General features: G+C 53.0%; 50 protein-coding genes and 3 tRNA genes (1 of these 53 running past the window's edge). 15 read left to right on the forward strand and 38 right to left on the reverse strand.

Features of this window, described 5'->3' with window-relative positions; translation table 11 throughout:
- Window positions 1–89: 89 nt before the first annotated feature.
- From H7F08_RS03930 to H7F08_RS03980, 11 genes are all read right to left on the reverse strand, one after another.
- The gene (locus tag H7F08_RS03930) at window positions 90–260 is read right to left on the reverse strand and encodes an NAD-dependent epimerase/dehydratase family protein (RefSeq protein WP_227487804.1); all 171 of its coding nucleotides are present in this window, start codon (window positions 258–260) and stop codon (window positions 90–92) included.
- Window positions 261–325: 65 nt separating this feature from the next.
- The gene (locus H7F08_RS03935; protein ID WP_226842515.1) at window positions 326–1,576 is read right to left on the reverse strand and encodes a nucleotide sugar dehydrogenase; all 1,251 of its coding nucleotides are present in this window, start codon (window positions 1,574–1,576) and stop codon (window positions 326–328) included.
- Window positions 1,577–1,579: 3 nt separating this feature from the next.
- A complete protein-coding gene (locus tag H7F08_RS03940) occupies window positions 1,580–2,818 on the reverse strand; it encodes a glycosyl transferase family 90 (RefSeq protein ID WP_193639921.1) in 1,239 nt (412 codons plus the stop codon).
- A 135-nt stretch (window positions 2,819–2,953) separates the two neighbouring features.
- The gene (locus H7F08_RS03945; protein ID WP_193639922.1) at window positions 2,954–4,147 is read right to left on the reverse strand and encodes a glycosyltransferase; all 1,194 of its coding nucleotides are present in this window, start codon (window positions 4,145–4,147) and stop codon (window positions 2,954–2,956) included.
- A gap of 15 nt (window positions 4,148–4,162) precedes the next feature.
- Window positions 4,163–5,362: a glycosyltransferase family 4 protein gene (locus H7F08_RS03950; RefSeq protein ID WP_193639923.1), complete on the reverse strand. Its 1,200-nt coding sequence runs from the start codon at window positions 5,360–5,362 to the stop codon at window positions 4,163–4,165.
- A 26-nt stretch (window positions 5,363–5,388) separates the two neighbouring features.
- Entirely contained in the window at window positions 5,389–7,104 is a 1,716-nt protein-coding gene (locus H7F08_RS03955) for a glycosyltransferase (protein WP_193639924.1), read from the reverse strand.
- A gap of 349 nt (window positions 7,105–7,453) precedes the next feature.
- Complete coding sequence (locus H7F08_RS03960) at window positions 7,454–8,254, reverse strand: ABC transporter permease (protein WP_193639925.1); 801 nt, start codon at window positions 8,252–8,254, stop codon at window positions 7,454–7,456.
- The gene (locus H7F08_RS03965) at window positions 8,244–9,362 is read right to left on the reverse strand and encodes a capsule biosynthesis protein (RefSeq protein ID WP_193639926.1); all 1,119 of its coding nucleotides are present in this window, start codon (window positions 9,360–9,362) and stop codon (window positions 8,244–8,246) included. The genes H7F08_RS03960 and H7F08_RS03965 overlap by 11 nt, the downstream gene beginning before the upstream one ends.
- A gap of 26 nt (window positions 9,363–9,388) precedes the next feature.
- Entirely contained in the window at window positions 9,389–10,840 is a 1,452-nt protein-coding gene (locus H7F08_RS03970) for a mannose-1-phosphate guanylyltransferase/mannose-6-phosphate isomerase (RefSeq protein WP_193639927.1), read from the reverse strand.
- Window positions 10,841–11,026: 186 nt separating this feature from the next.
- On the reverse strand, window positions 11,027–11,431 hold the full coding sequence (locus H7F08_RS03975; protein ID WP_193639928.1) for a type II toxin-antitoxin system VapC family toxin: 405 nt from the start codon (window positions 11,429–11,431) through the stop codon (window positions 11,027–11,029).
- Between the two features lie 3 nt (window positions 11,432–11,434).
- A complete protein-coding gene (locus H7F08_RS03980; RefSeq protein ID WP_010638470.1) occupies window positions 11,435–11,677 on the reverse strand; it encodes a type II toxin-antitoxin system Phd/YefM family antitoxin in 243 nt (80 codons plus the stop codon).
- A gap of 213 nt (window positions 11,678–11,890) precedes the next feature.
- On the opposite strand from H7F08_RS03980, the gene H7F08_RS03985 reads away from it, so the two are divergent.
- From H7F08_RS03985 to H7F08_RS04000, 4 genes are all read left to right on the forward strand, one after another.
- Complete coding sequence (locus H7F08_RS03985; protein WP_193639929.1) at window positions 11,891–12,142, forward strand: type II toxin-antitoxin system Phd/YefM family antitoxin; 252 nt, start codon at window positions 11,891–11,893, stop codon at window positions 12,140–12,142.
- Entirely contained in the window at window positions 12,133–12,528 is a 396-nt protein-coding gene (locus H7F08_RS03990; RefSeq protein ID WP_010638464.1) for a type II toxin-antitoxin system VapC family toxin, read from the forward strand. Before H7F08_RS03985 ends, H7F08_RS03990 begins: the two co-directional genes overlap by 10 nt.
- Window positions 12,529–12,661: 133 nt before the next feature.
- The gene (locus H7F08_RS03995) at window positions 12,662–12,913 is read left to right on the forward strand and encodes an AbrB/MazE/SpoVT family DNA-binding domain-containing protein (protein WP_010638462.1); all 252 of its coding nucleotides are present in this window, start codon (window positions 12,662–12,664) and stop codon (window positions 12,911–12,913) included.
- Complete coding sequence (locus H7F08_RS04000) at window positions 12,910–13,305, forward strand: type II toxin-antitoxin system VapC family toxin (protein ID WP_193639954.1); 396 nt, start codon at window positions 12,910–12,912, stop codon at window positions 13,303–13,305. The genes H7F08_RS03995 and H7F08_RS04000 overlap by 4 nt, the downstream gene beginning before the upstream one ends.
- Window positions 13,306–13,314: 9 nt before the next feature.
- On the opposite strand, the gene H7F08_RS04005 is transcribed toward H7F08_RS04000, so the two are convergent.
- The 9 genes from H7F08_RS04005 to H7F08_RS04045 all read right to left on the reverse strand — a co-directional run bounded on the left by H7F08_RS04005 (window position 13,315) and on the right by H7F08_RS04045 (window position 29,270).
- The gene (locus H7F08_RS04005; RefSeq protein ID WP_193639930.1) at window positions 13,315–14,868 is read right to left on the reverse strand and encodes an LTA synthase family protein; all 1,554 of its coding nucleotides are present in this window, start codon (window positions 14,866–14,868) and stop codon (window positions 13,315–13,317) included.
- Entirely contained in the window at window positions 14,861–15,643 is a 783-nt protein-coding gene (locus tag H7F08_RS04010; protein ID WP_193639931.1) for an SDR family NAD(P)-dependent oxidoreductase, read from the reverse strand. Before H7F08_RS04010 ends, H7F08_RS04005 begins: the two co-directional genes overlap by 8 nt.
- Window positions 15,550–16,860, reverse strand: coding sequence for a capsule biosynthesis protein (locus tag H7F08_RS04015; protein ID WP_193639932.1), 1,311 nt, complete (start codon window positions 16,858–16,860; stop codon window positions 15,550–15,552). The genes H7F08_RS04010 and H7F08_RS04015 overlap by 94 nt, the downstream gene beginning before the upstream one ends.
- Window positions 16,857–17,978 (reverse strand): beta-3-deoxy-D-manno-oct-2-ulosonic acid transferase, encoded by a 1,122-nt coding sequence (locus tag H7F08_RS04020; protein WP_193639933.1) that lies wholly within the window; start codon window positions 17,976–17,978, stop codon window positions 16,857–16,859. Before H7F08_RS04020 ends, H7F08_RS04015 begins: the two co-directional genes overlap by 4 nt.
- A complete protein-coding gene (locus H7F08_RS04025; protein ID WP_193639934.1) occupies window positions 17,979–19,304 on the reverse strand; it encodes an aminotransferase class I/II-fold pyridoxal phosphate-dependent enzyme in 1,326 nt (441 codons plus the stop codon).
- 9 nt (window positions 19,305–19,313) lie between these two features.
- On the reverse strand, window positions 19,314–26,639 hold the full coding sequence (locus tag H7F08_RS04030; RefSeq protein WP_193639935.1) for an SDR family NAD(P)-dependent oxidoreductase: 7,326 nt from the start codon (window positions 26,637–26,639) through the stop codon (window positions 19,314–19,316).
- Window positions 26,636–27,811, reverse strand: a complete 1,176-nt coding sequence (locus tag H7F08_RS04035) for a glycosyltransferase family 4 protein (protein ID WP_193639936.1) — start codon at window positions 27,809–27,811, stop codon at window positions 26,636–26,638. Before H7F08_RS04035 ends, H7F08_RS04030 begins: the two co-directional genes overlap by 4 nt.
- 7 nt (window positions 27,812–27,818) lie before the next feature.
- Window positions 27,819–29,000, reverse strand: coding sequence for a polysaccharide biosynthesis/export family protein (locus tag H7F08_RS04040; protein ID WP_193639937.1), 1,182 nt, complete (start codon window positions 28,998–29,000; stop codon window positions 27,819–27,821).
- A 195-nt stretch (window positions 29,001–29,195) separates the two neighbouring features.
- A tRNA-Val gene (locus H7F08_RS04045) sits at window positions 29,196–29,270 on the reverse strand.
- A 169-nt stretch (window positions 29,271–29,439) separates the two neighbouring features.
- Between H7F08_RS04045 and H7F08_RS04050 the strand changes: the two genes are divergently transcribed.
- From H7F08_RS04050 to H7F08_RS04070, 5 genes are all read left to right on the forward strand, one after another.
- A complete protein-coding gene (locus tag H7F08_RS04050; protein WP_226842679.1) occupies window positions 29,440–30,003 on the forward strand; it encodes a C40 family peptidase in 564 nt (187 codons plus the stop codon).
- Between the two features lie 43 nt (window positions 30,004–30,046).
- Window positions 30,047–31,228, forward strand: a complete 1,182-nt coding sequence (locus H7F08_RS04055) for a lytic transglycosylase domain-containing protein (RefSeq protein ID WP_193639939.1) — start codon at window positions 30,047–30,049, stop codon at window positions 31,226–31,228.
- Window positions 31,229–31,329: 101 nt separating this feature from the next.
- On the forward strand, window positions 31,330–32,676 hold the full coding sequence (locus tag H7F08_RS04060; protein WP_319803961.1) for a TRZ/ATZ family hydrolase: 1,347 nt from the start codon (window positions 31,330–31,332) through the stop codon (window positions 32,674–32,676).
- A complete protein-coding gene (gene ubiG, locus H7F08_RS04065; RefSeq protein ID WP_075322969.1) occupies window positions 32,673–33,365 on the forward strand; it encodes a bifunctional 2-polyprenyl-6-hydroxyphenol methylase/3-demethylubiquinol 3-O-methyltransferase UbiG in 693 nt (230 codons plus the stop codon). Before H7F08_RS04060 ends, ubiG begins: the two co-directional genes overlap by 4 nt.
- Window positions 33,362–34,036: an HAD family hydrolase gene (locus H7F08_RS04070; protein WP_075322970.1), complete on the forward strand. Its 675-nt coding sequence runs from the start codon at window positions 33,362–33,364 to the stop codon at window positions 34,034–34,036. Before ubiG ends, H7F08_RS04070 begins: the two co-directional genes overlap by 4 nt.
- On the opposite strand, the gene H7F08_RS04075 is transcribed toward H7F08_RS04070, so the two are convergent.
- Complete coding sequence (locus H7F08_RS04075) at window positions 33,995–34,909, reverse strand: DMT family transporter (RefSeq protein ID WP_226842680.1); 915 nt, start codon at window positions 34,907–34,909, stop codon at window positions 33,995–33,997. The two genes, H7F08_RS04070 and H7F08_RS04075, sit on opposite strands and share 42 nt — an antisense overlap.
- 141 nt (window positions 34,910–35,050) lie before the next feature.
- Between H7F08_RS04075 and dapC the strand changes: the two genes are divergently transcribed.
- The 6 genes from dapC to H7F08_RS04105 all read left to right on the forward strand — a co-directional run bounded on the left by dapC (window position 35,051) and on the right by H7F08_RS04105 (window position 41,089).
- Window positions 35,051–36,268 (forward strand): succinyldiaminopimelate transaminase, encoded by a 1,218-nt coding sequence (gene dapC, locus H7F08_RS04080; RefSeq protein ID WP_215866468.1) that lies wholly within the window; start codon window positions 35,051–35,053, stop codon window positions 36,266–36,268.
- Window positions 36,269–36,290: 22 nt separating this feature from the next.
- Window positions 36,291–37,115, forward strand: a complete 825-nt coding sequence (gene dapD, locus H7F08_RS04085; protein WP_031568482.1) for a 2,3,4,5-tetrahydropyridine-2,6-dicarboxylate N-succinyltransferase — start codon at window positions 36,291–36,293, stop codon at window positions 37,113–37,115.
- 12 nt (window positions 37,116–37,127) lie between these two features.
- Window positions 37,128–38,276, forward strand: coding sequence for a succinyl-diaminopimelate desuccinylase (gene dapE, locus H7F08_RS04090; RefSeq protein WP_193639942.1), 1,149 nt, complete (start codon window positions 37,128–37,130; stop codon window positions 38,274–38,276).
- Window positions 38,269–39,090 carry a septal ring lytic transglycosylase RlpA family protein gene (locus H7F08_RS04095; RefSeq protein ID WP_193639943.1) on the forward strand — a complete coding sequence of 274 codons (822 nt, stop codon included), beginning with the start codon at window positions 38,269–38,271 and terminating at the stop codon, window positions 39,088–39,090. Before dapE ends, H7F08_RS04095 begins: the two co-directional genes overlap by 8 nt.
- An 11-nt stretch (window positions 39,091–39,101) precedes the next feature.
- Entirely contained in the window at window positions 39,102–40,025 is a 924-nt protein-coding gene (locus H7F08_RS04100) for a sulfotransferase family protein (protein WP_031568475.1), read from the forward strand.
- Window positions 40,026–40,090: 65 nt separating this feature from the next.
- Window positions 40,091–41,089: a L,D-transpeptidase family protein gene (locus H7F08_RS04105; RefSeq protein WP_193639944.1), complete on the forward strand. Its 999-nt coding sequence runs from the start codon at window positions 40,091–40,093 to the stop codon at window positions 41,087–41,089.
- A gap of 20 nt (window positions 41,090–41,109) precedes the next feature.
- On the opposite strand, the gene H7F08_RS04110 is transcribed toward H7F08_RS04105, so the two are convergent.
- The 17 genes from H7F08_RS04110 to aroF all read right to left on the reverse strand — a co-directional run.
- Window positions 41,110–42,678, reverse strand: a complete 1,569-nt coding sequence (locus H7F08_RS04110; RefSeq protein ID WP_193639945.1) for a peptidylprolyl isomerase — start codon at window positions 42,676–42,678, stop codon at window positions 41,110–41,112.
- A gap of 167 nt (window positions 42,679–42,845) precedes the next feature.
- Window positions 42,846–42,922, reverse strand: a tRNA-Asp gene (locus tag H7F08_RS04115).
- 10 nt (window positions 42,923–42,932) lie between these two features.
- A tRNA-Val gene (locus H7F08_RS04120) sits at window positions 42,933–43,008 on the reverse strand.
- A 12-nt stretch (window positions 43,009–43,020) separates the two neighbouring features.
- Entirely contained in the window at window positions 43,021–43,293 is a 273-nt protein-coding gene (locus tag H7F08_RS04125; RefSeq protein ID WP_024892767.1) for an HU family DNA-binding protein, read from the reverse strand.
- Between the two features lie 278 nt (window positions 43,294–43,571).
- Window positions 43,572–45,962 carry an endopeptidase La gene (gene lon, locus H7F08_RS04130; RefSeq protein WP_051488030.1) on the reverse strand — a complete coding sequence of 797 codons (2,391 nt, stop codon included), beginning with the start codon at window positions 45,960–45,962 and terminating at the stop codon, window positions 43,572–43,574.
- A 132-nt stretch (window positions 45,963–46,094) separates the two neighbouring features.
- A complete protein-coding gene (clpX, locus tag H7F08_RS04135; protein WP_010638115.1) occupies window positions 46,095–47,369 on the reverse strand; it encodes an ATP-dependent Clp protease ATP-binding subunit ClpX in 1,275 nt (424 codons plus the stop codon).
- A gap of 19 nt (window positions 47,370–47,388) precedes the next feature.
- Window positions 47,389–48,033, reverse strand: coding sequence for an ATP-dependent Clp endopeptidase proteolytic subunit ClpP (gene clpP / locus H7F08_RS04140; RefSeq protein WP_010638114.1), 645 nt, complete (start codon window positions 48,031–48,033; stop codon window positions 47,389–47,391).
- Window positions 48,034–48,085: 52 nt separating this feature from the next.
- Complete coding sequence (gene tig / locus H7F08_RS04145; RefSeq protein ID WP_226842649.1) at window positions 48,086–49,363, reverse strand: trigger factor; 1,278 nt, start codon at window positions 49,361–49,363, stop codon at window positions 48,086–48,088.
- A 73-nt stretch (window positions 49,364–49,436) separates the two neighbouring features.
- Window positions 49,437–50,024, reverse strand: coding sequence for an orotate phosphoribosyltransferase (gene pyrE / locus H7F08_RS04150; protein ID WP_010638110.1), 588 nt, complete (start codon window positions 50,022–50,024; stop codon window positions 49,437–49,439).
- 44 nt (window positions 50,025–50,068) lie between these two features.
- On the reverse strand, window positions 50,069–50,767 hold the full coding sequence (gene pyrF / locus H7F08_RS04155; RefSeq protein ID WP_031568468.1) for an orotidine-5'-phosphate decarboxylase: 699 nt from the start codon (window positions 50,765–50,767) through the stop codon (window positions 50,069–50,071).
- Window positions 50,764–51,924 carry a tetratricopeptide repeat protein gene (locus H7F08_RS04160; protein WP_031568466.1) on the reverse strand — a complete coding sequence of 387 codons (1,161 nt, stop codon included), beginning with the start codon at window positions 51,922–51,924 and terminating at the stop codon, window positions 50,764–50,766. The genes pyrF and H7F08_RS04160 overlap by 4 nt, the downstream gene beginning before the upstream one ends.
- On the reverse strand, window positions 51,925–52,227 hold the full coding sequence (locus H7F08_RS04165) for an integration host factor subunit beta (RefSeq protein WP_010638105.1): 303 nt from the start codon (window positions 52,225–52,227) through the stop codon (window positions 51,925–51,927).
- Between the two features lie 132 nt (window positions 52,228–52,359).
- Window positions 52,360–54,072: a 30S ribosomal protein S1 gene (rpsA, locus tag H7F08_RS04170; protein ID WP_010638104.1), complete on the reverse strand. Its 1,713-nt coding sequence runs from the start codon at window positions 54,070–54,072 to the stop codon at window positions 52,360–52,362.
- Window positions 54,073–54,152: 80 nt separating this feature from the next.
- Window positions 54,153–54,833 (reverse strand): (d)CMP kinase, encoded by a 681-nt coding sequence (cmk, locus tag H7F08_RS04175; RefSeq protein ID WP_031568464.1) that lies wholly within the window; start codon window positions 54,831–54,833, stop codon window positions 54,153–54,155.
- A complete protein-coding gene (gene aroA / locus H7F08_RS04180; RefSeq protein ID WP_193639956.1) occupies window positions 54,830–56,131 on the reverse strand; it encodes a 3-phosphoshikimate 1-carboxyvinyltransferase in 1,302 nt (433 codons plus the stop codon). Before aroA ends, cmk begins: the two co-directional genes overlap by 4 nt.
- The gene (locus H7F08_RS04185; protein ID WP_031568459.1) at window positions 56,131–57,012 is read right to left on the reverse strand and encodes a prephenate dehydrogenase; all 882 of its coding nucleotides are present in this window, start codon (window positions 57,010–57,012) and stop codon (window positions 56,131–56,133) included. Before H7F08_RS04185 ends, aroA begins: the two co-directional genes overlap by 1 nt.
- Window position 57,013: 1 nt before the next feature.
- Window positions 57,014–57,671 carry the 3' portion of a 3-deoxy-7-phosphoheptulonate synthase gene (gene aroF / locus H7F08_RS04190; protein ID WP_010638097.1) on the reverse strand. It continues 359 nt past the right edge of the window, so the window shows 658 of its 1,017 coding nt (coding positions 360–1,017); its start codon lies off the right edge, out of view; the stop codon is at window positions 57,014–57,016.

A 57,671-nucleotide genomic window follows, 5' to 3' on the forward strand; every position in this document is an offset into this window, starting at 1 on the left:
TGTGTATAAGAGACAGGCCAAGGCTCGGGGTTACCGCACGCACAAGAACTTTATCAACATGGCCTACCTGATCCTGGGCAAGCTGGATCTCAGGCTACCCACTTGAAATGACGAGGAACCACATTATCTTTCGTACCGCTGTAAAAATTATCAACACATAACACATCACATCCTTCTCTGAGTAGACGGTCACAAAGATGTGAACCGAGGAATCCAGCGCCACCCGTGACCATAACTCTTTTTCTGTTAGATATACGCATAATAAGCTCCTTAATAATTCAAAAATTCAGTCAATGTTGGTTTATGACTATTGTTTAATAGCAGTTCAATCGCTGCAAAATAAATCACGAGTATATACTTTATCAGTCACATCCCGAATGTCATCTGACAATCGATTGGAAATGATGAGGTCCGACATAAGCTTGAACTCATTAATGTCACGAATAACCTTTGAATGGAAGAAAGTATCCTCCTCCAGAGCCGGTTCATAGAGCACTACGGTAATACCCTTGGCCTTGATACGCTTCATAATGCCTTGAATGGATGAAGAACGGAAGTTATCCGAGCCTTCTTTCATAATGAGACGGTAGACGCCAACGATTGGAGTGTCTTCATCCTCATTTCTGTTTTTTCTCAAACAGGAGGGGAGAGCTGATAGGCGGTTGATGATTGAGTTCGCAATGAAATCTTTGCGAGTGGTATTAGCCTCGACAATGGCATGAATTAGATTTTGCGGCACATCATGATAGTTGGCCAGAAGTTGTTTTGTATCCTTGGGCAGACAGTATCCTCCATAACCGAATGACGGATTGCTGTAGTGTGATCCGATGCGCGGATCAAGGCCAACACCTTCGATAACCTGTCGAGCATCAAGACCGTGAGTTTCTGCATAAGTGTCCAGTTCGTTAAAGTAGGCCACACGCATGGCGAGGTAGGTGTTGGAGAACAGCTTTATCGCCTCTGCCTCAGTGGAATGGGTCATAAGGACAGGGACATCTTTCTTTCGCGCGCCCTGCAAAAGGAGTTGAGCAAACCGTTCAGCTCTATCTGATTTTTCGCCAACGATAATGCGCGAGGGGTAGAGATTGTCGTACAGCGCCTTACCCTCGCGCAGGAATTCGGGGGAAAAGATGATATTCTCAATGCCCAGTTCTTGCTTTATACGAGCGGTATATCCGACAGGCACAGTGGACTTAATGACCATTACCGCATTCGGATTGATGGTCATGACATCGTGGATAACGGACTCGACAGATCGAGTATCAAAGTAATTAGTTTCTGCATTGTAATCGGTAGGGGTAGATATAATAATATAATCTGCCTCTGCGTAAGCTTTCTCTTTGTCAAGCGTTGCACTGAATCGCAGATCATCCCTCTGAAGGAATGCATCGATCTCAGCATCAACGATAGGCGATTTACCATTGTTTAGCAGCAAAATCTTGTGAGAATCAATATCAAAAGCGATAACTTCGTTGTGCTGGGCTAAAAGCAGAGCGTTGGAGAGGCCAACATATCCTGTACCTACAACTGCAATTTTCATAAATTCATACTCTCGTCTGTACTTGGAAGATTCCATGGCCTATCTCAGCCTCAGTAAAGCTGAAACAATAATATGGGCAGAGAGGTTTTTTAAATAGTCATAATCTACGCCACTAAAAATATTTGCTGCATTCTTATGAATACCGAAAGCAATGCCATCATTTTTTTGAAGAAAAATAATTTTATCAATAAGGTCAGACAAGTCGACATTAATTGGGACATAATTAACCCATGGCTGCAACCGGTTATAGAACCACTGGCGATAGCCTTCTGGCGATTTGACTTTCACGGTAACACCACCAAAACCGCCATACAGCTTATTCACAGAACCAGCCCAAGAATTCGTGTTTCCATCAACATCGACATTGTATTTATATAATCCAATATTTGCCAGAGGTTCACGCTCACCCCACAATCCTTTCTTTTTATAAAATTCGATATTATTTTTATTTTCACAATTGGTTATTTTTGCATCGACAAAATCTGGATTTGATAACCCCAAAGAACAAAGCAGGATTCTTTGCGAATTTTCTATTTTCTTAAAATGTGAAGCCCCCGTGTCAGTCCCACGAAAATAGGCAGAAGAAATTCGATCACCCCAATTAAGCAGTTTATTATCAGGTGGATTTTTAAAAAATGATAACGTGTCAAAATCAGGGAGCAAATAATCATCTGTTTTGTTTGAACAAAATGCAAGGCCAGGATCTCTTGCAGGTTGATCACCATAAAAGAAATCTATTCCTTTTAATTTCATATTTGTTCCTTTTAAAATTTTTAAGGACTCAGCGAAAATTGGTAAATATGGAATCACTCTGCTTACAAAAACAGATTTATCGTAATTTATAGGCAGGACAATACAGAGAGTACCATACGCATACTCAATATAACAGGAATAAGTTGCCTGACCATATGAAACATCATCATTACATTTTATGATTAATTCACCGTCCTCAAGTTTAATCGTAAAAGGATCACCTTTAAAAATTTGATAGGACAGCCTGCGGCCATTATATTCTTCACTTCTAGAGAGCTCTGTTATTATATCACTATATTTCCTACCCGCACGCTCATCTCCATCAAATCTACCCAAAAACAAGAAAAATAGCATTACCGCATCTTGGGTTGTTGCAACTTGATCCATAAGTCCAGAAAATAAAGACTGTAGGCTATCGACGAACGAGGCATCAAAACGTTTATCATCATTCCATTCATCTAGCTCACTTAAGCCTAATGCATTTAAAATACGCTGATTATTTGGATTTTCAATGTCTATGTTCATATAGAATCCTCAGAATTTCTTTCCTTAATTACGAGAGATTGAAATGCTATAGCAAGAAGCCTGTTATCTGTCTCATTTGGAGATTTCGCATCGGGTAAAAAAAACTTAACAAAATTGTAACCTAAAAGCAACTTTTCAACCGGAATAAATAAATGAGTATTGATTTACAGCATTAACTAACCCACTTAACTGATTTTTCCAGTAAAACTTCTCACGCATACCAACTGGCGTCAAATCCGCAAGTCTAGGCTGATTAAGTGATCGACGTATAGCCATACGAAAATCTTTCGGATTGTCAGCTATCTGCACGTGCTTCAATGAAATAGCAGACTCGAAACCACGAAAAGCCTTGCTAGTGGCAACAATCGGCAAACCAGATTCCAATGCCTCCGCAGTCTTCAAATTAGAGCCCTCTCCATCAGTAATTGGCAGCAGTACTACGTGACTTGCTTTTACAAGGGCCTGTAGCTCGGTTTTTTCACGTGTTCCAGCCAAGTTCAATCTACTAAGATTGACTTCCGAATAATTCTTGAATCCGGTAGAATTTAAAATAATTGAACTAACACCTCCAACAACAAGAATTTCCTCCTCTGGCCGTAAAAATGTTAGTCCAGGGGCCATCATATCCCAAAAACCTTGTGCGTTTGGTACGTGTGCACTACTGACAAATACTGGCATTGGTCGATTAAAAAAACTGTACCAATCAGCAACCCTCTGTTCTGTACAGGTAAATGGCTCAACCCCATTACCAGCGACAACACCTTGAAAAGTTTTCTTCCCTGATATATCACGGTAATATTGAAGGTCTGCATCTGTACATGCTATGACTAGATGCGCCGAGAGTGCTGCGAAATCCTCTATTTTGCGAATTGCCGACACCAACTCAGCACGTTCTGGGTGTCCCAATCGCTCAAGCAATTTACTCTTCAAACGCCATTCAATATTTTGAGAAGAATAAATCAATATCGTATCCGATTGCGCTACAAGATGAATTGCTTGGAATAGCCACGGATGTTCTACAATTACACAATGTGGACGAAAAGAGTTTACCAATGATTGCAGACGAAAAAGTGTAGTTTCATCGTTTACAGCAAACAAGCCGCTAAAGTAGTCAGATAACCATGGCAACTCAGGATTCCAGTATTTTGAGTCTGGATTAAATGGAATATCATCTTCTCCAGCATTCGGATAATCCTCCTCAACATATATGGCGAAGGACTTGACTTCATGACCAGCCGCTCTAAGTTCAGTGGCAATCTGTGAGGCACGTATCTGACCACCATGGCGTGGGTCAACCGTAGGATAGGGCGTAACCTGAAGAACTCGCATATTCATCCTAATATTTTAAGAAAGTAGTGTTTTGGAAAAATCACTGCCGAAATCATCCCAAGTACGTTGGATAAATCCTTCTGTAATCTTGAGTTCAAGACTTTTTCGGTGCTCAGAGTTGTCGATCAAACGGCGCAATTCTAAATTCCATGCCGGGTAATCAAGCGGATGATGACTAGGTGAAAGTCCACCCGTTGCTTCAACAATAGCGCTATTGTTGGCTGTGACACATATCTTACCGAAGCTCGCAGCTTCCGTTGCAGCTAAACCCCAACCTTCATAATGGCTTGGCATAACTGCAAATAAAGCATGGGCATAAAGGTGCATTAACAAATCATCTTTTACGCCCTGAAGCCAGAGAATACGGCCGTCTCGTGTTGCGTTCATTTGATCCATCTGATGGAGCATATTGTCAACACCCCATCCACGCATACCAACGAATATGAGGCGAGGGCAATTCCGGCCACGCTCAAGATGCAGCTCACGCCAAATGTCTAGCATAAGCTGATGATTCTTTCGCGGTTCTAATGTGCTGACATAAATCACATAATCACCATCTTTACGAATATTCGCAATTTGCGCGCTCTCTTCGGCATTAAGCTCTGGCAATGTTTTTTTGCGCGCTAGTCCGGCGAGCGGTATTACCTCTACTCTTGGCAATGGCCCATTTAGATTTTCCTGTTCCCAGAAATTAAGCAAATCCTTTTTGGAGTGCTCTGAGATCGAAAAAACTGATTGAGCTATCCGAGCAACCTTACGGTAATGACGTTGAAATTGTTCATAAAATTCAACTCCCGGCGTATATTCTGGCAAAATAAGTGGGATTAAATCGTATAATGCAGAGATTAGCACATTGTTCTGTCCATATAGCTTCTCGACCTTGTTGGGTATCTCAAAAGACCAGTCACTGCCGACGGAAACAAATCTATCGGTGACTTGAGGCTTGAACGGCACAAGTTTTTTTTGCAGTGACATAGGTATTTCGTCTGGTTTTACAGAATGGACCCAGTCGTCTGCGCATATCTCATCAAACAGCTTTGCACCGGTCAATTTCCATTCACCAGTATTCGTGTCGAGCAGCACTGGTTCAATTTGCGTTGGATGCAACCTACTTATTTGTTTAATAAGTTCACGTTCAACCCGGATGATTCCGACTGGTCGATGCCGCCAGTTTGCGCTGGCTGTTATGTTGACAATAATGCGTTGGTTATTCATTAATTACCCCGATAAAAAGGAAGGGCTCAAATGTCACTCAGGATTTGTTCGCAAAATTCACGAGAAAAATCCTCCCAATTTCTGGCCACATAGTTTTCCGAAATCTTCTGTTCGAGACCAGAACGATACTGGTTGTCATCTATTAGGCGGGAAATCTCGCTTAACCAGCCAAAATAATCGTGCGGTTGATATTTTGGCATCAGCCCCTGCGACGCTTTTGGAAGTGCGCTGTTGTCTGCAACTACACATATTTTGCCGTAAGATAATGCCTCCGTCACAGCAAGTCCCCACCCCTCATACATGCTAGGGAATACCGTGAACATGCTGTGTGCATATAGATGCGAGAGCAATGAATCGCTAACATTTTCCAGCCAAGTAATTTTATCGCACTTGAATGCAGCCATACGTCCTATCTGGTTCAGCAAATCATCAATTCCCCACCCACGCATTCCGACAAAAATAAGTCTCGGGCAATCGAGTCCGCGAGTGCGATACAATTCTCTCCATATATTGACGAGTAGCCTGTGATTCTTTCTTGGTTCCAATGAACTTACGTACAACACGTAGTCACCAAAGGAAAGCGTATGCTGTAAAATGTTAACATCAACTTCAGACAACTGCGGGAGTTCGCTAGGTTTATCCGCCGCTCCAAGCGGTATAGCTTTAATTTTTGGAAAGTATGTTTCAATTTCTGCATCAATCCAGAAATTAATTAAATCTCGGCTTGAAATCTCAGAGTTAGTCCACACGAAGGAGGCTGTATGAGCCATATCAACAAAATGTCTTCGGAATAGCTGATCCATACCACTTCGAACCGTGAACTCAGGAAAAATGATTGGTACTGTGTCATGACAGCCGAAAACCATTTTCGTGCCGTATTTGTTTAAATGTTTAGCGATCTCGTGAACAGGTGATAGGTCCCAATCCAGACCAACTGACACAAACGTATCAACTGCTGAAACATCTAGAGAAGATAAAGAGGCATGATGATACCGCGAAAGGAGTTTGTTATTACTGTCGCACCATTGCTCAGAAAGTATATTTACAACTTGCCAATCATCTAATTTCCGGAGAACACCGAACTCACCATCCCATATCACGTATATTACGTTCTTATATCTTAATAGGTACTTGGCTAACTCTCTTTCGACACGGATGATTCCAACCGGATGAGCCCGCCAATGATGACTAGTTGTCAAGTTAAAAACATACCGTAGATTTGAACGCCCCAAGAATACATCATTCTCATTAGAATGTTTAATTTTCAGAGATTGGGAATTTGCAACTTCCTGAGAACGACTTAGAAACCCTATCATTTGTTGAGCTTGCTGTACAAGACTATCCATTTCTTGCGTTTGACACAGAAAAACATTTTCCATGGTTTCAAGACGATGCCCAATGTATAATATCCCGGCGTCGAGGGTTTCAAGTCTGTTTATACCAATTTGTAAATTTCGTTCTAATCGCAGTCGTTGCCCGAACAACCCCCAAAACCAATGCTGCGCACGTCCTTCATTTGCAATCAATTCCTTCAGACCATCAATTTCATCCACTGGCCTGCATTCCGTGGATTTTGCTAGCTGCGCGATGACGGCGGCCTTGCTATACCCCCGTGCCAATCTTCCTAGGTAGTAGTTAATGCCACCTTCATCAGGTTCTCTCTTGAGTAAAATGCGATAGGCTTCTGTGACAAATAATCGGCCATCGAGGGCGAATAGTTCGTTAATATGTTGGATGGTCATGGTGATTCTCACGATGATGAGTAAAGCATAATAGAATTGTCTTGGGTTGCCAGTCGGTTATGTAGCGACGGGTGTTTCACAACCGAACGAGGATGGCGATGAGTTCGGTTAAGATGTCGCGAACGGTGCGCAGTTTGCTGCATGTTGGTTCGGAGTTGCGTCCAATGGAGGCAGGCTGTGGTAGCTATGTCAATGGGTACTGCAAAAGCATGAATAAGCGCTACAACCATGTTGACCGAAGTACGACGATGAGAATTTGCTATATCTTGCGCGTATACGCGATGTTGCCTTAGTTCAAATTCTCTGGATTGCAGCTCAGACTGTTGGAGATGAGCATTTACAATCATTTTTACGACGCCTTAACCCGCTTAATAGCCACACCTGAAATAGCCAAACCAAATAAAGTCATGGCAATCAGAGCAAAAAAAGTATAAGGAATATGATAATAACTAGGCACACCACTGCCAAAATAACCATGATGAAAATAATCAACTGCATCAATTAATGGAAAATATAATAAATAATTCCTATAAGGCTCTGGTACCAAAAAAGTTGGTATAAATACCCCGCTGAATGGGAGCATTAGGTAAAGAATAATGTGTGATGTTTTTTCTATAGTCTCACTCAATTCTGCCAAACCCGCCATAATCAGTACAAATCCAAAAGAAAACCATATGATAAGCATATACCCCAATGCCATTGTCAGAATATTACTTGGAAAATGACAAATTCCAATCACAACAAAAATTGGAAACAAAAACAAGAAAACACCCATGGCACTGCAAAACTCTAAAAGAATACGCGAATACATAATATCCATTGGCCGAATAGGCTGGTGGTGTAAAAGAGCACGATTTATCTCAATTGCCTTGGTTACTCGTCCTGTTCCATTTCTCCAAAACAGCAAAGTGGGATAACTCACAGCTAGCCATTCTGCTGGACTAATTCCATAGGGATATCCTGCCTCAATAAACGAAAAAATAATCATCACCCCAATTACAAAAAGGGCTGGCTCGGCGATCATCCACAGCATCCCAAGCCCTTCCCTCCCAAATCGGGTCACGGTTTCCCGCAACATCAGCGCCCATATCACTCGCAGTTGCAACCGCAATTGATACCAGAAGGTCTCCTTTGTGGCACTAGCGCTCATGGTGTTCCTTCACGCCTGCGTAGAGAATGCTCAACACACCCCATATCATGAGAGACACAATTAACACCGCCAGAATATCCTCAAAGCGTTTGGGTTCCTGGGGCGCATCGGGCAGGTTAGGCCGACTGATGGTTTCCAGATACAGTTCCTGTTTTTGTGCGGTTGCCCGCGCCTGCTCTAATGAAGTTACGGCAGCTTCCAGCAGTTTTTGGGCGAGAACCTGATTCACGGTGAGCCGTTCATATTCCTTGTCTTTACTGGCCAGAGACTCCCGATCGCCCGTTACCGTGGCTTTTTCCTTGGCAATCTGACCCTTCAGGGATCGTATGTTACTTTGCAGGACGGGAATCTGGGGATTATCCGGTGCGTGGATCTCAATGGTGTTCAATTCGGTTTGTAGTGCAATCAACTGATCTTGAAGATGGCTTACCATGCCCAACTGCAAACTACTCTGCGCGGTGGGGCTAAATACGGCATGGCTGTTGCGGTAATCAGCCAGGGCTAACGTAGCGTCCCGCAAGGTATGTTTGGCTTGTTCAACATCCTGCTTGGCATAAAAGACAGCGCGATGGCGAGCCGTTTCATTGAGTTGATTGACAATATCCTGACTTTTCGCCAGCAAGAAGTCGTTGATCTTCTGGGCATCGTGGGCGGTAAAGGCGCGTACTTTCAGTTCGCTGATACCGTTGGTACTGTCCAGCCTATCGGCCACCATATTCTGGTAGTAACGCCATAAGCGCACATAAGAGGAATAAGGATGAAAAATTCCCCCGAAGCGGTTGAATATATCAATATGGTCGTTGCCATAAATATGTTTCAGCGGATACAGCTTGTTGGTTGCCATCATGCCGTCCCAGGACGAAATGTAAGAGCTGATGGTCTGTGCCGCACTGGTGGAATTGCTGCCACCCAGATTACTGAGCAGGGAAGCCAGTCCACTGGTACTCACCCGCTGGTTGGGGCTGTACACCACAAAACGTGCTTCACTAATGTATATGGGAGATGCAATCAATCCAAAATACAGGATGGATAACCCCGTAGGGACCAGCACGATCCAGATAAAGAGCTTGTTCAGATTTTTGATTCGGGTCCAGAGGGCCTTGAGCACGCAGTCGTTTCCTGTTGGTTTTGGTTTTAGGCAGTGGTTGCTGCAGCTTCAGCACGTCCGTAGATGTCATCAAAGCGGACGATGTCATCTTCACCCAGATAAGCGCCGCTTTGCACTTCGATAAGTACCAGATCCATCATGCCGGGGTTTTCCAGACGATGATGACAGCCCGCCGGAATGTAGGTGGACTGGTTGGTCATGATGAGTTTTTCTTCTTGACCGTTGACAATACGGGCTGTGCCGGATACCACAATCCAGTGTTCACTGCGGTGGTGATGCATTTGCAGGGAGAGCTTCTCGCCTTTTTTGACGACAATCCGCTTGATTTTGAAATGATCGCCTTCTTCCAGCGTGGTGTAAGTCCCCCAGGGACGATGAACGGTGGCGTGGAGATCGACGGTGCTGTGTTTGCGGGCCTTGAGCTTTTCGACGATGGTTTTGACTTCCTGATCCCGGCGGCGATCTGCCACCAGCAGGGCGTCGGGGGTGTCTACAATCAGAATATCCTGCAAACCGAGAATGGCCGTGAGGCGCTCAGGGCTCTGGACGACGCAATTCTGGCTGTCCACCAGCACACAGTCCGGGGCGTGTACCTGATTCCCTTGGGCATCTTTGGCCATCAAAGAACCATAGCCACTCCAGGCACCCAGGTCGTTCCAGTCAAAATCTGCCTGCACCACGGCGACGTTGGGGGCTTTTTCCATGACGGCGTAGTCAATGGAAATGTCTGGGGCCAGGGCAAATTCCTGACCCAGTTCCCAGGTGTCGCCGTTGCGGGTGGCGGAGGCGATGGCCGCCTGCACGGCTTCCAGCACTTCCGGGGCGTCGGTTTGCAGGGCTTTGAGCAGACTATCGGCGCGCATGCAGAACATGCCGGAGTTCCAGAGGTAGTCGCCGCTGTCGAGGTAATCCTGGGCTTTGCTCTGATTGGGTTTTTCGACAAATCGGGCGACCTGATAGCCGCTGTCCAGGGCACTGCCCTTCTGAATGTAGCCATAACCGGTTTCGGGACCCGTCGGGGTGACACCAAAGGTCACCAGATAGCCTTGTTCGGCCATCTGCTGCGCTTTGTGTACGGCTTCGGCAAAGGCTTTCTGGTCATGAATGAGGTGGTCTGAGGGCAGCACCAGCAGGATGCTCTCCGGTCCGGCGACTTCCTGCGCCCAGAGGGCGGCGGCGGCCATGGCCGGGGTGGTGTTGCGCCCGGTGGGTTCGAGCAGGTAGTGCACATTGCGTACCGATTGACCTTGATTTCGGGAATACTCGGCAAAGGTGTCACGGGTCAGGAAGTAGTAATCGCGATTGGTGACCGTCAGCAACGGTGCATCTTCTTTGATGTCGATGACCCGACGCAGGGTTTTCTGGATGAGGCTTTCGCCGTCGGGCAGGGCCACGAAGGGTTTGGGGAAAGCCTTGCGGGACAAAGGCCATAAACGCGAGCCGGTGCCTCCGGAGAGAATGACGGGTACTAATGCCATTTTAAGAAATCCCTCTTTTGCGGTTAATCATTCAAAAACTGAGGGTTACCCCTGCTTTACTGCTTTCTGGTATTGTTTTCAGTCATAATGCCTCAAGCTGGACCGATAGTGCAAGTTTATGGGGAGCTATTATGTACACAAATATCTTTTGAGGGTTTTATGAATGCCGTGCGCTGGGGACATCTTTCAGTTTCTCCATGTTATATATTCCACCAACGGAGTGTATTGTTTCAGCTTTTGATCGGTACTCAATAAGCGCGCAGGCAGGGTCATTGCCTGCGCAACCAACAGCCGGTCAAAAGGATCTTTATGCACCCATGGCAAGCTGGCAACAGCATAGGTATGTTCGGCCTGAACGGGGAGCTCAGTCAGAGCCGTTTGTAGTGCGAGCAGGTGGATATCTTCGGGTCGAAAATCAAAATGCTCTCGCTTCAGTGAGGCTTTAATGGCGATCTCCCAGAGACTGGCGGCACTGAAACAGACCCTATTCTGCGGATTGGCTATGATGCTACACACGTACTCAGGCAGCCGCTCTGGGGCAATGAGTACCGCGAGCAATACGTTGGTGTCCAGAAGCCATCTTTGCGTCATAGGTTAGGTTTCATGCCCGTAAAACATGGCTTCTAGCTCTGCTTGAAAGGGGTGGTCCAGATTTTCGGGCATAGTAAAACGCCCTTTACCCTGCCCTAGAACACGCAAATTTTTTGACTCCTGCAGAGAAACCAGACGCGCGACCGGTTTACCCGCCCTGGCAATGATAATTTCCTCACCCGATGCTGCCTGATCTACGTAGCGGGAAAGCTGGGTCTTGGCTTCATGCATATTGATGACAGGCATAGGTTATCTCCAATGATTGCTTAACTGAGTCCAGTTTAGTCCGATCTAATCAGTAAATCCAGCGCGCGGACGCCCAGTTCTGCCACAACAATTTCCGGGTGCTGCGGGCTGCCGGGGGCCGGGTGGCGGGAGGACCAACTACTTGACTATCTAGCCAGAAAGACACATATTCTGGCTAGGTTGCCTTGGTGCGAATACTGCGAGAATTTAGAAATGCAAATCAATATACTGGAGTCCAAAAATCGTTTATCCCAACTGGTGCGTCTTGCCCGGCAAGGTGAGGAAGTCATCATTGCTAATCGGGGAATACCGGCCGTGAAGTTGGTACCGGTCAGTCCTGCATCCGATACAGATCAGCTTGACATACTTGCCTGGCTGGACAAACACCCGCTCCCGCAAGTTCTTCGACGCTCCGGACAGGAAATAGATGACGCACTGGCCCAGGAGCGACGGGGATGGGATTAATTTATCTGGACACCCGTTTATTGGTCTATGCTTTCGAGGATCATCCGGTTTGGGGTGCTCGCGTCAAATCTGCGTTGAAGCAGAAACCTGCTTCGAGTTATGCCATTTCATCCTTGGTGAAATTTGAGTGCCTGGTCGCACCCATGCGCGATGGTAATGTTGCACTACAACGTTACTATGAGGATGGAATGTCGCGGTTCACCTTGCTGGATATGTCTGATGAGGTGTTCACGCAAGGTGCAATGCTATGTGCCCGTTTTGGCCTGAAAACCCCGGATGCGTTACATCTGGCTGTGGCGCTTACGCACCGCTGTGAGGCGTTGTGGACAGCAGACATGCGCTTGCAGAAAGCCGCCCATGGGCTCGCGGTAGACGTACTGCATTAAACCAACCCCAAAGCGGCACCGGAAATGCTCTCCATTTCGGTTAATCGTTTATCGCTTTACGGAGATGGCAAGTAATGTATTTACGCATTATAGTACAGACCATCAACCTAATGTGATTACGAGGCACAAGACCATGAGTACATTGACGGTTACTGCGCGTGGACAGGTGACATTTCGAAAAGATGTACTGCAACACCTTGGTATCAGACCAGGCGATAAAATTGAGCTGGACTTACTACCGGATGGTCGGGGCGTAATCAAGGCTGCGCGGTCCGATGGGAAGATATCCGACTTTGTCGGTTTACTCGCTGGCAGAGCGCAGAAGGTCGCCACCCTCGAAGAAATCAATGAGGCGGCAGCCCGGGGATGGGCCAGCATAAAATGAAAGTCTCCGTAGATACCAATGTCCTGGTGCGGGCTGTTGTGCGCGATGACCTCGCACAAGCGGACGTTGCTGCCAAGTTATTGATCGAAGCCGAGTTGATCGCGGTGGCGTTACCCTGCCTGTGCGAACTGGTTTGGGTGCTGATTCGGATCTATGGCTTCCAGCAAGCCGACGCAGCCCGAGCGATCCGGGCACTAATTGCCGATGCGAAAGTAGAAGTAAATCGACCCGCTGTAGAGGCAGGCCTGCAGATGCTCGACGCGGGCGGAGACTTTGCCGATGGCGTGATTGCATACGAAGGCAACTGGCTTGGCGGGGAAGTTTTCATTTCCTTCGACAAAAAGGCGGTGGCGCTGCTCAAGACTCAAGGGCAATCGACGCGCCTTTTGTAACGTATCTGTCTAAATTTCCATTAAATCCAGCGCGCGGACGCCCAGTTCTGCGACAGCAATTTCCGGGTGCTGCGGGCTGCCGGGGGCCGGGTGGCGGGAGGACCAGAGCCAGTAGTCGGTGCGGCCATCTGCAAAATGACGGGCCTCATAGAGTTTTTCCATGATGGGAACATGATCACCATAAAATCCCAGCACACTGGGCAGGGGCAGCCTGGGCAGTTCACTCATAAACCGCTGCAGCATGGCCCCGGCATTGCGGACGTGGCGCAGGTAAATGGCCAGGTCATCTGCGCTGACGGGAGGCTCCTGCAAGAGCAGGGTTTTCTTTTCGGCGGCGCTGACCGATTCCAGATGCAGAGGGCCGTGGTTTTCCATGGTAATAATGAAGATGAAGGTCGGCTGGGTGGCCCCCTGAAGTATTTGCAGGGTCTTGTCGGCAACTGCCCGGTCGCCGGTATAGGGGCCACTGCGGTCTTCCGGCGTAAATTCCGCGACATCCAGAAAATCATCAAAGCCGAGCAGCGGGTAAATGGTATTACGGGCGTAAAAGCTGGAGGGATAAGGGTGGATGCAAATGGTCCGGTAGCCCTGAGCCTTGAGTCGCCAGGCGATGCTGGGCAGGGACCGACGCGCCAGAAAGCGGTAAGGCTGAAACTGATGAATACCGAGCGCAGCAGGCGACCAGCCGGTGAGCAGACTGAATTCGGTTCGGATGGTATTGGCACCCCAGGGCGGTACACGAATCTGCCCGCTTTGCACACATTGACGATGAGCCGCGTCAAAATCCCTGAACACTTCCGGGGCAATATGTGGCCAGAGGCGGCGCACATCAAAAAACGATTCGCTCTGGACGATGACCAGATGACCGGGTGACTCTGTATGACTGGGGAGTTCCGGTATGTTCGGGTTTGGAACCGGAATATGCGGCGGTTCTGACCGGGGACCAAAAGGTCGGGCAGCAGGCACCTGAACAGGGGCCCGTTCTGCCCAACCATATATCCAGAGACTGGGAGCAAAACCCATGTCGCGAATATCTTTGTCCGGCTGCAGGCTGGGTGCGTCAGACCAGCGGTCGCCCACCCAGAGCAGGCAGGCTGCAGCGAATAATGACAAGGCCCCATATTTGAGAAAAACCAGCCAGGGCATGTGTGCAGTCAGTGGCGTTTCCGCCCAGAGTGCCGCGCCAATGACCGCTACGGCAATGATCCCCAGGGCGATGGCCCGCCACAAACCGAGAAAGGGTAAATACAGACGGGGATGTTTGATGGCATCGGTGAAGTATTCAAAGTCCATGAATACAAAAGGTTCACGCAGGCTGGCTTCTTTGGCGTTACCCACCAGCACCACCGCCAGCCAGATGCCGAGCCCCGCCAGCATGGCAAATATCGGGCGCTGAACGATCAGCAGAAAGACGGTGAAGATCAGCAGCCACAGACCGCTATGGAGCAGATAAGTCCATAAGGGGCGGCCCGGCAGCTTGGGGCGGGGATGCACGAGGGACTCCGCCGCAAAGGACAGCAGCCAGCCGATTGACAGACACCAGGGCCAGAGCAGTTCAGTCATGGTGACCGTTATAGCCCATCAGGCCGACAATCCAGACCGAAATGGCGGCGGGAAGCACCGCCAGCCACCAGGTGCCGAAATTTAGGGGAAAGGGAAAGCTGATGCGCGCCTTGTTGCGGGCCAACCCTTGGCGGATGAGTGCCGCCGCGCGCGGGGGCTGCATGAGGAAAGGCTTGGGACCGGGCATTTCCTGGCACATGACCGAGTCCACATAGCCGGGCATGATGACACTGATGCCAATACCTTCTTTTTTGAGCCAGCCGCGCAAAGCTTCACCGTAGGCTTTGATGGCCGCTTTGGAGGCGCAATAGCTGGGAGTGACCGGCAGGCCGAAGTAACCGGCCAGGGAGCTCATCAGGGCGATTTGCCCGGCGTGGCGGGCGCGCATGGCGGGGAGTACGGCATCCACCAGGACACAGGTGGCGTGCAGGTTCACGTCCATGAGCGCTTCGGCTTCTTCCCAGACTTCGCCGGATTCGTCGGGGCCGGTGTTGATGTTCATGCCGGCGTTGGAAATCACCAGGTCCAGCGGGCCGTTTTTTTCGCAGTCCGCTACCCAGGCACGCAGGGTGGCACTGTCGCGCACGTCAAAACTGCGCTGGGTGACCGTTGCGCCCTGAGTCTGGGCAGACTGCGCAATGGCGTCCAGCTTGCTGCGGTTACGCCCGTGCAGGTGCAGGATTACGCCGGGTCGGGCGTAGGCGGCGACCAGGGCGGCGCCAATGGCGCTGGTCGCGCCGGTAAGGAGGATGGTTTGCGGAGATCGTTGCGGCATAAAAGTTCCTCTATGGGGGACTGTTGTAGTTCAAGCCTGGCGGCGGCGGTTTCCAGCGCCAGTTGCATACCGGTGTTGCAATAAAAACCGCCGTTGATTTGGGTGCCGTATATCAGCACCCGGCGGAATGCAGACCAGAGCTCCGGATCGGGAGCATGGGGCTGGTTCCAGAACTCGGCAAGACGCTGCTGACTGGTGAGACCAGCCACATTGTAAACCGGATCAGCCAGAGTCATCACCGGTTTTCCGGAGTTGAGCGCCCAGGTGCCCACCGTACTGTTGATGGTCACTACCCCTTGGCAATACTGCAGGAAAAGTTCGAGGTTGCCGTAATCATAATAATGAATCCGGTCGAGAATCCCCAGTTGCCGGGCGGTTTCCTGGGCAAAGGTTTCATAGGGGAGAATGCCGGGGTCGAGGGGATGGTTTTTGATGACCAGATGCAGGTTTTTGTCGGCATATTGGGCAAAAGATTCCAGACTCTGGCGAATAAAATCATAAGTATCAAAAAACTGCGAATGACAGGTGATCTGGCTGTCACTGTAGAGCTGCAGGGGCAACAGGAAAAAGGGCTGCCCCCTTTCAACGAATTGATAATTGCGGGCCAAATCATTTTTCAGGCGGTGCCGGACTTTGGGGTAGCGGCGCACATACCAGAGGTATTCGCGAATGGGATGCATGGGGGCGTGATGCCGGTAATGCCGGTAGGCAACAGGGTTCAGAATATCGCCACTATGGTAAAGAACATCATGCAGGGCGCGTATTTTGAACTTGCCGAGAAACGCCTGACTATTATCAGGTATGGGCACCCGGTCGATGATGTGGCGATACCAGTCCGGATCTTTGGGGAGTTGGGAATGGGCATTGACACCGCCCCGTTCCAGGGTCAGCCAGAATGGCCGCAAATAGCCTTCTTCAAAAACGTGGACCGCAATATTCGGGGCTTTGGCGAGGGTATGCACGGACTGATGGACCGGACGCTGATCGCCGAAAAGCACCACATCGGTGATCTGTTCGCGCTGGAAGGTCTGCTGGAGAAATTCGGGCAGCATATCCAGACTTTTGCGGAAATGCAGGGCTTTGCGTGGAAACCAGTAGACCATGTCTCCGCCACAAAACTGGATTTTCAGCACCTGATGGCCGCGCTGCACCAGTCGATCAGCGAGCAGGGCAAAAAACGGGCTGGCGACCCCTTGCAGAAACAGAAATTTTTTCATCGCACCCCCACCACCTGACGCAGCACCAGCCGAAAGGCTTTGCGCCAGAACGGCAGGTGATAGTCTTTTGCACCACCGCGCTGGGCATGTAAGGCATTGACTGCGGCTTCGGGGCTGCAGAGGCGGTATTCCTGAGGGTGAATGTAACGGGGGTAGAGGATGAGCGCTGCGGCGACCAGGGCATCCAGGCTGAGTCGGCGTTGCCGTCGGGGGATGGTTTCCCGGTCGTTGGTCAATCCCCATCCGGCGTAAAATGGACTGCCGTGACAGGTCACCGGTTTGTTGCGCAACAGGGCTTCAAAACCCGCTGCGGAGGTCATGACATGCACCTGATCTACCTGACTCAGCAGCTGATGCATGCTGACATCATGGACTACTTCGTCGCAGTAAGTAGTTGCCTGCTCTTCACCGGCGCCTACCCGGCGCAGCCCGGCACTGACGTCCGGGTGGGGCTTGTAAACCATGTAATCGTTCGGGTGCATGTCTCGCACTTGGCGCAGCAGCGCCAGATTACTCTGGGTGCTGGCACTGCCCAGGGCAATGCTGGCGTCACTTTCCACCTGTCCGACGACCAGGATGACCCGGGTAACGGCCTTATTTTGGGGCAATGCCTGCGGGTCAGATTGTTGCTGCCTGCTTTGCCGCTGATTGGCGGGATTAGTTTCAGACGGCCGAATACTGGGCTGACGGCTTTCCGGCCGCTGCCAGCCCCCCTGCCCGACGTTGTACTTGGTGAGTCCCAAAGCCACAATCTGCTCGCGCAGGGCTCGGGCGCGGTCCAGAAGCGGCGCATCAAAATCATGGGTGGCGAGTATTTGTTCAAGGTCCGAAGCTTTGCTGGCGTCGTAATAGAGGCCGCTGCCATCAAAACAATAAGACAAGGGCGCAATCAGGTCCGCACCCAGGCCAATGGAGCGTAAAAACCCGTCTTCTACACGAATAATGGGGTGACCCTCCGGCGCCGTTTGTGCTCCCCAGAGCAACAGAGTGGTCCCCGCCGGTGCTTGACGGGGGTGGCGGATAAAATGTAGCCGCGATTCGGGCAGAAAGGCCCGCAGCGGCCCCTGTTTCCAGGCCGAAAAACCGACGGCGTATATCTCTGCGGGAATCACCACCATTTAACACAAGCCTTTCAGCCTAATCAGGCTATCCCGGAGTTCTTCAGTGCTATGTTCGACATTCAGGAAAAAACGCAGGCGCGCCTGTTTTTCCGGCACCGCTGGATAGAGGATGGGTTGCACATGCACGCCCTGCTCCAGCAATTGGGAAGAGAGGCGCACGGCCTGCAGAGAGCTGCCAACAATCAGGGGGGTGATGGCATAACCGGCGCTGAACCCCGTATCCATCTGCTGCCTTTTCGCTTCATCCAGAAAATATTGACCACGTTCGTGCAGGGTTTTGACCCTGTCTGGCTCTTTTTGGAGGATAGTCAGCGCCGTCAGGGCGGCGGCGGCCAGGGGCGGGGCCAGTCCGACACTATATAAGAATCCCGGTGCCAGATAGCGTAAGTTGTCGATCAGGGCCTGCTCTCCGGCAATATACCCACCACAGGCGGCGAGGGTTTTGCTGAGGGTGCCCATCCAGATATCGACATCGTGGGTATTGATACTGAAATGCTCGGCAATCCCCCGGCCGGTGGCACCCAAGACGCCGAAAGAATGGGCTTCATCCACCATCAGCCAGGCCTGATGCTTTTTTTTCAGGTCGATCAGGCGCGGCAGGTCGGGGAAATCTCCGTCCATGCTGTACATTCCCTCTACCACAATCAGGACCCGCTCCGCTTTGCGCCGCTGCTGACGTAACAGGGTTTCGAGTGCATTCAGATCATTATGCGGAAAACTGAGGCGTTGGGCGCCCGACAGCAGGGCTCCCTGGACAATGCTGTTATGGGCATATTCATCGTGGAGAATCAGATCCCGGGGTCCGAGTAAATGCCCGATGGTGGTGACATTGGTGGCGTGACCACTCACAAAAGTCAGGGCATCATCTACTCCGTAAAAATCGGCCAGAGCTTGTTCCAGTTGCCGGTGCAGAGGGCGTTCACCCGCCACAATGCGGCTGGCAGAAACCGAACTGCCGTATTGGGCAATGGCGGCCTGGGCGGCTGCATTCACTTCGGGATGTCCGGAAAGGCCGAGATAATTATAGCTGCCAAAATTAATGACACGGCGTCCTTCGATGGCGCTATGCGCCCCCGCAGTACCCTGATGCACATGAAAAAATGGGCTTTTGACGCCAAACCGTTCCGCGCCTTCCTGCATGAGATGCACTTGCTGATAACCGGGTTGGCGATCAAAGCGGGTGAAAGCCTCGGGAATTTCCGCTCCGCCAATTTTGGCCCCAGGCGCAGGGGCAGTCTGAATTTTTTGCAGGCGCTGTTCCAGACCTTTCTGGATGAGCTTTTCCTTGAACTGGGCGGCGATACTACGATCAGCTTTGGTCATTTTGTGGTCTCAGGTAACGCCGTGTTGGGCTTCCAGCTGTTCACGGGTAATGCTTGCGGCACCCGGAACATCCTGTTGTTCTGCGTCGTTGCTCAAAGATTGCACCAAACGCCGCGCCAGACGCAAGGGGGTTGGTCCCTCACTCAGCAGAAAAGCCGGCAGTTTGACACCAAGACGTTCTTCCAGAGCCAGGGCCAGTTCAACACCCATGAGCGAGTCGAGACCGAGTTGACTGAGATTCTGATCAGGGGAGATTTTATCTGCAGACAGACGCAGAATCTGGGCGACTTCCTGACGGACGGTCTCCACCAGCAATTGTTCTGCTTCGGCCGTGGGCAGGCTTTGCAAGTGACTGCGCAGGTCTTCGTCACTGGACGTTGCCTCGGCCTTTCCGGAGGGCATGACTGCCGCAAAACGGGGGCTTGCGGCCACTGGCAGAAAACGCTGGAGGGCACGCCAGTCGAGATCTGCCACCATCCAGCCATGGGCATCACTGACTATCATGTTTTCCAGCACATCCAGGGCGGTACTGGCAGTCAATGCGGCTCCACCCAGACGTTGCTGCAATAAGTCGCGGGTTTTTTCGTGTCTGGTCAAATACCCCACATCGGCAATGGCTCCCCAGAGAATGGCCAGTGCAGCCAGCCCCTGTTGACGCCGCCATTGCGCGAAAGCCTCCATCCAGCTGTTGGCCGCCACATAATGCGCCTGCCCCGGATTGCCGAGCACGGTGGTCATGGAAGAATACAGAACAAAAAACTCCAGGGGCTGATGGAGACTGGCCTGATGCAGATTCCATGCACCAGCGACCTTGGGTTGGATGACTTTATCCATCAGCTCCGCGTCGAGATTCCGGGCCAGGGCGTCTTCGATCACGGCAGCCGCGTGGATAATGCCGTGCAGGGGGCCGACTTCTTCAGTGATGCGCCGGATAAGTGCCTGTACCTGAGGCGCTGCGCGGACGTCACAGGACCATGCGTGTATTTGCAATCCCTGACGGTGAAGGTCACTGAGGATGCGGGCAGCAGCAGGATCAGGCTGACCACTGCGACTGACCAGCACCAGTTTTTTGGCGCCACGTTCTGCCAGCCGTTGTGCCGTTGCCAGACCGAACCCGCCCAGCCCCCCGGTAATCAGATAGGCCGCTTGCCCATTGAGTTGCAGGCGCAAAGCCGCTTCCGATCGGGGCGCATGGGGCAGATAGGGGGCGTTCATCTCGACCACGACCTTGCCGATCTGGCGGGCCTGCTGCATGTGCCGGAAGGCATCGGTGACTCGGGCGGCCGGGAAACGGGTAGCGGGCAGCGGGAAGAACTCTCCCGCCTCGAAACGGGACATGATTTCGGTAAAGAGGGTCTGAGTGAGTTGCGGCCGGCCTTTCAGGAGCTGATCGGCATCAATACCGAAATAACTGAGATTGTTGCGGAAGGGTCGCAGGCCAATGGCATTGTTTTCGTAAAAATCGCGTTTTCCCAGCTCCAGAAAACGTCCGAAGGGTTTGAGAATCTGGAGATTGCGGAGGACGGCTTCGCCATACAGGCTGTTTAACAGGACATCCACCCCTTCGCCTTGGGTATCGGCCAGAATGGCGTCGGCAAAATCCAGACTGCGCGAGTCATAGATGTGCTGAACCCCCAACAGACGCAGAAAATCGCGTTTTTGCGGCGAACCTGCCGTCGCATAAATTTCCGCCCCCAAATGCCGGGCTATCTGGATGGCGGCAATGCCCACCCCACCGGCTGCTCCGTGAATGAGGACTTTTTCGCCAGCCTGCAACTGGGCCAGCGTGTGCAACGCATACCATGCGGTCAGGAAAACCGTGGGAATAGTAGCGGCGGCACGCATGGACAGGCCTTCGGGGATGCGGGTAATGGCCTGCTCCGACGTGATCAGGCGTGTGCTGAAACTGGCCGGGGCAAAGCCCAGCACTGCGTCGCCTACCTGCCATTGTGTCACAGCAACCCCTACCCGCCGGATTCTGCCCGCAAATTCCAGGCCCAGCGTGGGACCGGAGAAACCATTTTCCAGGGCTTCATCCGCCAGTAAACCCAGGGCATACATGACATCGCGAAAATTCAGCCCGGTACTGTCAACGGCAATTTCTACCTCATGCGCCTCGGGAGTCCGCTCTGGTACGTCTACCCACTGCAAATGGCGGAGCTGGCCGGGCAGGGAAAACTGGAGTTGCTGGATGGGTACGGGCTGAACGGGTTGCGTCGGGATTTGCGGATTATCATGACCAGCCAGCTGTAATTGCGGGGCAGTGCCTTCCTGTACCTGCAAAATATAACGTCCGCCCTGAACATCCAGCAGAAGCTCAGTTTCGAGACCGGGGTTCAGGAGTTCCTCAACGACCATTTCCACGGTCTCGGGACTTCCCTGCCCCCAATCCACAATGCGCAACTTCAGTTCTGACCATTCGTTTTGCAGACTGCGGGCAAAACCACACAGACCAGCCTGTCCCAAACTGTGTGTTGCTCTGAAGGCAGTCGCAGAAGCAGTCCCTCCCAAACCGCCATCACTCAACAGTAGCAAGGGGATGACCGGGTCCTGGCGCAGACACCAGAGTCCCGCCTGTTGTAAGCGTTCGCAGTCCATGCGCAGCCTGCTGGCGGCTGATACGCCTTCTGCTGACAGATCCTCTACAGCCGCAAAATCCGGCAGAAAAATCATTCCGGCTATCGGCTTAACTTCTGCAGATGATGCGGGTGCAGGGGACGACGGCAGCTTATCCTCTATCGGCCACGGTAAATGCCGGCATTCCAGCCCTTTAGACGCCAGGGCGTTTTCCAGTAAACAGGCGGCAACACTCTCTACCCCATTATGGTCGGGGCTGCTGCAGAGCAGTACCGCAGCAGCCGGTTCGGTACGGATCTGTTCGAGGAATGCTGACTGCTCCGGGCTTTTACGGGCAATAAAGCCATAAGCTCCCGCTGCTTCGTCTGCTGTCAAAGTTAGACTCAGGGCGATGTCGCGCTGCTCCAGCCAGTCCTGAATCTGCGTTCGCGCGGGGAAAATGCTTGCCGCAGGATCCACTTCACTCCACCAGTTTTCGGGTTCCACTCCCTGGACCAGCAACAACCCGCCGGGTACCAGGCAGCGCTCGGCAAATTCCAGCATCTGCCAATGCTGTTCCGACAGCGCGGCATCCAGACGCAACCAGATCAAATGCATGGCTGCGCAAGGAGTTGTAGTGATTTGCACGGACTGCCAGGGTTTGTCTTCCCGGGTTTCGGCGTCTTCCGATACATAAGCCCGCCATAGGGATATGCGCGGGTCGGTCTTTTCTGCCCAGAGCGCGAGGGCTTCCGGCTCGCCACTGCAAATTTCCATGAAATTCAAAGTGTGCGCAGCAGATAACTGCTGTAGGCACTGGCTTTGCAGATCTTGAAGACAACGCACCAGCAAGGGGCTGAGGGTATCCATCAATACCGGCATCAGGTCTGCCAGCAAAGAGCCGTCGGGAGCATCCTCAGCAGCTTCGCCCTGGCTACCCAGCCCATAGCGGCCAACCGCCAGGGTAATCGGGAAAAACTCGGGATAATCCTGTAAAAGCATCTGCCAGATATCGTGCGCCGCCAATTCCGGATCACTGTGGCCTGCTGATTCGGCGGCATAAGTCTGTAACAGGGTATGAATCAGTGGCGAATATTCTTGCGCATAACGCTGCAAAGCGGGTTGTCCGGCCTGATGCCGGGCAAAAATGCTGTGGATGCGCGGCTGATCCAGTTCTGCGACAAAATGCTGATGTTCAGGACGTGGCACGGGACGCAGCACCGACTGGACATAGCGGAGCTTTTCTTTTTCCGGCTTCTGCAGTCGCACCCGGCGTAAACGCAGGCTGTCGCAGCAGGCGACGAGTTCGCCAGCTTCTCCCCAAAAGCTGAGACGGGCCAGCAGCGACTGGGGAGAGTGGCGCAGCACTTCGACCACAACCCGCAGCTTCTGCGTTCCCGGTACAAAGACGCTGAGCCCGGCAAAACGCACGGGAACATACGCCCAACCGGCCGGAACCGGACTTTGCGCCAGAAAATCCACAAATAACTGCATGGCGCCGTCGAGCAAGGCGGGATGAAGCAGGTAGGGTTCTGACATCGCGCTGCCGGACAGTTGCAACTGCCCATGGATGGTAGTGCCTTGCAGCCAGCCTTGAGTCACCGTCTGGAACCCAGGCCCATAATGCAGGCCAGCAGCCCGGCAGCGTGCGTAGTGTTCTTCCCCCTGAAAATCTGCCGGTGCACCGGGCATGCTGGTCGGTGCCGGGTTTCCTGAGTTTTGCAGGCTGCGCTCTGTCGCGCCTTGCGTAGCCCCTAAACGGACCCGGCCCTTGGCATTAATGGCCCAGTTGTTTTCCATCTGCTTGCGGGAGCGAATCTGGAAATGACCATCGTCCTGAAGCTCCACGCGCACGATCCGGCTGTGCGCACTATCGAGCAGCAACGGCAGCAGGATATCCAGCTCTTCCACCGTCCAGGCCCGGGTATCCTGGCGTTCAGTCAGTTTTTCCCGGGCTGCAGCCAGTGCCAGTTCGACAAAACCCGCGCCGGGGAAAACCACGCCATCCCCGACCTGATGATCTGCCAGAAAAGCCTGGCGGGCCGTGTCCAGACTTTGTTCCCATTCATGCGGATGTCCGGCCACAGGATGCCCCAGCAGAGGATGCACCGCATAACGATATAAAGTACCTGCTGATTCCGGGGTCGTTTGATGCCAATGTTTTTCCCGTTCCCAGGGATAATCGGGCAAATCCACGAGCGTACTGCGAACCGGAAAATACCGCTTCCAGTCAGGTTCGACCCCCGCCAGCCACAGGGCCGCCAATGTCCGGCGTATGGCTTCGGGATCATCCTCGTTGCGCCGCAGGGTAGGAATTACTCGTCCTTCCTGCCCCCCTGCGCTGATCGCCTCCTGCAGATAACTGCGCAGCACTGCATGACCGCCAATTTCCACGAACAAATTCCACTGTTCCAGGGCGACGTCTGCTGCCTGCTGGAAACGCACGGGCTGACGTATATTACGCCACCAGTAGTCAGCATCCAGGGCTTCACCGCCAAGCACCGTTCCGCTGACCGCAGAAATAAAGGGAATTTGCGTCGCCTGCGGTTTCAGCCCCTGCAGCACTTCCATCAGTTCAGCCTGGAGCAGATCCATGCAGGGACTATGGAAAGGGTAATCAATATCCAGGCGTTTATGGCCGACGCCTTGAGCCCGAAGCTTTTTCTCCAGTTCACTCAGTTCAGCACTGCTGCCCACGACCGTAGAACCCCGGTGACTGTTCCAGGCGGCAATACTGATGCTCTGGTCCAGACCCCAATCGTGAAGATGGGGTATCAGCGCATCGGCAGAAAGCGCGACTGCCGTCATTTGTCCCTGCCCCCGCGACTGGCCCTGCAAACGGCTCCGCTCGTATATGACCAGCACCGCCTCGGCCAAGGTCAGGGCACCACAAGCCCAGGCAGCAGCTACCTCGCCAACGCTGTGACCGGCAACTGCCGCCGCCACAATTCCCTCGGCACGGAGCATGGCCGTAATGCCGACCTGCAAGGCAAACAAAGCCGGTTGCGCCTGTTCAGTGGCTATATAGCGATCATCACCCAGGCATCCTGCCAGTTCATCCTGTAGCGTATAACCGGCCAGAGGCGCAAAGTGGTGATCCATCTCAGCGATGGTGCGGGCGAACACCGGGTCCTGAAGCAGTGCCTGCCCCATGCCTGCCCATTGACTCCCATTGCCAGAGTAGACAAATACCGGACCTTGTATTTTTTCCATGGCCTGGACAGCGACGCTGTCGCCCTTTCCATCAGCAAAGGCAAGCAGTTGCGCGGCCATGTCTTCCTGCGGGTTCAGCCAGAAAATAACGCGCTGCGCCAGCCAGGCCCGGCGGAAATTGGCCTGATACAGTGCCGCATAAAGTTTGTCCTGGTCCGCCGTCGCCAGCCAGTCTGCAAAATCCCGGACCACAGCTTGCAGCGCAGAGGGCGTAGACGCACTGAGGCAAAGCGGTTTGTGACCATCTGCCGAACTCCGCCAGCGCGGGGATCGGCGTCGGCGTGGTGCTTTGGCGGATTCCAGAATGATGTGGGCATTGGCTCCCCCAAAGCCAAAAGAATTAACGCCAACCAGCAAGGGGCCTTCAGCACGGAGTGGACACGTACGCTGCACCACTTCCAGGTGGTAGGTATCCAAAGCCAGTCGGGGATTAAGGGTTTCTATCCCAATAGTCGGCGGAATCAAACGGTTTTGCAGGACCAGAATACTTTTCAGCAAACCCGGAATACCCGAGGCGGTTTCCAGATGGCCGATGTTACTTTTTACGGAACCGATGGGTAGTGGCTGATCGGCATCGCGATGGATACCCAATGCCCTGCCAATGGCTTCCACTTCAATCGGATCCCCTATGGAAGTCCCGGTACCGTGGGCTTCCAGATAATCCAGTTGCCGGGGATCAATGCCTGCAGCGGCGTAGGCTTGTTCCAACAGGCTTTGCTGGGTATTGACTCCGGGAATGGTCAAACCGGATTTGTGCCCGTCCGTATTGATGGCGCTGTGGGCGACCACGGCCAGGATCCGGTCACCATCGCGCAGCGCCTGCGCATGATCCTTGAGGATAAATATTCCTCCACCCTCGGAGCGCACATAACCATCTGCGGAAGCATCAAAGGGGCGGCAGCGTCCACGCTTGGAAAGCATGGAAGCTTTGGAAAAAATAAGAAATCCGTAAGGATGCAGATGCAGGCTGATGGCTCCGGTCAGGGCCAGATCCGATTCTCCGTGCAGTATCGACTGGCAAGCCTGATGAAAGGCTACCAGTGTCGAAGAACAGGCGGTATCTACGACAAAACTGGGTCCTCGCAAATCGTAAAAAAAGGACAGCCGATTCGCGGCAATACTGGCTGTTGAGCCCGTGGCAGTATTGGCATCCACGGCAGCCAGATCATCAGCCAACCGCGAAGCATAATCGGTACTGGCCAGACCCATAAACACACCGCAGCGACTGCCACGCAGAAGTTCTGGGCGGATACCGGCATGGGCAAACGCCTCCCAGCTCATTTCCAGCAGCAGGCGCTGCTGGGGATCTATGGCCGCCGCTTCACGCGGAGAAATGCGGAAAAAGCCGGCATCAAAACCCGACACATCCCCCAATGAACCGGCGGCAAAAGTGACGGACGTGCCGGGATGACTGCGTTGCGGGTGCTGCAGACAGGCTTGCGCCCAGCGGTCTTCAGCCACCTGGGTGATCAGATCATCTCCCGTCAACAGATGTTGCCAGAAACTGCCCTTATCCCGGCATTGTGGTAATCGGGAGGCATAGCCAATAATTGCAACTTTTTTCACAATAAACTCACAAATTTTTCGAATTTTTCAAAATGTTCGGGCCACGTCGGGGCGACAAAACCTTTTATTCTCTGCAGTTGCTGTTGACGGCGTTCATGATCACACTCGCTGAAATCGCGAATTGCCTGCAGCCAGACTGCTTCGTCATCCGTATCCAGATATTCCGGAATATTTCCTGCTATTTCCGCAAATACGGGCAACGGATTGGCCAACACCGGCACTCCCGATTCCAGAGCTTCCAACAAAGGCAATCCGAATCCTTCCGCATGCGAAGGGAAAAGTAAGGCCTGAGCGCCACGCAGATGCGCGAGCACTTCTGCGTCACTGCAGTGCGGAAGAAATTCGACGTGCTCTTTCAATCGCTCATTATGCTGCAATTCATACAGTACATCGCCGCACATCCATCCTACCTGGCCAATAATGCGTAATTGGGGAATATGATTCCAACGCCACTCCGCCATCATGCGTTGCCAGAGATAGAGCAGGAAAGCATGGTTTTTGCGGGGTTCCAGAGTTCCCACCGTCACAAAATAGGGCCTTGCCGGTGCAACTTCGGGACTATTAAGCGGGCCATGCTTTAAATGCGTACCCAGGGGTATGACCGCCATCGGCGGGATCGACATTTTGATGTTTTCTGCATAGTCGCGAAGCGCCTCGGCGGTGTGCTGCGAATTGCTGACAATACCTGCCGACTGCCCGAGAATCACCTGCAGGCGTTTTCCATGGCGCTGGGTTGCATCGGACTGACAGAAATGTGGATGGGTCACCGGAATCAGGTCATGAGCCATCACCAGCAGACGCATTTTTTTGCGCCGCAGCCAGGCCAGATAGCTGGGGCGGTCCAGCCCGCTGTGGCCCATGTTCAAAACCCAGCTGCCGGATTTTACCGGACGGATGGGCAGTTTCAGCATATGCCCAACTGTCTTGGCAAGGCTGCCATGGCGCTGCCCATGCGCCCAGGCCTGCAATGTATCAAACAGGGTCATGGAAGTGATTACCGATAGGGCAACCGCCACGCCATTATGAATCATCATGGCCTGTGCCCGACCATGGAAGTGACCAACATACGCGAGGCACACCCGGTCTACCCCGGTGGGTATGCGTCCCTTGCGCATGCGGTGGACAAGCCGGGTGATATCTATATAAACCGGAGCTTCGCCAAGATCTGCCATAAAATGCTTACTTGACGATGCCCGCCGTACTCAGGCCCTGGATCGGGTAAACAATCTGCACGATCAAGCCCAGGAATTTCTGAAGATCGGTAATAGGTGCCGAGGCCACATAAATCAGATCCTTGTTCTGGATAGGGAATTCTTGTGCCGCAAAGAGTGTGGCGGGATTGCTGAAGTCAAAGCGGAACACCACGGGCACTTCCCCTTCGGCATTGGTTTGCAGAGGTTCTGGCCAATTGGTGAGGAAGTCGGGTTTTTCCAGACGGAAAACGAATACCGCCTTGGCATCGGCTTCATTTCCATTCAACCCCCCCGCTCTGGCCAGAGCTTGCGCCAGACTGATGCCCGAGGCTTCAAAATCAATTTCCTTGGTCTGGGTAGTCGCTCCCATGACGGTCACATGCAACGGCTGATACAGTGCGGTAATCACATCCCCTGCACGCAAGGAAACATTTTCTTCGGGGTGCCGGATGACATCTTCCAGAGGAAGTTGCAACACCTTCCCCTGATGAGAAAGCTGAATGGTGACCTTGTTCACCGGTTTATCGACCCCACCCGCTGCCGCCAGCGCCTGCAGCACGCTGACCCCGCCCGGAATCAGCGGAACCTGGGTACTTTTACGCACATTGCCAACCACGGAAATGCTCTGGGCATGGTTGCTGACTAGACGGACCACCACCTGGGGATCATGGGCCATATTTTTCAGACGGGCGCGGATTTCAGCGCCAATATCGTCCAAGGTTTTACCGGCACAGGAAATTTTACCGGCAAAAGGAATGATGATGTCACCATTACTACCCACCATTTGCTCAGGAATGGAGGTCATCACCGAACCGGAACCCGTAGTGCTGTTGGCTGCCCCGGCCGAAGCAAAAAGCATGGCGGGTGGCGCCTCCCAGATATAAACCTGCAAGGTATCGCCAGGCCCCACCGTATACAGTCGCGGATTGGGGTTACTGAAGTCGCGCAGCAGGTTTAGCTGAGGCGTATCTGCCCGAGTCCGGATCTGATGGGCAAGGGCATAATCCACCTTGACCAGCTGAATGCCGCGCAATGTCTTGTTATGGGACACGTTCTCCACAGGTCCGACACGCGGTCCTGCGTAAGGCATGTAGGAGGAGCAACCCGCGAGCCCCGCCAGCAGCAAACTGGCAGTCAAAGCGCGCAAACCCGGATAACCTGTTGTCATCAGCAACATCCTCAGAAAAAACCGTCAGTTGAATAGTTGGTAATATTATTTCCTGCTAGATTGTAACCGAATATCAACTTGGAGGTCATCCAATAGGCACGTCTACCCACAATGTCAGCTAGATGAGCACGTCGTACTGCGCCTTAGTCGCATCATGAGATAATTACAGGTTAACAAGTAACCCATTGTTTTATTTGGTGGGCGGTACAGGGTTCGAACCTGTGACCCCTGCCGTGTGAAGGCAGTGCTCTACCACTGAGCTAACCGCCCTGGATGCCGAACGGTTCCAGAGAGCGCGTAAAATACCAATCGCGGCCATTCAGGTCAACCAGCAGTTAATCTCCCGTAGTTAGCCTCCCTTGCCAAATCAGAAGAATTAGGCTATTTACTTTCCTTAGAAAAAAGAATGAGGAAGACGCCTATGTCAAGGCAGTACTTTATGTTTGCGAAAAGCCCCCTTAAACGGGGGGGAATAACTCTTCTGTTTTTGACATTGACGCTCAGTGGCTGTGCCAGCATGGCCCCCAACAGCCCTTCGTCTTCCTCACTCCCATCCCAGCCTCCAGTGCAATCCTCGGATTATGTGCAGCACGCCGAAGCCACCACATTGGATGCCGTTCTGGTCCACGCCATTTCGGAAATCGGCAAGGATTACCGATGGGGAGGAGACACTCCCCAGACCGGCTTTGACTGCAGTGGTCTCATTCATTACGTGCTGGAGCAGGCTGGCGTGGATATTCCCAGAACTTCTTTTGCCCAGGCCGCTGCCCTGCCGTCCGTGCCCTTACGTCGTATCCGTCCTGGTGATCTGGTGTTTTTCAATACCATGGGTCAACCATTTTCGCACGTAGGGATTTACATCGGTGGGCAGCAATTTGTCAGCGCACTGAACCGACGCCAGGGTGTCGCCGTGCAAAGCCTGCAAATCCCTTATTGGGCCGAACGTCTGGATGGTGTACGCAGGCCTATGCCCAGAGAATTACTGGCCATGCGCGATAACTGAACACGTATCTGATCCGGATTTCAACAACATAACGAGTAAGCACATGCACCCCAAAACCGTTCTCCGCAACATTTTCAGCACTACTATCATGGCCACCCTGCTGTCTGCATGTGCCACCGAAGTCGCTCCACCCACGACAGGTACCGTCAGCAACCCTACTGCCCAGACCATGCCCAGATCCACCGCCTCAGCACCTGAATTTCATTCTTTACCCTCCCAACCAGTGCAGAATCTGCCCTCTGCCCGGCCTGCTTCCTGCGTACAAGATGTTTATTTTCCGAATTTCCCCCAACAATACCAACAGCAACTCCAGGAAATTGCCTGTCATTTACAGATAAACGACGGGTTGCCGGCTAACTATGTCATTCCGGCCCTGCAAAATGCCCGCTTCAATGCCCGTGCCGTGGCGCTGATGACCCCGCCGCCACCCAGCCAGCAACCATCCGTTCCGTATCCGTGGTGGCGCTATCGAGACCGTTTTCTGCACCCAGACCGGATCAATCGGGGGCTGCAATTCTGGAATGCGCATAGCGCCCTGCTTGAGCAGATCAGCCAGAAATACGGGGTTCCCGGTACCATTTTGATGGGCATTCTCAACATTGAGACGGGTTTTGGTTCATTCATGGGGAACTTCTCGGTGCTGAACAGCAACCTTAGCCTCTCGCTGGCTTTGCCGGGGCGCCGCCGGTTTTTTCTGCATGAAACTGCTGAAACCCTGAAATTGGCCCAAAAGCTGGGGGTGTCACCAGGAACCCTGAAGGGCTCCGAAGCCGGAGCCATGGGGATGTCGCAATTCCTGGCCAGCAGTTATTTGCGTTACGGCATTGTCTGGAATGACCCTCCTGGCGGCCCACTTCCCAATCTCTGGCAATCTCCCGCCGATGTACTGGCCTCTACCGCCAATTTCTTCCTGGGCCATGGCTGGCAACCAGGGCAACCGGTCATGGCCAGAGTGGCTGGTGCGGGCGGGGTCGATGCTGCCGCCTTCCTGCACGGCAAGCATCCCTTGGGGCAGCTGCTAGCCGCCGGAATTCAGCCGGAAGAACCCTCTTCCTTACCCGCTGACACCCCGGTTGGCCTGCTTCGCCTGCAAACTCCCGAAGGTCCTACACTGTTTATTGCCTACCCCAATTTCTACGCCATCATGGGCTACAATCCCAGCGTGTACTATTCAGCTACGGTCTGGGCATATTCCCGGGCCATTCAACGGGCACTGGATGGCTGAAGCTGAAAACGACACAGGACCAAGCAACGGGACAATTGCCTCACGCCAGCGCCCCCGTGTTAAGATGAGGCACCCCTAAATATCAGGTCATGAGGTCAGGTGTGCCATCACAACACGCTGCAAAACCAGTGGTCGATCAAATTATCAGTGCGCGCTGGGTCATTCCGGTGCGTCCCCGCGTACTGCTGCATCATCATGCGCTGGCCATCAAGCAGGGGCGCATTGTCGCTATCGGTCCACAGGACGAAATTCATGCCGCATATACAGCAGCAGATAACACGAGCCTCGACCAGCATGTGTTGATGCCCGGTTTCGTCAATGCCCATACGCATGCGGCCATGACCCTGATGCGCGGGCTCGCCGATGACCTGCCCCTGATGACCTGGCTGAACGAACACATCTGGCCCGTAGAAGGACGTTTTGTCAGCCCGGAATTTGTCAGCATGGGTACGGAACTGGCCATCGCAGAAATGCTGCGTGGCGGCACCACCACTTTCAATGATATGTATTTTTTTCCCGAAGCCGCTGCCCAAAGTGCTCAGAACATGGGTATGCGTGCCCATATCGGGCATGTCATCATTGATTTCCCCACAGCTTATGCCGCAAATGCCGATGCCTGCCTGCAAGCGGCGGCTGATCTTCTCCCCTGCCTGCAGCAAATGCCGCTGATCCGTCAAAGTCTCGCACCCCATGCACCCTATACGGTTGCTGACGCCGGTTTACGGGGTACCAGAGAACTGGCCGAAGCTGAGCAACTGCCCGTCCACATGCATGTCCATGAAACCGCCCATGAGGTGGAAGAAAGTCTCGCTCAGCATGGTCGGCGTCCCCTTGCGCGGCTCGCGGAGCTGGGTCTTTTGAATCCGCGTTTTCTGGCGGTACATATGACCCAACTGGACGCTGATGACTTGACGATTTGTCGGGATAGCGGGCTGCACATCGCCCACTGCCCGGAATCCAATCTTAAACTCGGTTCCGGCATCGCCCCCGTGGCCCGTATTCGAGAGCAGGGTATCGCTGTAGCCATCGGTACGGATGGTGCTGCCAGCAATAACGATCTCGACATGCTCGGTGAACTGCGCACTGCGGCCTTGCTGGCCAAAGGTTTCAGCGGCGATCCGACGGCCTTCCCGGCCTGGGAAGTTCTGGAAGCAGCTACTTTGGGAGGTGCCGAAGCCATCGGCTGGGGGGACCTGACCGGCAGTCTGGAACCCGGCAAGGCTGCGGATTGCATCGCCATTTCCCTCGACCACCCGGCCACCTTCCCGGTCTATGACCCGGTATCCCAGGTCGCCTACTGTGCCGGACGCGATCAGGTTACCCACGTCTGGGTAAATGGCCAAATCCGTATTCGTCGGGGTCAGGCGGTGGATTGGGAAGAGCAGGCATTATTCAGCCGCGCGCAAGCATGGGTTAAGCGCATTCGCGACAAGGATCAAAACACATGAACATGGATCAGGCCGAAGTCAGCAAATTTGATGCTCTCGCCAGCACCTGGTGGGACCCTGCCGGACCTTTCCGGACACTGCATGAAATCAACCCGTTGCGCGTAGACTTTATCGCCCGGGGCTGTCAGGGGTTACGCGGCAAGCACATTCTCGATGTGGGTACCGGTGGCGGTCTGCTGGCAGAAGCCATGGCCCGGCTGGGTGCTCACGTTACGGGCATTGATCTGGCAGCAGATGGTATTGCGGCGGCACAGGCCCACGCCGAACTCGGGCATCTGCAAGTCCAGTACCGCAGAGTGGCTGTAGAGGGGCTGGCCGAGGAACAGCCCGAGTCCTACGATGTCGTAACCTGCATGGAAATGCTGGAGCATGTCCCTGATCCTGCGGGCATTATTGCCGCCTGTGCAAAACTGCTGAAACCCGGCGGCAATGCTTTTTTTGCGACGCTCAATCGCAATCCCAAAAGTTATCTTCTGGCTATTGTGGGTGCCGAGTATGTTCTGGGTTTATTGCCACGCGGCACCCACGATTATCAAAAATTCATTCGTCCCAGCGAACTCATTGCCATGACCCGCAAGGCGCAGTTAAAGAGCCGCACACTGAAAGGCATGCATTATGATCCTATCCGCCATTTAGCGCGTCTGAACGATGATGTGACGGTGAATTACCTCCTGCACACCCAAAAATGACCCAACCTGCTGCGGTACTTTTTGATCTCGATGGTACCCTGGTAGATACCGCACCGGATCTGGCGGCGGCTGCCAACCGGCTGCGTGAAAGTCGTGGACTCCCTGCCCTGCCCTTGGCTGACCTGCGCCCGGTAGCTTCCCAGGGCGCACGTGGATTATTGCGGGTCGCGTTTGGACTGCAACCTGAAGACCATGAGTTTCCGGTCCTGCGGGAAATATTTCTGGAAGACTATTTATCGCGGATTTGCGAACAGAGCACCCTGTTTCCCGGCATTGCACAAGTTCTTCACTGGCTGGAGGAAAACCAAATCCCCTGGGGCATCGTCACCAACAAACCAGGGTTTCTGACAGACCAATTACTGACGGCACTGACATTGCCAGCAGCCCCCGGCGTCGTCGTGAGTGGCGATACCACCGCCCGTGCCAAGCCCGATCCTTTGCCAGTTCGCCATGCCTTGCAGCAACTGGACGCCGAAGCCACGCAAAGCCTCATGATTGGCGATGATCATCGCGACATACTGGCGGGCCGCGCGGCGGGTACGCAGTGCTGGGCAGCTGGCTGGGGTTATGTGGAGGCGGAACATCCCCCGGAAAACTGGGAAGCTGATCAGATCATTACCCGTAGTGAATTACTGCAGTCCGCCCTTTTCCATGTCCACACCGCCCAATGAAACCGGATGCTGTTGGCTTCGGGTGATTTGCAACAGCGCGGCGGACAGAATCAATACGCCGCCCAGCACTTCCAGCAAGCCGGGCTTTTCCCCTGCCAAGCACCAGGCAGACAGTGCCCCGACAATCACCTCAAAGGGCATGATCACGGCAGACACACTGACCGGCATGCGCGCCACTCCGTACTGAATGGCCAAGGTCGCGCCGGCAATCCAGAGCCAGGAAAACCCCAGTAAATAGGGGTATTGCATTGGAGAAAGACTGGGCCAGGGTTGGAACCAGACAAAAGGCAGCGCCAACAGGACACAACCCCACCACACCGAAGTGGCACGATGCATATCTCCCAGCGCCTCATCGGCGCGCAGCACCACGTTGCTCAGGGCAAAAGCAAAACCCGAGGAAATGGACAAGAGATCGTTGGTACTCAGATCACTTACAGAAAAGTCCTGACCATGACTGACAACCAGCGCCGATCCACCTACTGCCAGGGCGGCAGCCAAAGCACCACGCCACCCCACCGCTTCCCGCAAAAAAATCCGGGCGGCAAAAATTGCCCAGACCGGCGAAAGATAAAAGAGCAAAAGGATGCGTACCACTTCTCCATGGACCAGTGCCAGCATAAAAGCCACATTGGTCCAGCCCCCAAAAACCAGCAGCCCGATCAGGGTCCAATGATGCCCCCGCAATTCCCCGCGACGCTTCCAGGACCACCATCCTGCCGGTAGAGCAAGCAGCAGATAGATGGCCAGAATCAACCAGGCACCATGCAGCCCCGCCACATTAAAGTAGCGCAAAGGCAGCCATAAAACCCCCCAGAGGCTGGAGCCGATAAGTAATGCCATGATTGGCAAGTTCTGCATGATAATACGTGGCATAAGTCTGCTGAGAACCTGTCCCATGGAGAATTTCGGCAAGAATTTTTCGGATTATATCGGGATTGGCGAGTGGCGTCTCAATTCCTCAGTCGCTGATCAGGGCTTGTCATAAACGCCATCCATGCCCCAGAATCAAAACCTATGACAACACATTCCATGAATCCATTATTGGATACCCTGCAGGCGTATCCTTTTGAGCGGTTGCGGCAGTTACTGGCCGGAGTGACAGTTCCCGACCGGGAACTGATAGATTTTTCCATTGGCGAGCCGCGCCATCCGGCACCAGGGATCGTCAGTGAAGCGATTATCGAGCATCTGCATGGTTTGACGGAATATCCCAAGGTGTTGGGTGATCTGCGGTTGCGTCAGGCGATTGCCCAATGGGCCAGCCAACGCTTTCATTTGCCGCCCGGTTTTTTGAATCCCGAATCTCAGATCATTCCTGCCAATGGCAGTCGTGAGGCACTGTTCAGCATCGCCCAGGCCGTGTTACCCGCCTGCGCCAAACCGCAACCGCTGGTATTGCTGCCCAATCCTTTTTATCAGATTTACGAGGGTGCGGCTCTGCTGGCCGGAGCAGAACCCTATTATCTCAATTGTGGCACAAATGGTCAGCCCGATTTTAAAACGATTGATGAAGCAGTTTGGGCACGCTGTGCCCTGCTCTATATCAATTCACCCCATAATCCGACGGGAGCAACGCTGTCCTGCGAAACCCTGCAGTGGCTTATTGAGAAATCCCGTCAGCATGGATTCGTCCTGGCCGCAGACGAATGTTACAGCGAGCTGTACACTGGTCCGGATGCCCCCGCTGGCATTCTTGAAGCCGCTGCACAAACCGGCAACCTCGACAATGTGCTGGCTTTTCACAGTCTTTCCAAGCGTTCCAGCATTCCCGGCGCGCGCAGTGGCTTTGTGGCCGGTGATGCCAGAATACTCAAGGCTTTTGTCCTGTATCGGACCTATCTGGGTGCCGCAATGCCGCCTTTTATTCAGGCAGCGTCCATCAGTGCCTGGCAGGATGAAACCCATGTCATCCAGACCCGGGCCAGTTATGCACAAAAATTTGCTGCAGCCCGGACTATTCTCGGTCAATATCTACCCATTGAAATCCCGGCTGGCGGCTTTTATCTCTGGCCGCTGGTCGGAAATGGCGAAGCCTTTGTGAAGGCCCTGTTTGCTGAAGAACATGTACGCTGTCTGCCGGGAGCTTATTTATCCCGGGAGGCGCAGGGCTGTCATCCCGGTCAGGATCGGGTGCGCATTGCCCTGGTTGGCAGTCATGAAGACTGCGTCGAAGGACTGGAGCGGATTCGGCATTTTCTGGAAACCCATCCATTATCTTCATTTTCCATTTGAACCACTTTGTGAAGGAGCTTTCGTGAGCCAGAGTCTTGAAACCATTATTGATGCTGCCTGGGAAAATCGGGCGGAAATTTCACCCAAACAGGCACCCGCCGATCTGCGTGATGCCGTTCACCAGACCATTGAAGGGCTGGATAAAGGCGTGCTTCGGGTTGCCGAAAAGCGTCATGGCGAATGGGTGACCCATCAGTGGATCAAAAAAGCCGTGCTCTTGTCTTTCCGACTTCACGATAACAGCCGTATCTCTGGTGCGGAGACCAATTTTTATGACAAGGTGCCGGGCAAATTTGCCGACTATAACAGCAACGACTTTCGCACCGGGGGCTTTCGCGTGGTGCCTCCTGCCACCGCCCGGCGCGGAGCTTTCATCGGCCGTAACTGCGTACTTATGCCTTCCTTTGTGAATATCGGTGCCTATGTGGATGAAGGCACCATGGTCGATACCTGGGCCACGGTCGGATCCTGCGCCCAGATTGGCAAAAATGTGCATCTTTCCGGAGGCGTCGGTATTGGCGGCGTACTGGAACCGCTGCAGGCTAACCCCACCATCATTGAAGACAACTGTTTCATTGGTGCGCGTTCCGAAGTTGTGGAAGGCGTCATTGTTGAAGAGGGCTCGGTAATTTCCATGGGCGTATTCATCGGTGCCAGTACCCGTATTTTCAACCGGGCAACCGGCGAAATCAGCTATGGAAGGGTGCCTGCCGGTTCGGTTGTGGTATCCGGCAACCTGCCCTCTCCAGATGGTAGCTACAGTCTCTACTGTGCAGTTATTGTCAAACAGGTCGATGCCAAAACGCTCAGCAAGGTGGGCATTAACCAGATTCTGCGAGATATCTGAAGGAAGCCGTACATGGAAAAAAGCAGCGTGCTGGCCCTGGCGGAAGATCTGATCTCCCGACCTTCGGTGACTCCGGAAGATGCCGGCTGTCAGGACCTGATGATAGCGCGGCTGGAAGCCCTGGGTTTTCGGGTGACCCGTCTGGCAGCCGGTGGCGTTGAGAATTTCTGGGCAGAACGCGGGTCTTCCGGGCCTTGCCTCTGCTTTGCCGGACATACGGATGTGGTGCCCACCGGCCCGCTGGAAGCCTGGCACAGTGATCCCTTCACCCCCAGCATTCGCGACGGCATGCTCTATGGACGCGGTGCCGCCGACATGAAAGGCAGTCTGGCGGCCATGATCGTGGCGGCTGAACAGTTTATTGCCCGACATCCTGATCACCTCGGCCGTCTCGCGTTTCTGATCACCTCTGACGAGGAGGGTATTGCTACCCATGGCACCCGCCACGTCGTGGATTGGCTGCGTGATCAGAATACCCAGATTGACTGGTGCGTAGTGGGTGAACCTTCTTCGGAAAACCGTCTGGGCGATGTCATTAAAAACGGGCGGCGCGGCTCCCTGAATGGACGTCTGACCGTGCAGGGTGTGCAGGGTCATGTAGCCTATCCTGACAAGGCCGACAATCCCATTCATCGGGCTTTTCGCCCGCTGGCCGATCTGGTGGATCAACAATGGGATACGGGCAACCAGTTTTTTCCGCCCACCCGTTTACAGTTTTCCAATATTCACGCAGGCACCGGCGCCAACAATGTCATTCCGGGGCAGCTCAGTGCCGACTTCAACTTCCGTTTTTCTACGGAATCCACCCCGGAATCCCTACAGGCTGGCGTCCATGGTCTTCTCGATGCTGCGCAAATCCATTATCAGATTGACTGGCAATTGTCGGGACCACCCTTTTTTACTCCTCCCGGCACTCTGGTGGCAGCCACCCAGTACGCCCTGAAAAAAATTCTCGGTCATCCGGCCAGCCTTTCTACGGGTGGAGGAACCTCTGATGGACGTTTCATTGCCCAACTGGGCGGCCAGGTGGTTGAGCTTGGCCCCATCAACAGCACCATTCACAAGCTCAATGAATGTGTGGCAGTAGCAGACCTGGAAGATTTGTCGCGGATTTACAGCGAAATCATGATTCATTTATTGGGATCCGGCCGGGATGATTAAGCCTGTAGTGCACCTATTATATGGCGTGCTGAGCATCGCTGCGTTGCTGATCAGTGGTTGCGCCGGCGTCAGCCAGAAGGCCACTCAGGGCAACCTCCCCGCCCAGGCGGCTGCGGCAAGCTGCAGTGCGCCGACTCCTAACCTGCGCGCAGCTTACAATCGTAGCTATCAGATTCATGGAAGCCTTTATCACCCCCTGCAAAGTGCCGCCGGCTACAATGTGCGTGGACTGGCTTCCTGGTATGGCTGGGAATCCGGTTCCAAAACATCCATGGTAACCCCTTTTCGTCCCCGGGCTTATACGGCGGCCAGCCGTGACTTGCCGCTCCCTACCTGTGCCCGGGTCACCAATTTGAGCAATGGTCGTAGTATTGTTGTTCTGGTGAATGATCGCGGACCCTTTGTGGATGGACGCAGCATGGATCTCTCCTATGGAGCCGCCAGCGCCTTGGGGATGACCCGCCAGGGCACGGCGGCAGTGCAGATTGTCGCGCTCGCCCCCTCCAGCATAACCCCGACCGGGGTAAATAATTCCGAAGCCAGCCCAACAACCATGCATACCCAGGAAATTCAGGGGCCAACCCAAACCTATTTGCAAACCGGCGCATTCAAGGTATTAAACCATGCCACGCTGGAGCGAAATCGTCTTTATGCTGCGGGTTTCCGGGATGTACTGGTTGTTCCCGGGCTCGTTAAGGGACAACAATATTACAAGGTGCAGGTAGGCCCCCTTCCCGATGGCGTTGCTGCCGTACAGGCTGTCGCCGCCATGAAAAAAATGGGTTTTCATGATTTTTATCCGGTGGAACAATAAGCGGCTTGGTAATGCGTGACTTCATCTGGCCGAATTTTTATATTGTTGGTGCGGTAAAAAGCGGTACGACTTCCCTTTATGCCTACCTGAAGCAGCATCCTCAGGTTTTTCTGCCTAACATGAAGGAACCGCACTATTTCACCCAAGCCCATCCGCGTCCCGAACAGGATCATTTAATCCAGCGGGTGTCCAGCGAACGTGAATACCAACATTTGTACCGGGGATCCGAAAATTATATACGCATAGGAGATGCTAGCCCTTCTTATTTATGGTGCCCTGAAGCTGCAGAACGTATTCATAAAGTAAGGCCGGATGCCCGGATTATTGTCATTTTACGCGATCCGGTGCAGCGTGCTTATGCCCAATACCTCATGGACTATAATGAAGGCGTTATTGACTTGCCATTTTTAGACGCTTTGAAAAAAGACTGGACGCGCCCTGACAAGGGTTGGGGAGTGTCTCAGCTATATCTGGAACTCGGCCAATACGCCGCACAGATTTCCAGATACCAGCAGCGTTTTGGTACTGAAAATGTCCATATCTGCCTGCTGGAAGACCTTAAAAAAAATCCGATAGATGTCCTCATAAAAATTTGCGAGTTTCTGGAGATTGATCCGCAGGCTATCAATCATATCAATCTGCAATCCATCCATAATGCCTATCGCCTGCCACGGGGAAACTGGGCGCGTATCCTCGCCAGTAATCCCATCAGTCGCCGCATTGGCGAACACTTTTTCCCCCGGCGTTGGGGTGATTACATCTGGCGCCACATTTTCCTGATGAAAAGCCACAAACCGCCTATGGATGCGGAAGCTCTGTATTTTTTAAAGACTTTTTACGAACCAGAAATCCAACAACTGGAAAAACTGCTGATTCGACCACTACCGGAGCTGCGTAAATCCTGGGAGATGAAACAAGGAACTTATAAGTACTGATTTAAGACTAACAGTCATCTAGAATTTGACTGACAACCACCGCAAACACTTAGGGAAAAACCGATATGCTGGTATCAGCACCCCCCACTGCTGCCGTAATTTCCAGTGCATCCTCAACGGTCCTGCAAGCCCGAGAAATTCGGCGTATTCTCATCCGTCTCCATTATCTCCCGCTGATTCCGGAAGATTATCTGGGCGTGCATGGTCATATCCATAAAACTTACCAGTGGCGCTTTAAAATCCCGCGTGCCTTGCAGGCCCTTGCCGCATCGGATTCCTGGCAAGATCCCTGGAATCCATTGGTACTGGGTGCCTTGTACCAGTTCGAAGCTGTGCATAATCTGCCGATAGTACCTGGCGGAATGGGCATACGTGGATTACCCCTGAACATAGAAAAAGCCCTGTTACACGCAAAAAAAACTGATCCGGATCCCTGGACCTGGATTCTGGTGACCAAATTTCCCCGCCCGGAAGAAATTCATTTGTTTATGGGCGGACATGGCTGGATTTTCCAGAGCAAAGCCAATACCGGCGTCATGCATGCCACTCCGGATGGGACCTGGCCGATTTATGCCCGTGATACCCATACCGCCATGGTTGGCCGCTTTCCCATACCAGTATCCCACGCGCAAATACGCTTATATGAAGCCGCGAAGTCGGCAGGTTATGCCCTCCAGTCCGTGCATTATTCGCGCTATCATCACCACTGGGTGGAATACCAACATTATGATGACCCGGATATCCGTTGGGTCAATTATTTCGACAGAGGCCGTGCCGTACATTTTTATCCCCGGGCCAATTACGGCTTTCCACAAAGTGCGGGCTGCGTCGAGCTTCCCAAAAGCGCGGCACACAAAGTGTACGGACTCATCCATTATGGAACACCCGTTACCGTCAGCCACGCTGCGATCGGCCCCTGGGATCCGCCAGGAAGCAGATACCTGAAACAACCCCTGAACATTAAACCCATCCATTTGGCTTATCGAGAAATCGCTGCCAAATCCACAGCACTTAGCGTACATCTGCAATTGGTGGAAACGAGCGCTTCAGACGCGAATCATTGACGTGGATACTTTAGCGAGAATTATTGGCTGCTCGCAGCCGCGAGCTTTGCATCGTCGATTTTTACCTTGGCATGATCGCGCAGATCACGCAAATAAGCTGCCGACAACAATCTTCCCCGTTGTTCTTCCAGTGAGGCACGAATTTCAGCCGTCACCTTGGGATTGACCGCTACTGAAGAAGGCGCCATCACCTGAGTCACCGCAAATAGCGTGTAGCCATTCTGCCCACGAACCATCCCCATGGAAGGAATATGCTTTATAGGAGCTGGGGCATCAAATGCTGCGCTCAGCAAAGTCGGAGACAAACCCCGCGCATCTTTCCGGGTGACATTCAAATGGACTTGGACAGGATAAGTACCATCCGCAGTCAACACCTCTACCTTACCGGCTTTCCTAGCCGAAGCCAGCAGGGCTTCTGCTTTGCTTTTAGCCAGTTGCGTGGCTTTTTCTACCGTTAATTGCGCCACAATCTGATTTTTGACTGCTGCTAAAGTCTGGGCTCTACCCGGGGTATAATGGAGCAGATGAACGGCCAGCAAATCTCCATTTTTCAAAGTCAGGGCCGAACTGTTTTTACCAGCCAATACGGCTTTGCTAAAAGCCAAATCCAATGCTTTCGGATCAGAAAAGGGACCACTGGATGCTTGTTTTCCAGCAGTCAGCTGCCCGCTCGATTCAATGGTTAAGTGATATGCTTTCGCCACTGACTGAAGTCCATCGGGACTACTGAAAAGGCGATCCTTGAAGTTTTCAACCTGGGCCTGAAAAGCATTTTCAGCAGCCTGATCAGCCTGTTCTGAATTTTTACTTCCGGAAGCAGCCGCTGCAGTAACGCCTTTCGCCGATGTCTGGTTCGCGCCAAGGAAATTATGCGGTCCCATAACTATGTAGTGCACTTCAACTTCAGCAGGCAAATGAAATTCAGATAAGTGCGACTGATAAAATGACTGCACTTCCGCCGTATCCGGCTTGGCTTGCTCAGCAAAATGCGCATCAGTGATGGTCACTGTCTTGATATCCCGATATTCCTGCGACCAACCCCATACTTCAGTCGCTGCCTGATCAGAAGCACTGGCAACAATTTGAGGAATAACCTGAAGTTGCTCCAGCCGCATGCTTTCGCGCAACATACCTTCAAATTGTGCAGGTGTCATTCCGTTGGCGGCTAATAATTTCTGGTATTTTGCCTTGGAAAAAACGCCCTTTTCCTGAAAAGCAGGAATGGCTTCTACTTTTTTGGCCAAGGCCGTATCCGAAACTTGTAAACCCAGGCGTCTGGCTTCGGTACCCAATAATATATTATCAATCAATCCATTCAGTACATCATGGGCAAAGCTGCTCTGCTGTGCCATTTTAGCAGCCGTTGCTGCTCCAAAAACATGACTATAACGTTCTTGCGCTTCTTCCAAGCGCTTATGAAACACCGCTTCGGTAATTTTTTGGCCATTTACAGAGGCTACAGCCGCAGGTCCGGAACTACCGGACATCAAATAGCCGCTAACGCCCCAGAGGACAAAAGACAACGCAATGAGTACCATAATTATTTTGGCAATAAATGATTGTCCAAAATTACGAAATACATCCATCATAATTACAATCCTCGCGAAACGGTGCTCCGGTATATATGACCACTTTACTGGTTGATGAAAGCCACTCTTACCACGAATTAAACTTGGATACGATTATAAAGCGCAGCAGAGAATTTCTGCTGTTAAAAATAAAAAAGCGCCCGCTTGCGAGGGCGCCTTTCTTCATTTGGCGGGGCGGACGGGGCTCGAACCCGCGACCTCCGGCGTGACAGGCCGGCATTCTAACCAACTGAACTACCACCCCAATAAATTGGTGGTGGGCGGTGAGGGGCTCGAACCCCCGACATTCGGCGTGTAAAGCCGACGCTCTACCAACTGAGCTAACCGCCCAAACCAGACGCGCTAGTTTACTGCATCACGCAATGCTTTACCAGCTTTAAATTTAGGTGTGCGACTGGCGGCAATCATGATTTCTGCACCTGTTGCAGGATTCCGACCCTTACGCGCTTCGCGTTCAGAAACCAGGAAAGAACCAAAACCTACCAGCGTGACCTGATCACCCTCTTTCAAGGCAGCAGTAACCACTTTAATAGCGGCATCCAGGGTATGTCCTGCGGCGGCACGCGTAACACCTGCTTCTTCTGCAATTTTTTCGATCAATTCGGATTTGTTCATAATTTCTTTCTCCTGTTATAGACCCAGACACTTCTGTAAAACTACGAATCAGCTAATGCTAGTAGAGGTTATAGCAGGGTAAAAAAACACTTGTCAAGATCACCAACAAAATCTACAAATGATTTCACATGTTAGACCCTATCTATCTGACAATATTCGTCGTGATTTAGCGACTGTCTACGTATTAATCAATGACAAATTATAACAGTACAAGTTGATAGCAGAACAAAATACTGCCTCTGAGAATAATCATATTCCCAGAGGCTGATAACAGTAATCTAGTGGGCTGTTGCTTTATCTTCCGCGTTATCTCCACTAACTGGCGGTACAACACCCAGTAGAGGTTCTCCATCATCAGGCAATGGTGTTGGTGACGTCTCCAGAGCAATCGCTAACACTTCGTCAATCCAGCGTACCGGCTTGATCGTGAGTGCATCACGCACGTTTTTGGGGATTTCCTGCAAATCCTTTTCGTTTTCAGCAGGAATCATCACCGTACTGATGCCCCCGCGATGTGCTGCCAACAGTTTCTCTTTCAAGCCCCCAATAGGCAGAACCTCACCACGGAGAGTAATTTCACCCGTCATGGCCACCGTAGCCTTGACCGGAATACCGGTCAGCGCAGAAACCAAAGCCGTGGCCATGCCGATGCCGGCGCTGGGGCCATCTTTGGGGGTCGCACCTTCAGGAACGTGAATATGGACATCCCGATTCTGATAAAAGTCAGCCGGAATACCCAACGCACGCGATCTGGCACGCACCACACTCATAGCCGCCTGAATGGACTCCTGCATGACGTCACCGAGTTTGCCTGTAATCAGCAGTTTACCCCGACCCGGTACAACCACAGCCTCAATACTCAGCAATTCACCCCCGACTTCCGTCCAGGCTAAGCCGGTGACTTCACCAATACGATTTTCTTTTTCTGCCTTGCCAAAATCAAAACGCCGAACACCCAGATATTTGTCCAGATTACGATCAGATACCTGAATTTTAGTGCGCTTCTTGTCCAGCAGGAGCTCCTTGACGACTTTACGGCAAATGCGCGCCAGCTCCCGCTCAAGATTCCGCACCCCCGCCTCGCGTGTATAGTAACGGATGATGTCCCGAATTACGGTTTGCGAAACCTGCATCTCCCCGTCTTTCAGACCGGCTTTCTCGATTTGCTTCGGGAGCAGATACTTAGTGGCAATATGGATTTTTTCATCTTCGGTATAACCGGAAATCCGGATGACCTCCATACGATCCATTAAAGGTGCCGGAATATTCAGGGTGTTAGCTGTAGTAACAAACATCACCTCGGACAAATTAAAGTCCACTTCCAGGTAATGATCATTAAAAGTGGCATTCTGCTCCGGATCGAGCACTTCAAGCAGTGCCGAAGCCGGATCACCCCTAAAATCCATCGCCATTTTGTCGACTTCATCCAGCAACATCAGCGGGTTGCGGGTTGCCACCTTGGCCAGACTCTGGACAATTTTTCCCGGCAATGCGCCGATATAAGTCCGCCGATGTCCGCGAATTTCCGCTTCATCACGTACTCCGCCCAGAGACATCCGCACAAATTTGCGATTGGTTGCTTCCGCAATGGAGCGGCCCAAACTGGTTTTACCAACACCGGGCGGACCAACCAGACACAAAATGGGGCCACGACTGTTACCCACACGTTCCTGCACAGCGAGATACTCCAGTATCCGCTCCTTCACATCTTCCAGACCATAGTGGTCGGCATCGAGGATGGCCTTGGCACGCTTAAGGTCTTTAGTAATTTTGCTGCGTTTACGCCAAGGAACACCAACCAGCCAGTCAATATAATTACGCACCACCGTCGCTTCCGCAGACATGGGGCTCATCATCCGTAGCTTCTTTAATTCGGCATCCGCCTTGGCCCGCACATCTTTGGGCATTCCGGCTTTTTCAATTTTACGGGCGAGCTCATCCAGCTCACTACCACCCTCTTCCGAAAGATCGCCGAGCTCCTTCTGGATGGCCTTCATCTGCTCATTCAGATAATACTCGCGCTGGCTTTTCTCCATTTGCCGCTTGACACGTCCACGAATCCGCTTTTCTACCTGCAGCAGATCAATTTCGGATTCCATCATGCCCAGCAGGTGTTCCAGTCGCACACGCGTATCTGCTTTTTCGAGAATATCCTGTTTTTCTTCCAGCTTGAGACTGAGATGGGCAGCCACCGTATCCGCCAGTCGCGCCGGATCATCCATACTGGCCAGGGTAGACAAAATTTCTGGCGGGATTTTTTTGTTGAGCTTTACATAGGACTCAAACTGCGCGCTGACTGAACGCATCAGCGCTTCCAGTTCACGATCATTGGCAGCACCACTGACCACTACCTGAACCTGGGCGCGCAGTGATTCGTCAGCCGGCAAAAAAGAGACGATTTTGGCCCGGTCCGTACCTTCCACCAGGACTTTGACCGTTCCGTCCGGCAGTTTCAGCAACTGCAAAATGGTCGCCAAAGTCCCGATACGATAAATATTTTCCGGCTGGGGATCATCATCAGCCGCATTTTTTTGAGAAACCAGCAGGATCTGTTTTTCTCCTGACATGGCTTCTTCCAGTGCGCGGATAGACTTCGCACGACCTACAAAAAGCGGGATCACCATATATGGGAAAACCACCACGTCCCGTAACGGAAGCACGGGCACCATCAGGGATTCTTCTTCTACCAGGAGACTTTTATCTATTTGCGCCACGGTTCACTCCAGAAATTCGATGATAACCATCATTAGGAAAGCAGATTGGGGCGCATGGTCGAGTTTTCAACGCGCCCCCAGCTTGTATCAGGCAGGATGAGACATATCTACCTTGATGGCATCGTCATAAACCAGAAGCGGCTTGCCGCCACTTTCCACCACCGCAGCATCCACCACCACTTTTTTGACGCCGGTCATGGAAGGCAGCTCGTACATCGTGTCCAGCAAAATCTGCTCAAGGATGGAGCGCAAGCCGCGAGCACCGGTTTTCCGCGCAAGGGCCTTTTTGGCAATCCCCTTGAGGGCCTCTGGACGGAACTCCAGGATAACGCCCTCCAGGGAGAACATTTTCTGATATTGCTTGATCAGGGCATTTTTGGGTTCAGTGAGGATGGACATGAGCGCTTCTTCATCCAGCTCTTCCAGAAGTGCCAATATGGGCAAACGTCCGACAAACTCGGGAATCAACCCATAGCGCACCAGATCTTCCGGCTCCAGATTCTGCATGAGCATGGCTGCAGTAGCATCTTTGTCCCGTTTTTTGAGGGGCGCGTTAAAGCCCATACCGCCTTTTTCGATGCGGGAAGAAACGGATTTTTCAAGGCCCGCAAACGCACCCCCGCAAATAAACAGAATGTGACGGGTATCCACCTGCAAAAACTCCTGCTGTGGATGTTTACGACCACCCTGAGGAGGAACCGAGGCAACGGTGCCTTCAATCAGTTTCAACAAAGCCTGCTGCACGCCTTCTCCCGATACATCGCGGGTAATGGAAGGGTTTTCAGATTTGCGGGTGATCTTGTCGATTTCGTCGATATAGACAATTCCCGTCTGGGCTTTCTCGACGTCATAATCACATTTCTGCAGCAGTTTTTGAATGATGTTTTCCACATCCTCACCGACATAACCGGCTTCGGTGAGGGTCGTGGCATCGGCCATGGCAAAGGGCACGTTCAAAAGGCGCGCCAAGGTCTGAGCCAGAAGGGTCTTGCCGGAACCGGTCGGACCAATCAACAAAATATTACTTTTGTCGAGTTCTACTTCATTGTCCTTACCGCCATGCTCCAGACGTTTGTAATGATTGTACACCGCCACGGAAAGCACTTTTTTGGCACTGTCCTGACCAATAACATAATCATCCAGGGTCTTGCGTATTTCCATGGGTTTCGGAAGCTTATCCGGCTGATCACCGCGCAGATCATCCAGGATCTCGTCCTTGACGATATCATTGCACAGTTCTATGCATTCATCGCAGATGAATACCGATGGTCCAGCAATCAGTTTCCGGACTTCGTGCTGACTTTTTCCGCAAAAAGAACAATACAAGGTCTTTTCGCCACTTCCCTCATGCTTTCCAGCCATAGCTGTTCTCCTGCCTGCTTCAGGCGGTCTCGTTATCGCCGCGATGGGTAATCACGGCATCGACGAGATGGTAGGTTTGGGCCTCTTCGGCCGACATGAAAAAATCCCGGTCGAGATCCTGCTCAATGCGTTCACGACTCTGTCCAGTATGGTGGACCAGAATATCATTCAGACGTTCACGAATGCGCAGAATCTCTTTGGTGTGAATTTCGATATCATGCGCCTGCCCCTGGAAGCCACCGGAAGGCTGATGCAACATGATTCTGGCGTTGGGTAATGCGTAGCGTTTGCCTTCCGCACCAGCAGCCAGCAGCACGGCGCCCATACTGGCGGCCTGGCCAATACAGACTGTACTCACCTTGGGACGAATGAACTGCATGGTATCGTAAATAGCCATCCCTGCCGTCACAGACCCGCCCGGGCTATTGATATACAAAGCAATATCCTTGTCAGGATTTTCCGCTTCCAGGAAAAGCAGCTGGGCTACCACCAGGTTGGCCATCATGTCTTCCACCTGACCCACCATGAAAATAACCCGTTCTTTCAGCAGGCGGGAGTAAATATCATACGACCGCTCACCACGACCCGTTTGTTCCACCACTATCGGAACATATCCCAAACCCTGGGGGGCGGACGTAACTGGTTCTCCTGCTTGTTTCCACATCATTGCTGCTCCTCGATTAAGGGACGCTGCCACATTCGTCTGAATACCCGATTTACGCCGCCGGGGTTGCCGGAGAACGGCCAATCAACTGATTAAAGTTCACTGACTCTTCGGTCACTTTAACACGCTCCAGAAGCCATGCCACCACTTTATCCTCCAGCACCATGGCTTCTGCCTGTTCCAGCTGCTCCGGTTTGCTGCGATACCAGGCCACAAACTGGTCGGGATCCTCATATTGCTCGGCCATGTCACGGATGACTTGCGTCACCTCGGCAGAACTGGCCTGCAGCTTTTCCCGGCGCACCACTTCACTGAGGACCAGACCGAGCACTACCCGGCGCCTGGAGATATTTTCCAGGTCTCCAGCAGCACTGGCATTGGGGTCTTTCTGCAATTGTTCCAGTTCCCGGGCCAACATTTGTTTGGGCAGGTCTGGCTGGTTACTCTCGACCACCAGATCCAGCAGTTGCGATTTCACCTGGGCATGACTCAGCCTTTGGGCTTCGCGTTCCAGATTCTCCTTGACCTCCTGACGCAGGACGGCAACATCACCATCTTCGATACCCAGCGCCAGAGCAAATTCGGCATTCAATTCAGGCAACTGTGCTTCGGCCACTTCCTTGACCTGGAGATGAAATTCGGCATTTTTGCCCGCCAGTTCTGCCACATGATAATCCGCAGGAAACTGTACAGAAACACTTTTTTCTTCACCGGCAGAAAGCCCGATGAGGCCCTGTTCAATATCCGGGAGCAGCCGTCCGGCGCCCAGGACTACCTGATAATCCACCACATCGCCACCGGGCATGGGTTCACCATCCATAAGTCCCTGGAAATCTACCGTAACCCGGTCTTCATTTTGTGCCGCACGCTCGGTTTTAACATAAAAACGGCGCTGCTGGCGCATGATATCAATCGTGGCATCTACATCACTTTCCGTAACAACGGCACTCTTGCGAATCACCGTAGCCGTGGGAATTTGCGGTTCGAATTCAGGATAGACTTCAACAACCGCCGTGAACACGAAGTCTTCTCCGCGTCCGCCTTTTTCAACCTGCACTTCGGGACGCCCTACGGGACGCAGGGATTGTTCACGGACGGCCTGGGAATAGCGCTCATTAATCAGCTGATCAAAGGTTTCCATGAGGGCATCTGAACCATAATGGCGTTCAACAATAGCCAATGGTGCCTTGCCCGGACGGAATCCCGGAAAACGCGCTGAGCGGGCCTTGTTACGTAAACGTTGCGTGACACCACTTTCCACCTCACTGGCAGGAATGGTCACATGAATGTGGCGTTCCAGAGGCGCAGCCTCCGGTGTGGAAATTTGCATGAACTGATCCTTGTTTTTCATTTTGTCTAAGCCTAAACACCCATCATAAACACAAGCCCGCCGCCCCTCAAGGTCAGCGCAGCCCCCGACTGCCCGGTTTCACCGGGACACCACCCGCCGCGCAGAGCGGACAATCTTCAGCGGACCAGGTCCGCACCGGCAAACGCAGGAGTGGATAAAATGGAATACCATCAAAATCCTGGAAGCCCGCGCTACGATCAATAATTGCAGAACTAGCCAGTACCTTGCCACCTGCTGCCTCTACCGCAGTAATACATTCACGAGTCGATCCACCGGTCGTAGTAATATCTTCAACGACCAACACCCCTTCACCTGGGGATAAAGCAAAGCCCCGGCGCAGGACCATCTGGCCATTTTCACGTTCGGTGAAAAGACTGCGTACCCCCAGCGCTCTGGCACATTCATAGGAAACCAATACGGCACCCATGGCTGGCCCCACGACACAACGGATCTGCTTCCTGACTGCTTCTGGAATACCGGCAACCATCGCGACACAGAGGCGTTCTGCATGTTCTGGGTTCTGCAACACTTTTGCAGATTGCAAGTAGGTATCGCTGTGCAAGCCAGAGGACAATAAAAAATGTCCTTGTAACAAGGCACCATCATTTTTGTATAAATCCACTACTTCATCTGCTGTCACTGAGTTTGTTTCTCCATTAGTCTGATTTTATAAAATGGGACACATTATCCCGCGCAAGCAGCCAACAGGGCAGACAAAGCTTCTGCCGGATCCGGCGCTGCAGTAATGGGGCGGCCAATGACCAGATAGTCTGAACCCGCCGCCAGGGCGGCTCCAGGCGTCATGGTCCGCCTCTGGTCATCGGCGCCATGCTGGGCGGGCCGGATACCGGGGGTCACCAGACAAAACTCCGGATGCAATTGTTTGAGCCGGGAAGCCTCCTGCGCAGAACAGACCAGTCCATCCAGACCAGCCTCTGCACTGAGCGCGGCCAACCTTTCTACCTGTAGCTTAACAGAGTCATGCACACCCAGCTGCCCCAGGGCATCGGCATCCAGACTGGTCAATACCGTCACCGCAATCAGCAGCGGCTGATGCCCGGAAGCCGTCACCCCATCAACAGCCTCCCGCGCGGCCTCCAGCATGGCCTTCCCCCCACTGGCATGCACGTTGAGCATCCACACCCCCAAGCGGGCGGCAACCTGACAGGCTTTGGCCACGGTCTGCGGGATGTCATGAAATTTGAGATCCAGAAACACCTCAAAACCCCGATTCTGAAGTTGTTCAATCACTTTGGGTCCGGATGCCGTAAAGAGTTCCTTGCCCACCTTGACCCGGCATTGGCGGGGATCCAAAAGTTCAGCCATAGCCAATGCTGCTGCCGTATCTGCATAATCCAGCGCGACAATAAGTGGTGATTTCACAGCTTTTCCTCTCCTGAAAAGACACCCCACTGGCGACAACTGGGGCAGCGCCAGTAATACTGCGTACTTTGATAACCACAAGACTGACAATGAAACAGTTCAGGTTCCAGTTGCCACTGACGCACGGCCAGGGCCATTTTTTCGATCAGCTCCGTTTCCGGAGCGTTCGGGTCCATGCTTAACAACAGCTGAAATACCCGAAGATCAGGTTTTTTGATCAGAATATTGCGCAAAAAACTACTGGCAGCTGCCTGTCCCTCTATTTTCTGCAAAGCTTCTGCCAGGCGTTTAATGGCCAGCGGCGAACGACAGTGATCCTGCAAACGCTGCAGATGATCCTGCTGCTGGCCCCCCATGTGCTGCAAAACCTGCAGAAAGGGCTCCAGCACCAGTAAAATCGCCGAGTCAGCCGGTAGTGCCAGCAATTTATCCCAGTATTTGAGAGCACCCTGCCAATCTTTTTTGTCAAAGGCGAGACGCCCGGCAATCATCAGTGCGCGCGGATTGTCGGGAACCTCCCGGCGCGCAGCATTCAGATACTTTTGTGCCTGAGACTGATCCCCACTGCGCAACGCTTCTTCGGCCAGCTCACCGTACAACAAGGCAATTACCTTTTGCTGTTCGGACATTCCTGATTGGAGTAAACGCTTGCGAATGGCAATAGAGGAAGCCCACTCACTACCCAATTCATAGAGTTCCGCCAGCGTGGCAAGCCCTTCGGTATGCGCGGGCTGACTTTCGAGCAATTCCTTGAGAATGCTTTCTGCCCGATCCAGAATTCCGGCTTTCAAATAATCGCGGGCAATTTCAAACAGCACACTTTGCCTGAGTTCCTCAGCCAGGGTTGGCTGTTCCAATAAGTACTGATGCACCCGCAATGCCCTTTCCAGTTCGCCACGTCGGCGAAACTGACGGCCCAGGGCCAGGAGAATATCGACACTTTCCGGGTGCTGGCGCAAGGCTTCCAGAAAAACCTCTACCGCTTCGTCCTGACGTTCACTCAGAAGGTAATTCAGGCCCTGAATATAAACCTGAGGGATGGCTTTGCCAGCGGGGGCTTTTTGGGTACGGCCCAGCCAGAAGCCCAGCAGGGCAGCAAAGCCTGATACTATCCCCAGGACGAGGACAACCGCAGAATCCACGCCCAGAATGGTCAATCAGGCTTTGCCGGATGTATTCTCCGGATAATCGACCTGCTCGCGCAGTTCCTTACCCGGTTTGAAGTGTGGAACCCGCTTTTCCGGGACCATGACCGATTCGCCGGTCTTGGGATTACGCCCCTGTTTAGCTGGACGTACATGCATGGAAAAACTGCCGAAGCCACGAATTTCAATGCGCTCACCTTCAGCAAGTGCATCACTGAGGTAATCCAGCATATGGCGGGTGGCCATTTCAATATCACGCACACTGAGCTGCGGGTATTGGGCGCTGATGTTTTTGATCAATTCAGATTTAGTCATGATTTTTAGCTTCTTCAAATAAGCACTGATTGGAAAACCATAAAAACGACAGACGGCAAGAACTTCGGCCTGACGCCAAAAAAAGTGACTCCCCGGACACTCAATAAGGGCATCCCGGGAGCCGTTTCGCGATTAACCCTCTTCTTCCTGCTTGCGCTTGAGTTGCTCTTTAATCAGGTCACCCAGACTGGTGGTACCTGTTGCCGCGCTGCGGGCATACTGCTGGGTAGCAGCCGCCTGTTCTTCAGCACTTGGAGCTACGGCCACATCACGCGCCTTGGTACTCAGGGTCAAGGTGCGGTTTTTACGATCTACGGCGGCAATGGCCACCTCAATCTTGTCACCCGCAGCCAGGGTCTGGCCCTTGTTCAACTCACGCTGCGGCAGGTGGCCTTCAACCCCTTCACCCAGGCGAATTTCCGCGCCACGACCGTCTACGGAAATGACTTCACCTTCTACCAGCGCGCCCTTTTCATTGGCGACGACAAACTGAATGAAAGGATCCGTTTCCATCTGCTTGATGCCAAGACTGATACGTTCACGTTCCGGATCAATGCTGAGCACCACAGCTTCCAGCGTATCGCCTTTCTTGAAATCACGCACAGCTTCTTCACCGGTACGATCCCAGGCCAGGTCGGAAAGATGAATCAGGCCGTCAATTCCACCATCCAGACCCACAAATACACCAAAGTCGGTGATGCTCTTGATCTGGCCGGAGACCCGATCGCCTTTCTGGAAGTTCTGGGCAAAATCATCCCATGGATTAGGCAGACACTGTTTGATACCCAGAGAAATACGGCGGCGCTCTTCGTCAATATCAAGAATCATCACCTCCACTTCCTGACTGACATGCAGGGCCTTGGCCGGATTAATATTCTTGTTGGTCCAGTCGATTTCGGAAACGTGCACCAAACCTTCCACGCCTTCTTCGATTTCAACGAAGGCACCATAATCGGTGACATTGGTGACCTTACCGAAAATGCGGGTGGATTCGGGATAACGACGGGCAATGTCACGCCACGGGTCTTCACCCAACTGCTTCATGCCCAGAGAAATACGGCCCCTTTCGCGGTCGAACTTGAGGACCAGGACACGCACTTCGCCGCCAACGGTAACCACTTCGCTGGGATGTTTGACGCGACGCCAACCCATATCCGTGATATGCAGCAGACCATCAATGCCGCCCAGATCAATAAATGCGCCGTAATCGGTGAGATTCTTCACCACACCGTCGAGGATGGCACCTTCCTGGATGCTTTCCAGCAACACCCCACGTTCAGCGCTTTGTTCCTGCTCAACCACGGCGCGGCGCGACACCACCACGTTGTTACGCTTGCGATCCAGCTTGATGATTTTCATCTCGAGATCTTTGCCTTCGAGATAAGCCACATCACGCACCGGACGGACATCCACCAGTGAACCTGGCAGGAAGGCACGGACACCATCAATGCTGACGGTGAAACCACCCTTGACCTTACCGGTCAGGAAGCCATGTACCACTTCATTGTCATTGAAGGATTTTTCCAGGTCGACCCAGGTCTTGGCACGACGGGCTTTTTCACGCGAAAGACGGGTTTCACCCATACCATCTTCGACCAGTTCCAGACAGACTTCCACCGAGTCACCGACCTTGACTTCGATTTCACCTTCGGCGTTGCGAAACTGCTCGGCAGGAATGGGTCCTTCGGATTTAAGGCCGACGTCGACGATGACAAAATCATTATCCACGCGGGTGACGATGCCGGTGAGCAACTCACCAGGCTTCAGTCCCTGGGTACTCTGGCTTTCTTCAAACATCTCGGCAAAACTGGGTTCAACAAGCATTTCAGCGTTAGGGGTGGTCATAAATTTCAATAGGCCTCATGTACCGGGAGCACCGCAGGTGTCCCTTTTGATTACAGCTCAATGCCAAATCAATGGCGGTTTTAATTCTCCTGCAACGCGGTTTTTACCCACGCCTGCAAGACCGTATAGGTTTCGACGACTGTTTGCGCACTGGTATCCAAAACTCGGGCATCCGCAGCGGGCCGGAGCGGCGCGACACTGCGTTGTTGATCCCGGGCATCCCGTTCTGCAATTTCCGCCACAACGCTCGCGAGATTAGCACTAATCCCCTGTTCCATCAACTGATTGAGGCGTCTTTTACCGCGTTCTTCGGCACTGGCGGTCAAAAAAACTTTCAGCACCGCTTCCGGGAAAACCACCGTACCCATATCCCGACCATCGGCCACCAGACCCGGGGCCCGGGCAAAGTCTCTTTGCCGCTGCAACAAAGCCGTACGCAGGGCTGGGATAACAGCAATTTGCGAAGTCAGTGCGCTGATCTGTGGGGTACGAATAGCCTCGTCCACCGGTTCATCGTGCAGCAGCACCAGGGTCTGGTTGCCATCCCCCCGGAAGCGCAAGGGCAATTCCAGCGCCAGCCGAACCAGGCCGGCTTCATCATCTTTTGCGATTCCTGATCGATCTGCCGCCAGCGCCAGGGCACGATAAATAGCCCCGCTATCCAGCAAGTGCCAGCCGAGATCATGCGCCAGCATGCGTCCCAATGTCCCTTTACCAACGCCGCCCGGCCCATCCAGCGTCACCACAGGAATCCGGCTCATGCGTTAAGAACCTCCAGGCGCAACCCTGCCTGACGCGCCAGCGCCGGAAAACCGGGAAAAGAGGTGGCGACGTTGGCACAATCCAATATTTCAACATCTCCGGAGGCTACCTGCCCGGCCATGGCAAAAGCCATGGCAATGCGATGATCGCCATGACTATCGACCTGCCCACCACAGAGCGTCGAAGGCGTAATCACCGCCCCGTCAGGCTGCTCTTCCACTGCAACACCCAGAGCGCGCAAACCGGCCGCCATCACGGCAATACGGTCACTTTCCTTGACCCGCAATTCTTCAGCCCCCGAAATGGTAGTAGGCGTTTTCGCACAGGCGGCGGCAATAAACAGGGCCGGAAATTCATCAATGGCCAAAGGCACCAAATGGGGTGGAACCTCAATGCCTTGCAGTGGGGCATAACGTACCCGGATATCCGCCACCGGCTCACCGCCAATTTCGCGCAGGGCCGTCAAATCAATCCGCGCCCCCATCCGGGTGAGGATTTCAATGATTCCGGTGCGAGTAGGATTAATGCCTACTCCTTCAAGCAGCAGATCCGAACCCGGGGTAATACTGGCACCCAACAGAAAAAAAGCTGCCGAAGAAATATCGCCGGGTACCTGGATGCGTTGCCCGGTGAGCTGACCGCCACCCTCCAGGCAGGCCCGATTTTCCTGTCGGGATACCGCATAGCCGAAACCTTTCAACATGCGTTCACTATGATCCCGGGTAGGTGCCGGTTCAGTGACGCAGGTTTCGCCCCGGGCATATAGACCCGCCAATAATACAGCGGATTTCACCTGGGCACTGGCAACCGGCATCTCATAATGCAATCCCTGCAAGGGCTTGCCGTGAATATGCAGGGGCGCTTTACCGTCTTGCGACTGAATATCCGCACCCATGGCCGTAAGTGGTTTCAAAACCCGACCCATGGGGCGCTTCTGCAAACTCGAATCACCCACCAGGGTGCTGGCAAAAGCCTGCCCGGCCAACACTCCGGACAGGAGACGCATGGCCGTGCCGGAGTTACCACAATCCAGCGGGACTTGCGGTGCTTTCAGGCCATGCAGACCCACTCCATGAATGCGCAGGTAGCCATTTACCGGTCCTTCCATCTGGACCCCCATGGCCCGAAATGCCGCAATGGTTGCCAGTACGTCTTCGCCCTCCAGGAGCCCTTCTACTTCGGTCACGTTTTCGGCAAGGGCACCGAGAATGACGGAGCGATGGGAAATGGACTTATCTCCCGGAACAGGGAAGCGGCCTTTGAGCGCATTGCCAGGTTTGACGAGGTAGCGGGTAATCATTCAGAAAGCACCGGTGGAAAATGAAATTGTTGGCGAACCGTTTTGCCACGCTCCAGCCAGGTCTGCAGATCAGGTATCGCTTCGTCCGTCAGCAATTGTTCCACCAGACGCAGGTTATCCTGGAACTGTTGTAGTTGCTGACGGACTGCCTGCTGGTTTTCCTGCAGAATGTCGGCCCAAAGTGCGGGGTTTGAATCGACAATGCGCGAGAAATCTCGCAAACCGCCACCCGCCAGATTTTCCAGACCGGGAAACTGCGGCGCCAGTCCGGCCAAATAGATATATGCCAACAAATGCGGCAGGTGACTGGTAGCTGCCAGCGCTGCATCGTGAGCCTGGGGCGACATTTCCTGCACCCCGGCACCCAAGGCCATCCAGAACTGCCGGACTTTGTCCAGCGCCAGCTCATCCGTCCGGCCTGTCAGTGGCGTAAGAACCACTTGTGCAGCACGATACAAGTCTTCACGCGCCGCCGGAAAGCCAGTCATTTCACTGCCGACCACCGGATGACCCGGTACAAAGCGCGCCCCGAAAATTTCCGTAGCCCGGCAGGCAATAGTATTTTTGGTACTGGCCAGATCAGTTATTACCGCAGCAGGGTCTGCCCAGCGCGCAACCTCTGGCAGCTGGGACAGTAAGACTTTGGGCGGAGTGGCCAGCAGGATCAGATCGGCATCCACCAATACCTCCGGCAATTGATGACCCAGTTCAATCCGCCAAGGTTCTGCACTGGACCGCAGAGCGGCTACGGCAGCGGCACTGGGCAACGCGGCATGAATTTGACCCTCATACCCCACAGCGCGCAAGGCCTTGGCAACACTGCCACCCATCAGCCCGAGGCCCACTATGGCCACCCGCTGAAAGGGAATCTCCGGCATCTTACAGTTCGCGCCCTATGGCCGCTGCAACTTTATGCAAATCATCCATCAAGGTCATCAACTGCTGAGGACTGAGTGCCTGATCGGCATCACACCAGGCTTCTTCAGGACAGGGATGAGATTCCACCAGCAAGCCATCGGCTCCAGCGGCAATGGCAGCTTTGGAAAGTGCCGGAACCAGCCAGGACTTACCACCAGCGTGGCTGGGATCGACGATCACTGGCAGGTGGGTTTCCTTCTTGAGTACCGGAATAGCCGTGACATCCAGCACATTCCGGTAGGAAGTCTCGAAAGTACGGATGCCCCGCTCGGCAAAAATGATTTTGTGATTACCATGGGCGGCGATATATTCCGCTGCCATCAACCATTCTTTGACCGTGGCGCTTAGGCCCCGTTTGAGAATGACCGGCACATCCAGACGCCCCACTTCCTTGAGCAGATCAAAATTCTGCATGTTGCGGGTACCAATCTGAATAATATCCACACCTTTTTCCAGAAAAAGGTCGATTTTTCGGACATCCATCAATTCGGTAACAATAGGCAGGCCCACTGCATCAGCAGCCGTCCGGAAATAGTCCAGGCCCTCATCACCAACACCCTGAAAGGTATATGGGCTGGTACGCGGCTTGAAAGCACCACCGCGCATCAGACGGCATCCA

Source organism: Acidithiobacillus sp. HP-11, assembly GCF_015100075.1.
GTDB lineage: Bacteria > Pseudomonadota > Gammaproteobacteria > Acidithiobacillales > Acidithiobacillaceae > Acidithiobacillus > Acidithiobacillus thiooxidans.

Coding starts and splice junctions, on each gene's coding strand:
- H7F08_RS03955 (WP_193639924.1), bottom strand. CDS start 7,104: ATGACCATCCAACATATTAACGAACTATTCGCCCTCGATGGCCGATTA.
- H7F08_RS03980 (WP_010638470.1), bottom strand. CDS start 11,677: ATGCCTGTCATCAATATGCATGAAGCCAAGACCCAGCTTTCCCGCTAC.
- H7F08_RS03950 (WP_193639923.1), bottom strand. CDS start 5,362: ATGAATAACCAACGCATTATTGTCAACATAACAGCCAGCGCAAACTGG.
- dapC (WP_215866468.1), top strand. CDS start 35,051: ATGACAACACATTCCATGAATCCATTATTGGATACCCTGCAGGCGTAT.
- H7F08_RS03930 (WP_227487804.1), bottom strand. CDS start 260: ATGCGTATATCTAACAGAAAAAGAGTTATGGTCACGGGTGGCGCTGGA.
- H7F08_RS04075 (WP_226842680.1), bottom strand. CDS start 34,909: ATGCCACGTATTATCATGCAGAACTTGCCAATCATGGCATTACTTATC.
- H7F08_RS04015 (WP_193639932.1), bottom strand. CDS start 16,860: ATGAAAAAATTTCTGTTTCTGCAAGGGGTCGCCAGCCCGTTTTTTGCC.
- H7F08_RS04125 (WP_024892767.1), bottom strand. CDS start 43,293: ATGAACAAATCCGAATTGATCGAAAAAATTGCAGAAGAAGCAGGTGTT.
- ubiG (WP_075322969.1), top strand. CDS start 32,673: ATGAACATGGATCAGGCCGAAGTCAGCAAATTTGATGCTCTCGCCAGC.
- clpX (WP_010638115.1), bottom strand. CDS start 47,369: ATGGCTGGAAAGCATGAGGGAAGTGGCGAAAAGACCTTGTATTGTTCT.
- H7F08_RS04005 (WP_193639930.1), bottom strand. CDS start 14,868: ATGACTGAACTGCTCTGGCCCTGGTGTCTGTCAATCGGCTGGCTGCTG.
- H7F08_RS04185 (WP_031568459.1), bottom strand. CDS start 57,012: ATGCCGGAGATTCCCTTTCAGCGGGTGGCCATAGTGGGCCTCGGGCTG.
- dapE (WP_193639942.1), top strand. CDS start 37,128: ATGGAAAAAAGCAGCGTGCTGGCCCTGGCGGAAGATCTGATCTCCCGA.
- H7F08_RS03995 (WP_010638462.1), top strand. CDS start 12,662: ATGAGTACATTGACGGTTACTGCGCGTGGACAGGTGACATTTCGAAAA.
- H7F08_RS04095 (WP_193639943.1), top strand. CDS start 38,269: ATGATTAAGCCTGTAGTGCACCTATTATATGGCGTGCTGAGCATCGCT.
- H7F08_RS04010 (WP_193639931.1), bottom strand. CDS start 15,643: ATGCCGCAACGATCTCCGCAAACCATCCTCCTTACCGGCGCGACCAGC.
- H7F08_RS04050 (WP_226842679.1), top strand. CDS start 29,440: ATGTTTGCGAAAAGCCCCCTTAAACGGGGGGGAATAACTCTTCTGTTT.
- H7F08_RS04055 (WP_193639939.1), top strand. CDS start 30,047: ATGCACCCCAAAACCGTTCTCCGCAACATTTTCAGCACTACTATCATG.
- H7F08_RS03970 (WP_193639927.1), bottom strand. CDS start 10,840: ATGGCATTAGTACCCGTCATTCTCTCCGGAGGCACCGGCTCGCGTTTA.
- clpP (WP_010638114.1), bottom strand. CDS start 48,033: ATGTGGAAACAAGCAGGAGAACCAGTTACGTCCGCCCCCCAGGGTTTG.
- cmk (WP_031568464.1), bottom strand. CDS start 54,833: ATGAGCCGGATTCCTGTGGTGACGCTGGATGGGCCGGGCGGCGTTGGT.
- lon (WP_051488030.1), bottom strand. CDS start 45,962: ATGGTGCCCGTGCTTCCGTTACGGGACGTGGTGGTTTTCCCATATATG.
- H7F08_RS03945 (WP_193639922.1), bottom strand. CDS start 4,147: ATGCGAGTTCTTCAGGTTACGCCCTATCCTACGGTTGACCCACGCCAT.
- H7F08_RS04105 (WP_193639944.1), top strand. CDS start 40,091: ATGCTGGTATCAGCACCCCCCACTGCTGCCGTAATTTCCAGTGCATCC.
- H7F08_RS04020 (WP_193639933.1), bottom strand. CDS start 17,978: ATGGTGGTGATTCCCGCAGAGATATACGCCGTCGGTTTTTCGGCCTGG.
- H7F08_RS04025 (WP_193639934.1), bottom strand. CDS start 19,304: ATGACCAAAGCTGATCGTAGTATCGCCGCCCAGTTCAAGGAAAAGCTC.
- tig (WP_226842649.1), bottom strand. CDS start 49,363: ATGCAAATTTCCACACCGGAGGCTGCGCCTCTGGAACGCCACATTCAT.
- H7F08_RS03985 (WP_193639929.1), top strand. CDS start 11,891: ATGCAAATCAATATACTGGAGTCCAAAAATCGTTTATCCCAACTGGTG.
- H7F08_RS03975 (WP_193639928.1), bottom strand. CDS start 11,431: ATGACGCAAAGATGGCTTCTGGACACCAACGTATTGCTCGCGGTACTC.
- H7F08_RS04070 (WP_075322970.1), top strand. CDS start 33,362: ATGACCCAACCTGCTGCGGTACTTTTTGATCTCGATGGTACCCTGGTA.
- H7F08_RS03940 (WP_193639921.1), bottom strand. CDS start 2,818: ATGAACATAGACATTGAAAATCCAAATAATCAGCGTATTTTAAATGCA.
- H7F08_RS04035 (WP_193639936.1), bottom strand. CDS start 27,811: ATGGCAGATCTTGGCGAAGCTCCGGTTTATATAGATATCACCCGGCTT.
- H7F08_RS03990 (WP_010638464.1), top strand. CDS start 12,133: ATGGGATTAATTTATCTGGACACCCGTTTATTGGTCTATGCTTTCGAG.
- H7F08_RS04000 (WP_193639954.1), top strand. CDS start 12,910: ATGAAAGTCTCCGTAGATACCAATGTCCTGGTGCGGGCTGTTGTGCGC.
- H7F08_RS04110 (WP_193639945.1), bottom strand. CDS start 42,678: ATGATGGATGTATTTCGTAATTTTGGACAATCATTTATTGCCAAAATA.
- H7F08_RS03935 (WP_226842515.1), bottom strand. CDS start 1,576: ATGGAATCTTCCAAGTACAGACGAGAGTATGAATTTATGAAAATTGCA.
- rpsA (WP_010638104.1), bottom strand. CDS start 54,072: ATGACCACCCCTAACGCTGAAATGCTTGTTGAACCCAGTTTTGCCGAG.
- H7F08_RS04165 (WP_010638105.1), bottom strand. CDS start 52,227: ATGACTAAATCTGAATTGATCAAAAACATCAGCGCCCAATACCCGCAG.
- H7F08_RS04040 (WP_193639937.1), bottom strand. CDS start 29,000: ATGACAACAGGTTATCCGGGTTTGCGCGCTTTGACTGCCAGTTTGCTG.
- H7F08_RS04100 (WP_031568475.1), top strand. CDS start 39,102: ATGCGTGACTTCATCTGGCCGAATTTTTATATTGTTGGTGCGGTAAAA.
- H7F08_RS03960 (WP_193639925.1), bottom strand. CDS start 8,254: ATGAGCGCTAGTGCCACAAAGGAGACCTTCTGGTATCAATTGCGGTTG.